Origin of the sequence: Cellulomonas sp. NPDC058312, assembly GCF_042880135.1 — a bacterium.
GTDB lineage: Bacteria > Actinomycetota > Actinomycetes > Actinomycetales > Cellulomonadaceae > Cellulomonas.
In genome coordinates this window covers 300,336-357,829 of the sequence record NZ_JBHVZE010000004.1, presented here as the reverse complement: position 1 = coordinate 357,829, position 57,494 = coordinate 300,336, and the positions used below count along the sequence as shown (strand labels likewise).

Below are 57,494 nucleotides of genomic sequence, written 5' to 3'. Positions count from 1 at the left end.
CTGGTGACCACCTGCGCGACGCCGTACGCGGACAGCACCGGCACGAGCGCCGTGGCCTGGTGCCGGCCGGTCTCGGTGAGCGGGCGGGTGCCCTCGCCCTGGTCCCAGGCGGCGCGGCGGCGCGCGCGGCCGTGCCGGACGACCAGCAGCGCGCGGGTGTCGAGCCGGCCCCTGCCGTGCGCCTCCACGAGCGCGGCCAGGGGCTCGCGGTCCTCGGCCCGGGTCAGCCGGCGGTGCGCCTCGTCGGCGTCCATCCAGCGCACCAGGTCGATCTCGTCCTTCGACGCGTGCTCGGCCGGCGGGCGCGCGTGCACGGCCGGGCGGTCGGGGCGGCCCGCGACCTGCGCCGCCCAGTAGTGCACCCGCTTCTGCCGGCCGTCCGCGAGGGTGTACTCCAGGCCGGGCAGGGGACGGCCGAGCACGATCTCCAGGCCGGCCTCCTCCTCGACCTCGCGCACCGCGGCGGTCACCGGGTGCTCGCCGGGCTCGAGCTTGCCCTTCGGCCACGACCAGTCCTTGTAGCGGGGCCGGTGCACGAGAACGACCTGGAGCCGGCCCTGGCGGACCCGCCAGACCAGCGCGCCCGCGGCCTCGACGACGACAGGTCCGGCCCTCACCGGCTCGCGCCCAGCCGCCGGCGCTGCCGGTAGATCAGCACGGACTGCAGGTCGCGCAGCGGGCCCTGGTCGCCCTGGGCGTGCCGCGTCCACGCGCCGTCGGGCCCGAGGTGCCAGGAGGACGTCTCGTCGGACATGGACTCGTCCAGCAGGTCGACCAGCTCGGCGACCTGGTCGGGGTCGGCCAGCCGCACCAGCGCCTCGACGCGGCGGTCGAGGTTGCGGTGCATCAGGTCGGCGGAGCCGATGTAGACCTCGGGGCCGGGCTGCCGGTCGGCCTCGTCGTCCCGGCCCACGTCGGCGACCTCGCGCGGCACCCCGGCGTCGGCCGCGAAGGCGTAGATCCGCGAGTGCTCCAGGAACCGGCCGAGGATCGACCGCACGCGGATCGTCTCGGACAGCCCGGGGACGCCGGGCCGCAGCGCGCAGATGCCCCGGACGCACAGGTCGACGTCGGCGCCCGCCTGCGACGCCCGGTACAGCGCGTCGATGATCGACTCGTCGACCATCGAGTTCACCTTGATCTTGACCCAGGCCGGACGGCCCTCGCGAGCGGCCTGCGCCTCGCGGTCGATCCGCTCGATCAGGCCCGCACGCACGGAGCGCGGCGCCACGAGCAGGCGGTGGAACCGGGACTTCGGGGCGTAGCCGGACAGCTGGTTGAACAGCCGGGTGAGGTCCTGGCCGACGTCCGGGTCCGCGGTCAGCAGCCCGAGGTCGGTGTAGATCCGCGCCGTCTTCGGGTTGTAGTTGCCGGTGCCGACGTGGCAGTACCGGCGCAGCCCGTCGGACTCCTGGCGCACGACCAGCGACAGCTTCGCGTGCGTCTTCAGGCCGACGATCCCGTAGACCACGTGCACGCCCGCCTGCTCGAGCTTGCGCGCCCACTCGATGTTGGCCTGCTCGTCGAACCGCGCCTTGATCTCCACCAGCGCGAGCACCTGCTTGCCCGCGTCGGCGGCCTCGATGAGGGCGTCGACGATCGGGGAGTCGCCCGACGTCCGGTAGAGCGTCTGCTTGATCGCCAGGACCTTCGGGTCGGCCGCGGCCTGCTCCAGGAACGTCTGCACCGACGTCGAGAACGAGTCGTACGGGTGGTGCAGCAGGATGTCGCGCCGGCGGATCGCCGCGAACACGTCCGTCGGCGTCGAGCTCTCCACCTCCGCGAGGAACCGGTGGGTCGTCGGCACGAACCGCGGGTACTGCAGGTCCGCGCGGTCCAGGTCGGCGATGACGTTCAGGCCCGTGTGGTCCAGGGGCGCGGGCAGCTCGTAGACCTCGTCCTCGACCACGTCGAGCTCGCGCACCAGCAGCTGGCGGATCCGCGGGGTGATCGAGTCGGCGATCTCCAGGCGCACCGGCGGGCCGAACCGGCGGCGCAGCAGCTCCTTCTCCATCGCCTGGAGCAGGTTCTCGGCGTCGTCCTCCTCGACCTCCACGTCCTCGTTGCGGGTCACCCGGAACGTGTGGTGCTCGCGCACCTCCATGCCGGGGAACAGCTGGTCGAGGTGCTGGGAGATGACGTCCTCGACGGGCACGAACGACATCGGCCCGCGGTCGGTCGGGGCCTGCGCGGTCGCGGCGCTCGGGCGGCCCCGCGCGTCGACGGCGATGTACCGGGGCAGCAGCGGCGGCACCTTCACGCGGGCGAAGTGCTCCTTGCCGGTCGCCGGGTTCACCACGACGACGGCGAGGTTGAGCGACAGGCCCGAGATGTACGGGAACGGGTGCGCCGGGTCGACGGCCAGCGGCGTCAGCACCGGGAAGATCTGCTTGCGGAAGTACTTGCGCAGCCGGTCCTGCTCGGCCTCGCCGAGCTCCTCCCAGCGCACGAGCGTGATGCCCTGGGTCGCGAGCTCGGGCTGCAGCGCCTCGGCGAACACCCGGGCGTGCCGGGCGGCGAGGTCGTGCGCGCGGGCGCTGATCGTCTCGAGCACCTGGCGCGGGCTCAGCCCGGACGCGGCGGTCACCGCCAGGCCCGTGGCGATGCGGCGCTTCAGGCCCGCGACCCGGACCATGAAGAACTCGTCGAGGTTGGACGCGAAGATCGCCAGGTAGCGCACCCGCTCCAGCAGCGGCTGCGTCGGGTCCTCGGCGAGCTGGAGCACGCGCTCGTTGAACGCCAGCCAGCTCACCTCGCGGTCGAGGAACCGGTCGGCGGGCAGCGGCTCGAGCTCGGTGACCGCGCCGTCGACCTCCGGGTCGCCGACCGGGGCCACCGGCGCGATGTGCTCGGCGATGTGCGCGGCCAGCTCGGGCGCGAGCGGCCGCGCGCGGGTGGACGTCGCGGACGTCGCGGGGGCGGCCTGGGTGGTGCGCCGGGCGGCGGTGCCCGTGGCGGTGCGGGAGGCGGCCGGCGCCGCGCCCGCGGCACGCCGGGTGCGGCCCGTGGCCGCGCCGTCGGAGGGAGTGGCGTCGCTCATCGGGACATGGTGTCACGCGCGGTTGAACGGCACGCGGCGGCTGAGAGTCCGTTTCGGCGGGCCAGGTGCGGGCCCTGCCAGGAGGTTCGCGGGCCGGACGGGTATCGCCGTCGTGGGCGCACGGTGCCCCGGGAACCGCCCGGGTCGCTGGGGTAACGTCCCCGTACCGACAACCGGCACCTCGGTGTCCGCCGTGAGGTGAGGGGCCGATGATCACTGTCCATGCGAAGAGGGTGCGCGAGGACGTGTCCGCCCGGAGGTGGGCCGGGCAGACGTTCGGCGAGCGGGGGACTGCCTGGGCGACGGTCGTCGAGGTCACGCTCTGCGACGTCGGAGGTCGGCGAGCTCGGCGGCGCGTCTCTGTTCCGACGAGGGTCGCGCTGTGGGCGAGGTCGCTGGTCGCCCCGACCCTCGACCTGACGGTGCTGCTGCTGGTCCGGTCCCCCGGCTTCGACGACATCCCGGTCCACTTCAGGTCGCCGACCCTGGGGGAGCGCAGTCTCGTCCAGGAGTCGTGGGATCTCCGCGCGGTCGCCTCGTGGGTCGCGCGCACGGTGGCCGCCGTCGGCCCGGCGTCGGGTGACGACCTGATCGCGGCCCTGCAGGGTGCCTTCTGGGTGGACGATCCTGATGACGACCAGTGGTCGGACGTGCCGATCGAGGACGGGCCGGACGACCGGTAGCCGCGTGCCGACCGTCGTGGACCGCGGGTGCGGCGAGGCGGGTCGCCGGGTGCTCGGGTCCGCCGGCGGTCAGGCGAGCCGGAACACCGCGTCGACCGCCGACCGCTCGAACCCCACCGCCCGGTAGACCCGGATCGCCGGGGCGTTGTCGCCCTCGGTGTAGAGCACGACCCTCGGCACCCCGCGGTCGGCGAGGTGCGCGAGCATCCGCGCGGTGAGGGCGGGGCCGAGCCGGCGGCCCTGCGCGTCGGGGTCGACGCCCAGGGCGTAGACCTCGCCCTCGGTGGCGTCCGGCACCTTGGTCCAGCCGAAGCCGAGCAGCCGGCCGTCCTCCTCGGCCAGCAGCAGCCCCGCGGGGTCGAACCACGGCTCGGCCTCCCGGTCGGCCAGGTCCGCGCGGGTCAGCCGGCCCTGCTCGGGGTGGGCGGCGAACGCGCGCGCGTTCACGGCGACCCACGCGTCCTCGTCGCGCCCGGGCTCGAACGCCCGGACGGTCACACCCGGGGGCAGGTCCGGGACGGGCGGGACGACCAGCGGGTCGAGGGCCATCTGCCAGAGCTCGCGGACCTGCGGGAGGCCGCGCGACGCCGCCAGTGCGCGGGCCGGTGGGAGCGCGCCGTGCGCCCAGACCGAGACGCCGTCGGCGCCGCGCGCGCGGGCTGCGTCGAGGGCCGCGTCGAGCAGCGCCGTGCCGGTGCCGCGGCGGCGGGCTCCGGGTGCGACGACGACCTCGGCGGTCGCCAGCGCCGGGTCGCGCAGGTCGACCTGGGCGTACCCGACCGGCGCCGTCGCCGGCCCGGCGAGCAGGTGCACGACGCCCTCGACGCCGGCCGCCAGCCACAGCAGGGGCTGCTCCGACAGCGGCGGCACCCCGTCCGCGCGGGCCGCGTCGGCGGCGAGGTCGCGCACCGCGGCGGCGACGTCGGGGGGCAGGGGGCCGGTGCGGACGTCGACGGCGGGCGGGGTCGGGCGGGGGTCGGTCACCGGTCCATCACACCACCGCGCACCGCCCCGCGCGGCGGGGAGCTCCACCGCCCCGCGCGGCGGGGAACGCGGGCAGGCCGGGCGGCGTTGGTCCTAGAGTGCTGGAGATGACCTCGACCCCCGCCCGCGCGGACGTCGTGGTCGTCGGAGCCGGGCAGGCGGGCCTCGCGGTCGCCGCCCACCTGGCACGGGCCGGGTTCGTGCCGGCCGACGCCCCCGGCTCCGGCGCACCCACCTACGTCGTGCTCGACGCCGCCCCCGGACCGGGCGGTGCCTGGCGCGAGCGCTGGCCCGGGCTCACGATGCGCACCGTGAACGGTGTGTACGAGCTGCCCGGGCGGCCGCTGCCGTCCTTCGACGCCGACGAGCCCGCCTCCCGCGCGCTGACCCGCTACTTCGGCGAGTACGAGCGCGACCTCGGGCTGCCGGTCCGGCGGTCGGTGCAGGTGCGGCGGGTCCGGGACCTCGGCGGCCCCGAGCACCTGCTCGCCGTGGACGCGGTCGAGGAGGCCGTCCTGCCGACGCTTCGACGGCCCCGCGACCCCGGGCTGGCCGCGGTGCCGCCCGCGACGCCCGACGACCGGCTCGGCGGCGGGGCCGGCGCGGACCGGCCCGCACCGGCGGCCGCGGCGGCCCGCGCCGAGCCCGCCCGCGCCGATCCCACCCGGGTGGCCCGCACCTGGCACGCCCGCGCGCTGGTCAACGCGACGGGCACGTGGACGAAGCCGTTCTGGCCGTCGTACCCGGGGGTCCGGGAGTTCGCCGGCCTCCAGCTGCACACCCACGACTACCGGGGGCCGGAGCAGCTCGCGGGCCGGCACGTGCTGGTCGTCGGCGGCGGCATCTCGGCGGTGCAGCACCTGCTCGCGATCCAGGACGCGGCGGCGTCGACCACCTGGGTGACCCGCCGCCCGCCGGACTGGCGTGACGCGACGTTCACGCCCGAGCTCGGCCGGGACGCCGTGGCGCGCGTCGACGAGCGGACCCGCGCGGGGCTGCCGCCGCAGAGCATCGTCGCGGCGACCGGGCTGCCGATGACGGAGGCGTACCGGGCGGGGATCGAGGCGGGCGTGCTGCTGGCGCGGCCGGCGTTCGAGCGGCTGGTCGCGGACGGCGCGCGGTGGTCGGCCGCGGCCGCCGGGGGTCCGCTCGCGGACGGCTGGGTCACCGGCCCGGAGCACGTCGCGGCGGACGCGGTGCTGTGGGCGACCGGGTTCCGTGCCGCGCTGGACCACCTGCGCCCGCTCGGGCTGCGGGACGCGGGCGGCGGGATCGTCATGGACGGCACCCGCGTGGTCGCCGACCCCCGCGTGCAGCTGGTCGGCTACGGCCCGAGCGCGAGCACCGTCGGCGCCAACCGCGCCGGCCGCGCCGCGGTCCGCCAGCTCCGCCGCCTCCTGGGCGTCTGACCGGCCGCGCACGCCCCGCGAGGTCGAGGGTTCGTGACGGAACCGGCCCGTGAAACCCTCGACCTCGCGTGAAACCCTCGACCTCGACCGGCGAGATCAGCGGGTGGGCGGGCAGCCGCAGCTGGCGCGGCGGACCACGCGGACGTCGAGGCGGTGGGACTCGGGGGGGCTGGCCGGGGCGCCGGCGTGGCGGACGAGGACCTGGACCGCGAGGCGGCCCATCGCGGCCATCGGCTGCCGGACGGTGGTGAGCGTCGGGGTCGCGAGGCGGCCGGCGAGGATGCCGTCGAACCCGGTGACCGCGACGCGCTCGGGCACGGGGACCCCGCGGGCGGTCAGCAGGTCGAGGACCGCGAGGGCGAGCTGGTCGCTGGCGCAGACGAGGGCGCGGGGGAGCCGGTCGGTGGCGACCAGGTCCGCGAGCACGGAGAACCGGCCCGGCTCGGCGAGGTCGGTCGGGTCGAGGGGGTCGGCGGGGACGGGCAGCCCCAGCGCGCCGAGGGCGTCCTGGAACCCGGCGAACCGCTCGGCGTAGTCGGGGGTGGTGAGCCGGCCGACGAACCCGAGGTCGCGGACGTCGTGGTCGCGCGCGAGGTGCTCGACGAGCTCGCGCATGCCGGCGCGGTTGTCGACGGTGACGTGGTGCAGCCCGTCGGCGACCGGCGGCATGCTGAACGCGACCACGGGGATGCGGCGGGCGACCTGCTCGAGGGTCTCGACGTGGGTGGGTCCGGGGAACAGCGCGAGGCCGTCGACCCGGCCGGCGACGTCGGTGACCGAGGCGCCGGAGCCGGTGCCGCTGCTGAGCAGCAGGGCCTGGCCGCGCTGCCAGCACTCGATCTCGAACCCGCGCTGCACCTCGTCCACGTAGAGCGGGAAGGCGCGGGGGTCGACGTCGTCGTCGGCCGGGTCCGCGGGGGCTGCCGGGTCGGCGGGGGCGGTCGCCGCGTCGGACCCGCGCTGGGGTGCGGCGAGCAGCAGGTCGAACGAGTAGAGGCCGAGCGCGCCGGTGCGCCCGTGGGCGAGCCCGCGGGCGCTGGCGCTGGGGACGTAGCCGAGGTCGCGGGCGGCGACGAGCACGGCGGCGCGGGTCGCCTCGCGCACCCGCTCGGGCTGGCGGAACGTGAACGACACCGTCGCGATGGACACGCCGGCGCGCTCGGCGACGTCGTAGACGGTGGGACGACGGGGCACTGCTCACCTCCGGTGCGGGCGCGTTCGATCGTAGGGGGTCGAGCGCGGCGGCGCGTCGTCGGCGCCAGCGGTTGCGCACCGGCGTCTATGCGCTTAACATCACACACGATCTAAGCGCATAGAATGACTGCGCGGCGCTCCGTGGCGCCGGTCAGCCGCCGCTGCTCGTCCGTTCGAGGAGGAACGAACCATGATCCGTCCCGCTGCGCGCGTCGCCCTGGTGACCGCGCTCGCCCTGACCGCACTCACCGCCTGCGGCCGCTCCGACGACACCGGCTCGTCGGGGAGCACCGACGCGTCCACCCTGTCCGCGGGGGAGGCCACCGGCGACCTGACCGTGTGGGCCATGGGTGCCGAGGGCGAGGCCCTGCCCGACTTCGTCGACGAGTTCGTCGCGGCCAACCCCGACGTGAACATCGACGTCGTCCCGATCCCCTGGGACGCGGCCCGCGACAAGTTCCAGACCGCCATCGCCGCCGGCACCACGCCGGACCTCGCGATGATGGGCTCCACCTGGATGGCCGAGTTCGGCGACGCGTTCGCGCCGGTGCCCGACGGCATCGACACCAGCGACTTCTTCGAGGGCCCGCTCGCGACCACCGAGCTCGACGGCACCGCGGTCGGCGTGCCCTGGTACGTGGACACCCGCGTGCTCTACTACCGCACCGACCTCGCCGAGCAGGCCGGCTGGACCGAGCCGCCGGCCACGCAGGCCGACCTCAAGCAGATGGCCGCCGACATCCAGGAGAAGGCGGGCACCGACTACGGCATCCGCCTGCAGTCCGCCGGCAACGACTCGTTCCAGGGCTCGCTGTGGGCCGCGTGGTCCAACGGCGCCAGCCTGACGAACGACGACGCCACCGAGTGGACGCTCGACACCCCCGAGATGGTCGAGTCCTACGAGTACTACACGTCGTTCTTCTCCGACGGGGTCGCGGACGCCCAGGCCGACCGGACGCCCGGTGCCCAGGAGGCCGAGTTCGTCGCCGGCACCACCCCCATGCTGATCGACGGCCCGTTCATGATGGGCGCGCTCGAGCAGCTCGGCGGCGAGGAGTTCGGCGACCTGTACGCCACCGCGCGGATCCCCGCCGGCGAGTCGTCGACGTCCTTCGCGGGCGGCTCGAACCTCGTCGTCTTCAAGGACTCGGACAACGCGGACGCCGCGTGGAAGCTGGTCGACTGGCTGACGCAGGCCGAGACCCAGGTCTCCTGGTACGACGCGACCGGCGACCTGCCGTCGCAGCAGGCCGCGTGGGACGACCCGACGCTGGCCGAGGACGCCAAGCTGACCGTCTTCGGCGAGCAGCTCGAGGACACCGTCGCCCCGCCGGTCACCACGACCTGGGTGCAGGTGAACGCGGCCGCGGACTCCGTGCTCGAGCGGATGACCGTCAGCGGCGAGGACCCCGCGAAGGCGCTCGCCGAGCTCCAGCAGCAGGCGACGTCGATCGGCATGGGCTGACCTCCATGTCGACCACAGCCACCCGTGCGGCCGGGGCCACCAGCCCCGGCCGCACGGCCCGGGCCTCGCGTGGCCCGGCCGCCGCCCGGCGCCGCCGCCAGGGGTACGTCGCCTGGCTGTTCGCCGCACCGTTCGTCCTGGTGTTCGGGTTCTTCATGCTGGTCCCGCTGGTGTCGTCGTTCGCGATGTCGTTCACCGACTTCACCTCGCGCGACGTGCGGACCCCGTTCGCCGTGAACTTCGTGGGCCTGCAGCAGTACCTCGACCTGTTCGGGGACGCGCGGTTCCTCAAGTCCCTCACCGTCACCGGCACGTTCGTGATCGTGGGCATCCCCGTCACGATGGCCATCGCCCTGGCGCTGGCCGTCGCGCTCAACTCGGGCGTCAGCCGGTTCCGGTCGGCGTTCCGCGTCGGGTTCTACGCCCCCGTGGTGACCAGCATCGTCGCCGTGTCCGTCGTGTGGCGGTACATCCTGCAGCCCGACGGCCTGCTCAACACCGCGCTCGGCTGGGTCGGCATCGACGGGCCCAACTGGCTGAACTCGACCACCTGGGCGCTGCCGTCGCTGATGATGATGGCCGTCTGGCGCAACGTCGGCACGCTCATGGTCATCTTCCTGGCCGGCCTGCAGGCCGTGCCCACCGAGGTGCAGGAGGCCGCCGTCATGGACGGCGCGAGCCCGTGGCGCCGGTTCGTCAGCGTCACGCTGCCGCTGCTGCGCCCGACCCTGCTGCTCGGCGCCGTGCTGATCTCGGTCGGCTACCTCCAGTTCTTCGAGGAGGCGTTCGTCATGACCCAGGGCGGGCCCCTCGACTCCACGCTGTCCACGGCCTTCTACACGTTCGAGCAGTTCGGCTTCGGCAAGTACGGCTTCGCCTCCGCGGCGTCCTACGTGCTGTTCCTGGCCATCGCGCTCCTGAGCCTGCTGCAGTTCCGGCTGCTGCGCTCGAAGGACTGAGGCACATGGCACTCGCCACCCCCGCGGCCCCGAACCCGGCCGTCGACCGGCTCGCGCAGCCGGCCCCGCAGCGCCGTCGCCGCCGGTTCACGACCGGCCGCGCGCTGACCTACACCGTGCTCACCGTCGGCGTCGCCGTCTGGCTGCTGCCGTTCGTCTGGATGGTGCTCGGCTCCGTCAAGACGCAGCGCGAGATCCTCATCAAGCCGCCGACGATCTGGCCCGAGAACCCGACGGGGGACAACTTCGCCCGCTGGTTCACGGACCTGAACTTCACGCAGTTCTTCACCAACTCGGTGGTCGTCGCCGTGGTGACGGTGCTCGGCAACCTGGTGTTCTGCTCGATGGTCGGCTACGCGCTGGCCAAGATGGAGTTCCCGGGCAAGAAGCTGCTGTTCACGCTCGTCATGGTGATGCTGATGGTCCCGGGCGTCGTGACGTTCGTGCCGCTGTTCGTGCAGGTCACGTCGCTGGGGCTGCTGAACACCTACCCGGCGCTGATCCTGCCGTTCCTCACCCAGCCCATCGGGGTGTTCCTGATGCGCCAGTTCATGCTGGGCATCCCGGAGCCGCTGATGGAGGCCGCGCGCATCGACGGCGCCGGCGAGCTGCGGGTGTTCGCCCGGATCGTCATGCCGCTGTGCGGGCCGCCGCTCGCGACGCTCGGCATCCTCACGTTCCTCGGCTCGTGGAACAACTTCCTGTGGCCGCTCGTCGCCGCGCAGAGCCAGGACATGTACACGCTGCCGGTCGCGCTGTCGCTGTACTCGACCGGCCAGCAGGCCACCGACTACGGGCTGCTGCTCGCCGGTGCGGTGCTCATCATCACGCCGATCCTGCTGCTGTTCGTCGCGCTGCAGCGGTACTTCATCCAGGGCGTCGCGACCGCCGGCCTGAAGTAGCCGGGCCCGCCGCTCCCGCCCTGCCCGCACCCCGCTCGCACCACCGAGGTGACTCCGCCATGCCCCGCACCACCACCCGCCCCCGCCGCCTGCCCGAGCGCGTCGCCGCGCTGCGCACCCCGACCGGCCTGGAGGTCGAGCTCACCCCCGCCGGGGACGTGCGCGCGATCCGGGCCGCGGGCGGCCTGCTGGTGAACCAGTACGTCCCCGGGCCGCACGACGCGGCCACGGGTGGGCTGCACCTGCGCCGCACCACCGCGGCCGGGACCACCACCGTGCCGCTGACCGGCGCGCGGTCGACCGCCGCGCACGCGATCGGCGCCGGCTGGGCCCGGTGGGACGGTGCGGGGCTGGGGGCGCGGTGGACCGTGCACCTGGTGCTCGACCCGGAGCAGAGCGCCTGGGTGTGGCGGGTCGACCTGCGGCCGGTCGACGTCCCGGCGGGGGCCGTCTACGACGTCGCGGTGCTGCAGGACCTGGCGCTGTCCCCGGAGGCCGCCGCGCAGTCGTCCGAGCCGTACGTCAGCCAGTACGTCGCGCACCGGCTGGAGACCGACCCCCGGTTCGGCCGGGTCGTGCTGTCCCGCCAGACGATGACGACGGCCCCCGCGCTGCCGCTGGTGGCGACGGCGCTGGCCGAGGGCGCGCGCTCGGCGGGCACGGACGCGTTCGACCTGCTCACCCCGCGGGTCCGGTCCGGCGGCGTCCCCGCGTTCGCGACCGGCGAGCCCTGGCCCGACCGGGTGCGCCAGCACGAGATGGCCACGGCCGGGCTGCTGTCCCGGCCGACCGACCTCGCCGAGCCGTGGACGCTGCACGCCCTCGCGCGGTTCTGGCCGGACCGCCGCGGGGAGATGACCGCGGCGCTGACCGACCTGCCGGCGCTCGCGGACCGCCTGGTCGCGCTGGCGGCGACCGCGGCCGGGGCGTCCGAGCCGGCGGCCCCGGGCCGGGACGAGCGCTCGCTGCTCGCGACCGCCCCGCTGGTCACCGGGGACCCGCTGCCCGAGGCCGACCTGGCGGCGCTGGCCGACGCGGTCCGGTTCCCCGAGCACGACGCCGGCGGCCGCCTGCTGTCGTTCTTCGGCACCGACGGTCGGCACGTGGTCCGCGGCGACAAGGACCAGCTGCTCGACCGCCCCCACGGGCACGTGCTGCTCAGCGGCGACGCGCTGTCGCCCGACCGGCCCACGCTGTCGACCACGGTGTTCGCGCACGGGGTGGTCGGCTCGCACACGGTGCTCGGCAACACCTCGTTCGACCGGTTCGCCGGCGTGCACCGCAACCACCTCAACCTGCTCCGCTCGAACGGGGTCCGGATGCTGGTCCGCCGCGACGGCGACGCCCGGTGGGGGCTGCTCGGGCAGCCGTCGGCGTTCGTGCTGGACGTCGGCGAGGCGCGCTGGCTGTACCGGCTCGGCGACCTGGAGGTGCAGGTCCGCACGACGGCCGCCGCCGACCGGGCGCTGCTGCTCACCGAGGTCACCGCGTCCCACGACGTCGACCTCCTGGTCACGACGGACGTCGACCTCGGCGCGGGCGCGTGGCACGTGCAGGACGTCGACGGCGGGCTCGCCTTCCGCGCGGACCCCGGCACCGACGTCGCCGCGCACCACGCCGCCCTCACCTACGTGCTCGCCGCGCAGGCGCGCGGTGCCGCCGGCCCCGCCGTGGTCGCGGGCGACGGCGCGCTGTTCGCGGACGACGAGGACCGCGGCACCACCGTGGTCACCGTCCGCGCGACCGGGCGCCACCTCGCGCTGGCCGTGACCGCCGACCTCGCCGACGGCGCCGAGGCCGCGCCGCTCGCCGCCGCCGGGCTGCGCGACGGGCTGGACGCCGCCGAGCACGCCGCGCAGCACCGCCGCACCCTCGACGCGCTGACCCGCGGCCTGCGCGTCGGTGCCGGGTCCCGGTTCGCCGAGCTCGAGACGCTGCTGCCCTGGTGGGCGCACGACGCCCGGGTGCACTTCCTGGTCCCGCACGGCCTCGAGCAGTACTCCGGTGCCGCGTGGGGGACGCGCGACGTCTGCCAGGGTCCGCTGGAGCTGCTGCTCGCCGCGGGGCGGCGCGACACCGTCCGCGACGTGCTGCTGCGGGTGCTCGCCGTGCAGGCCGTCGACGGCACGTTCCCGCAGTGGTTCATGTTCGACGACTACGCCGAGGTGCTCCAGGACCACGCCCACGGCGACGTCGTCGTGTGGCCGCTGTTCGCGCTCGGCCAGTACCTGCGGGCCTCCGGCGACGTCGGGGTGCTCGACGCGGTCGTGCCGTTCCGCGACGGCGCCCCGGCCACCGTCCGGGAGCACGTCGAGGCGGCGCTCGCCCACCTGCGCAGCCACCAGGTCCCCGGCACCGCGCTGCCCGCGTACGGCGAGGGCGACTGGGACGACACCCTCCAGCCCGCCCGGCCCGAGATGCGCGAGCGGATGACCTCCACGTGGACGTCCGCCCTGACGTTCCAGGCGCTGACGCTGCTCGGCGACGAGCTCGCGACCGCCGACGCCGACCTGTCCGCCCGCCTGGTCGCGATGGCCGACGCGCTGGTCGCGGACGTCCGCCGGCTGCTGATCCCCGACGGGGTCGCCGCCGGGTTCGCGACGGTCGACGACGGGGAGGTGCAGCCGCTGATCCACCCGCGCGACGGGTCCACCGGGCTCACCTACCGGCTGATCGCGATGACCCGGCCGATCATCGCCGGGCTGTTCGACGACGAGCAGGCCGCCCGCCACGAGCAGCTCGTCCGCCGGCACCTGCACTTCCCCGACGGCGTGCGCCTCGTCGACCGGCCCGCGCGGTTCGCCGACGGGGAGGTCGAGTCGTTCCTGCGCGCCGAGCAGGCCGCGTTCTTCGGGCGCGAGGTCGGCCTGATGTACGTGCACGCGCACGTGCGCTGGGTCGAGGCGCTCGCCGGGCTCGGCCGCGCCGCCGTCGGCGAGGAGCTGCTGCGCCTGTCCCCGATCGGGATGCGCGACCGGGTGCCCAGCGCCCTGCCCCGCCAGCGCACCTGCTACACGTCGTCGTCCGACGCGACGTTCCCCGACCGGTACACCGCCGCCGCCGGGTTCGAGGGCCTGCGCACCGGCCAGGTCCCGACCGCCGACGGCTGGCGCGTGTACTCGTCCGGCCCGGGCATCTTCATCCGGCAGGTGCTGCACGGGCTGCTCGGCCTCGAGGAGCGCGCGCACGTGCTGGTCGTCGACCCGGCGCTCGCGCCGTCCGACGACGGCCTGGAGGTCGACCTCGTCGTGGGCGGGCGGACCCGCCGCGTGCGGTACCGCGTCGACCCCGCCGCCACCGGCGTCCAGGTCCGTGCCGAAGGGGCGGCGGTGCCGTCGACCCCCGCACCACGCCGCTACCGGGCCGGGGGCGCCGTGCTGGCGCTCGCGGACCTCGGCGACGCGGACGTGCTCGACGTCGTCACGCCGCCCGGGTCCTGACCGGACCACCTCCCCGACCCCCGACCGAGAGGACCCCCGCATGACCACCCGACGCTTCCCCGAGGGCTTCCTCTGGGGTGCCGCGACCGCCGCCCACCAGATCGAGGGCAACAACGTGAACTCGGACTGGTGGGCGCGCGAGCACGCCCCCGGCACCGACCTGCGCGAGCCCAGCGGCGACGCCGCCGACAGCTACCACCGCTACCCCGAGGACATCGCGCTGCTCGCCGACCTCGGCATGAACACCTACCGGTTCAGCGTCGAGTGGGCCCGCATCGAGCCCGAGCGCGGCTTCGTGTCCCGCGCCGAGCTCGCGCACTACCGGCGGATGGTCGACACCTGCCACGAGCACGGCCTGACGCCGTCGGTGACGCTGCACCACTTCACGCACCCGCGCTGGTTCGCCCGGCTCGGCGGCTGGCGCCACCCCGAGGCCGCGGACCTGTTCGCCCGGTACACCGAGGCCGTGCTGCCCGTGCTCGGCGACGACGTCGAGTGGGTGTGCACCATCAACGAGCCCAACATGGTCGCGATGACCCGCGGCGAGGAGGGCACCGAGATGACCGCCTCCCGGCTGCCGGCCCCGGACCCGCAGATCACCGACGCGCTGATCGAGGGCCACCGCCGGTCCCGCGAGGTGTTGAGCCAGCTCGGCCAGGTGCGATCCGGCTGGTCCGTCGCCACGCAGGCCTACCACGCGATGCCCGGCGCCGAGGAGGCCACGAAGGCCTACGGGTACCCCCGCGAGGACATCTTCCTGGACGCCGCCGCGGGCGACGACTGGATCGGCGTGCAGGCGTACCTGCGGACGTTCATCGACACCGAGGGCAACCCGGTGCCGGTCGCGGACGACGTCGAGAAGACCCTGATCGGCTGGGAGTACTTCCCGGCGGCGCTCGGCATCGGCGTCCGCAACGCCTGGGAGCGCACCGGCGGGGTGCCGGTCGTCGTCACCGAGAACGGCATGGCCACCCAGGACGACGCGCGCCGCATCGACTACACCCACGACGCGCTGGTCGGGCTGCACGACGCGATGGCCGACGGCATCGACGTGCGCGGCTACCTGCACTGGTCCGCGCTCGACAACTACGAGTGGGGGTCGTACGAGCCCACGTTCGGCCTGATCGCGTGGGACAAGGAGACGTTCGCGCGCACCCCGAAGCCCAGCGCCCACTGGCTCGGCGAGGTCGCCCGCACGGGCACCCTCACCCACCCCACCCGCTGACCCACCCCACCCGCTGCCCCGCCCGCACCCGCGGGGTCGCGGGTGGAGGGGTCACGGGCTCGGGGTCGCCAGGCCCTTCTCGATGAGGTCCATCACCGAGGAGTCGGCCAGGGTCGTCGCGTCGCCGACCTGCCGGTGCTCGGCGACGTCCCGCAGCAGGCGGCGCATGATCTTCCCGGACCGGGTCTTGGGCAGCTCCGGGACCACCAGGATGGTGCGGGGCTTGGCGATCGGGCCGATCTGCCGGGCGACGTGCGCGCGCAGCTCGGTGGCGACCTCCTCGGCGGTGCCCGCCACCGCGTCCCCGCGCAGGATGACGAACGCGACGACCGCCTGACCGGTCGTGTCGTCGCGGGCGCCGACCACCGCGGCCTCCGCGACCGACGGGTGCGACACCAGGGCCGACTCGATCTCGGTCGTCGACAGCCGGTGCCCGGACACGTTCATCACGTCGTCGACCCGGCCGAGCAGCCAGATGTCGCCGTCGTCGTCCTTCTTGGCGCCGTCGCCCGCGAAGTAGATGTCCCGGAACCGCGACCAGTACGTGTCCCGGAACCGCTGCTCGTCGCCCCAGATGCCGCGCAGCATCGCCGGCCACGGCTCCGTGAGCACCAGGTACCCGCCGCCGCCGGGCGGGACGGGGTGCGCCTCGTCGTCGACCACCTCCGCGGCGATCCCCGGCAGCGGGGTCTGCGCCGAGCCCGGCTTCGCGACGGTGACGCCGGGGAGCGGGCTGATCATGATCGCGCCCGTCTCGGTCTGCCACCAGGTGTCGACCACCGGGGTCCGGTCGCCGCCGATGACCCGGCGGTACCAGGTCCACGCCTCGGGGTTGATGGGCTCGCCGACGGAGCCGAGCACCCGCAGGCTGCTCAGGTCGAACCCGGCGGGCACGTCCTCGCCCCACTTCATGCAGGTCCGGATCGCGGTCGGGGCGGTGTACAGGATCGAGACGCCGTACTTCTGCACGATCTCCCACCAGCGACCGCGGTGCGGGGTGTCGGGGGTGCCCTCGTAGATCACCTGGGTCGCGCCGTTCACCAGCGGCCCGTAGACGACGTACGTGTGCCCGGTGACCCAGCCGACGTCCGCGGTGCACCAGTAGACGTCGGTCTCCGGCTTGAGGTCGAAGACGTTGAGGTGCGTCCACGCGGCCTGGGTCAGGTACCCGCCCGTGGTGTGGAAGATGCCCTTCGGCTTCCCGGTCGTGCCGGAGGTGTAGAGGATGAACAGCGGGTGCTCCGCCTCGACGGCCACGGGCTCGTGCTGGTCGCTCGCGCCGTCGACGGCGTCGTGCCACCAGACGTCGCGGCCCTCGGTCCAGGCGACGTCCTGCCCGGTCCGGCGCACCACCAGGACGTGCCGGACGAGGTCGCCGGACCCCTTGGCCAGCGCCTCGTCGACGGTGGGCTTGAGCGCGCTGGCGGCACCGCGCCGGTAGCCGCCGTCCGCGGTGATGACGACCGCGGCCTCGGCGTCGAGGATCCGGGTGTGCAGCGCCTCGGCGGAGAACCCGCCGAACACCACGGAGTGCGGCGCGCCGATCCGGGCGCAGGCGAGCATCGCGACGACGGCCTCGGGGATCAGCGGCAGGTAGATCGCCACCCGGTCGCCGGTGCGGACGCCGAGCGCGGTCAGGGCGTTGGCCGCCCGGGAGACCTCGCGCTGCAGGTCGGCGTAGGTCAGCGTGCGGGTGTCGCCGGGCTCGCCCTCGAAGTGCAGGGCGACGCGGTCCCCGTGCCCGGCCTCGACGTGCCGGTCGACGGCGTTGTACGCGGCGTTCAGGCGGCCGTCGGCGAACCAGCGGGCGACCGGTGCGCCGGACCAGTCGAGGACCTCGTGGAACGGGTCCGACCAGTCCAGCAGCGACCGGGCCTGCTCGGCCCAGAACTCCAGCGGGGAGGCGTTGGCCCACGCGTACAGCTCGGCGTGCGCGTTCGCCTGGGCCGCGAAGGCCGGGTCGGGCGGGAACCGGCGGTCCTCGGTGAGGAGGTTCTCGAGCCCCGGCGTCGCGGACGACGGCGGGCCGTCCCCGGGCTCGGCGGGACGGGGGGTGGAGAGGTCGAGGCCCACGTGTCCTCCAGCGCAACGACGTCGGTGCGATCCGGCGCGGGAGGGGCCCGCGTCTGCCACCGCACTCTAGTAGGACTTTCGTCCCGTGCCCGGCGAACGCGGAGGTGGGGCGCGGTGCCCCGCGGTCAGACGCGGGGCAGCCACCGGCGGCGCGCCACCGCCAGCACCAGGCCCGCCACCAGCAGCAGCGCACCGACCACGAACACCGTGCCCGACGTCGCCGTCACGGTCGCGCGCACGACGGACCCCCGGGTGGCGTCGGTGGCGAACCAGCGGACGACGTCCACGTGCGTCGTGGCCGGGACGTACAGCAGCACCACGCCGACGACCGAGGCCACCAGCCCCGCGGTCAGGGGCACCGCCGGCGACCACAGCCCGAGCCCGAGCACGACGGCGAGCACCAGCACGCCCGCGGTCACCAGCAGCACGCCGACCACGTCGTAGGACGCGTCCCAGCCCGGCGCCTGCGCGGCCAGCACCCGGGACTGACCGAACACCACGGTCCAGACCCCGACCGCCCCGACCAGCAGCCCCGCCAGCACGCCGGCGAGGTGCCGGCCCACGCCGCCACCGGGTCGGCGCGCGGGCGTCTCGACGACGGCGTCCCGGCGGGACCGGGTCTCGGGGGCCTCGTGGCGTGCGGCGCCGGGCGGCACGGCGGCACCGGCCGGCACGGCGGGCAGCGGCTCGCGCGGCGTCGCCGGGGCCGACGGGTCGCCGTAGGGGACCGACGCGTCGGACGGGCCGGTGCCGGGCAGCGCGGCGGTGTCGAGCGTGTCGGTGCCGGGGGCCGGGGCGAGCGGGTCGTCGTCACCGTGCGGGGCGGCCGGGGTCCCGGTGACCAGCACGGCGGCGGCGCGGGCCTCGGCGCCGCGGAAGCTCGTGCGGCGCACCGCCTCCGCCGGCGGGACGGGTGCCGTCGGGGTCGCCGGGCTCGCGGTGGGCGCCGCCGGGGGCGTGCCGGTCGCGGCGGGCAGAGGGGCCGTCGGGGCGCCCGAGCCGTCCGACACGACGGCGGTCGTCGACGCGGTGGTGGCCGGCAGGACCGGGGGCGCGGGGTCCTCGGGTGCGGGAGGCACCGGCGCCGGGCGGGAGGCGCGGTGCGCGCTCGTGCCGCGGGACGGGGTCGCCGGGGTGGGGCGCGGGTCCGTGGTGACGGGGCCGTCTGCGGCATCGGGCGTGGCGACGGAGGACGGCGCGGCCGTGGCCCGCGGCGTGCCGGCCGCGTCCGCGGCGTCGGTCGAGGTCGGTGCGGGGCCCGGGCGGGTCGTCGCCTCGGACCCGGTGCCCGCCCCGGTGCCCGCGTCGGTGGCGCCCGTCGCCGGGGCGGCGTCGTCCTGGTGCTCGCGGTCCGGCGTGCTGCTCATGGCGTTCTCCCTCGTGCCGTCCGGCGCCCGCACGGCGGCAGCGCCGGCGTCGCCCGCGCCCGCCCCGCGAGGCGGGTCCGGTCTCTGCGACGTCACCGGTCAGGTCACGTCCGTGCTCGGTACGACCGTAGAGCGCGCGTGCCCGGTCCGCCGTGTGGCGCGCCCGGAATGCCCGATCCCGCGGGGTTCTCGCGCGGAGCCCACCACGCCGGGTCGGCGCAGGGAGAGCGGGTCAGCGCGGGGTGGGGACCGCGTCGGCGAGGGCGGAGGGAGCCGCGACGGCGGGCTCGGCCGGGGTGGGCTGCGGGTCGGTCGTCGCGCGCGCCGGTGCGGCGGCGACGGCGTTCGCCGCGCCGACGAGCAGGCCGCCGCCGACGAGGTTGCCCAGCCCGACGAACAGCACGTTCCGGGCGAACTCGACCACCGTCGCGTCCGGCATCCCGCTCATCAGGCCGAGCGAGAACGTCGTCATGTTCGCCACCACGTGGTCGAACCCGGAGGTGATGAAGACCATCACGCAGGCGAAGATGACGACGATCTTCGCGATCTCGGTCTGCAGCCGCCCGGCGCACCAGATGGCGAGGCACACCATGAGGTTGCACATCACGCCGCGGAAGAACAGCTCGGTGCCGGTCTCGGCGGCCTTGTGCTCGATCATCGAGGCGATCATCCGGCCGGCCGGGGTGTCGGGACCGAACGCCCCCGACAGCCGCAGGACCGCGGCCAGCAGGATCGCGCCGAGCAGGTTGCCCGCCAGGCACGCGAGGAGCGTCGCGCCGGCGCGGCCCCACGAGATCGCGCCGCGCATCGCGCCCTGGGTGAAGACCATCATCGCGGAGGTCGCGAGCTCGCCGCCGGCCACGACCACGATGGTCAGCGCGACGCCGAACACCAGGCCCTGGACCAGGGGGGTGAAGCCCGAGCCCGCGTCGGCGAGCGGTCCGCCGGCGGTCGCCATGATGACGACGCCGAGGCCGATGTACAGGCCGGCGAGCATGGTGTTCACCAGGTAGACGCCGGGTCGGCGGGCCAGGTCGGACTTGGTCCGCGCCGCGTGCGTCTGGTACTCGAGGGCCTCGCCGACGGTCAGCATGGGGTCCAGCCTGCCGTCGGCGTGCGCCCCGCACGTGGGACGAAAGACCGCGCCCCGGTCAGGCGCGGGTGAGGGCGACGACCGCCTCGTAGTGGCCCGTCTGCGGGAACATGTCGAGCACGCGCCCCTGGGTCGGGCGCAGCGACGGCATCGCCGCGAGGTCGCGCGCCAGGGACGCCGCGTTGCAGCTCGAGTAGACGACGTCGCGCACCCCCGACGCCTCGAGCCACCCGGCCAGCGCCGGACCGATGCCCCGGCGCGGCGGGTTCACGATCACCAGGTCCGGGGGGGCGGCCGCGGCCAGCGCGAACGCGGTCGCGTCGCCCGCCGCGAACCGCACCCCGGCCAGGCCGAGGTCGTCGCGGCTCTGCTCGGCGCTGGCGACCGCCTCGGTGCTGGTCTCGATCCCGACGACCTCCCGGCCCGGGCCCGCGACGTGCAGCGCGAACCCGCCCACGCCGCAGTACAGGTCCCACACCGTGCGGGGCGCGGAGGCGTCGACCAGCTCCCGGCCGATCCGGTAGAGCGCGGCGGCGACCGCGGTGTTCGTCTGGAAGAAGCTCTGCGGGCGCAGGTGCAGGTCGATGTCGTTGACCCGCATCCGCAGCGTCGCGCGCTCGGTGAGCACGACCTCCTGCTCGCCCTCCAGCACCGCCTTGTGCTCCGGGAGCAGGTTCGCCGACACGACCACCGCGCGCGGCAGCGCCCCCAGCAGCCACGGCAGGTGCTTGCGCAGCCGGGGCAGGGCCTCCGTGGACCGCAGCACGAACCGCACCATCAGCTCGCCGTCCGGCGACTCGGTGACCAGGACGTACTTCAGCTCGCCGCGGCGGGTCGGGACGTCGTAGGGGACCAGTCGGGCGAGCGACACGAACGCGGCGACGACCGGCAGCGCCGCCTGGAGCGTCGCCGGGTACAGGCCGCAGTCCCGCAGGTCGACGCCCGCGCCGCCGGGGTCGAGGATCCCGAGCGTCGGCGCGTCCACCGTGCCGCCGACGGCGAGCTTCGCCTTGTTGCGGAACCCGCTCTCGGCGCTCGCGACCGGTGCCCGCCAGTCCACCGGCCCCACGGGCGCGAGCAGCTCCGCGCACCGCTGCTGCTTGGCGGCGAGCTGGTCGGCGTACGGCTGCTCGATGAGGGTGCAGGACCCGCACCGGGCGGCGTCGAAGTGGTGGCACTGCACCGGTCGATCCTACGGCGCGGGCCGGTCGCGACCCCGGGGGCCGCCGGCGCGGGTGGTGCCGTCAGGTCCGCGGGGCGGGCACCAGCGCGACCGCGCCGGTCTCGGGGCGGACCTCGCCGCCGCTCGCCACGTGCGCGACGGCGGCGGCCACCGTCGAGGCGACGTCCGGGTGGAACACGCTGGGGATGATGTACGCCGGGTTCAGCTCGTCGTCGGTGACCACGGACGCCAGGGCGCGCGCCGCGGCGAGCAGCATGTCGTCGGTGATGACGTGCGACCGCGCGTCGAGCAGACCGCGGAACACGCCCGGGAACGCGAGCACGTTGTTGATCTGGTTCGCCACGTCGCTGCGGCCCGTGCCCACGACGGCCGCGTGCTGCGCCGCGACGACGGGGTCGACCTCCGGGCGCGGGTTCGCCAGGGCGAACACCACGGAGTCCGGGGCCATCGTCGCGAGGTCGTCGCCGGTGAGGATGTTCGGGGCGGACACCCCGATGAACACGTCGGCGCCGGCCAGGGCGCCGCGCAGCTCGCCGGTCACGCCGCGGGGGTTGGTCCGCTCGGCGATCCAGCGCAGCTCCGGGGAGGCCAGCGCCCGCCCCGGGTGCACGATCCCGTCGACGTCGGCGACCACCACGTCCCGCACCCCGGCCGAGAGCAGCAGCTTGAGCACCGCCGTCCCCGCCGCGCCCGCGCCGGACAGCACGACCCGCACGTCCTCGATCCGCTTGTGCACGACCTTCAGCGCGTTGGTCAGCGCGGCGGTGACGACGATCGCGGTCCCGTGCTGGTCGTCGTGGAACACGGGGATGTCGAGCCGCTCGCGCAGCCGGCGCTCGACCTCGAAGCACCGCGGCGCCGAGATGTCCTCGAGGTTGATCCCCGCGAACACCGGCGCGACCCGCACGACCGTCTCGACGATCTCGTCGACGTCCGTGGTGTCGAGCGCGAGCGGGAACGCGTCGATGCCCGCGAACCGCTTGAACAGCGCGGCCTTGCCCTCCATGACCGGCAGCGCGGCGAGCGGGCCGATGTTCCCCAGCCCGAGCACGGCGGTGCCGTCCGTGACCACGGCGATCGTGTTGCGCTTGATCGTCAGGCGGCGGGCGTCGTCGGGCCGCGCGGCGATCGCCTCGCAGACCCGCGCGACGCCCGGCGTGTAGGCCATCGACAGGTCGTCGCGGTTGCGCAGCGGCACCTTCGACTCGATCGACAGCTTGCCGCCGAGGTGCATGAGGAACGTCCGGTCGCTGACGCGCTCGACGTCCACCCCGGGCAGCTCACGCAGCGCGGCGGTGATCTGCGCGGCGTGCTCCTCGCCGCTGGTCGCGCACGTCACGTCGACCGTGAGGCGCTCGTGGCCCGACGCCGTGACGTCGAGCGCGGTGACGATGCCGCCGGTCTGCTCGATCGCCGAGGTCAGCTCCGACACGGCGGTCGGGCGGGCCTGGACGTGCAGGCGGGCGGTGATGGACGAGGACACGCTCGGCGTCGAGGGCATGGGGTCAGTGTGGCCCGGATCACGCTCCGACGCCCACGCCTGGTGGCTCCCGTCGGCTCGTCGCGAGGGCCGGGGCCGCCGCGGACACCTCGTAGGGTGGCGCGCGTGCTGCCCCTGCCCCCGCGACGCGCCCCCGCGGCGGACGACCCGCTCGCCCCGCTGCTCGACCTCCCCGGCGTGCGCGAGGCCGTCGACCGGGCGCGGACCGCGTGCGAGGAGCTGCGCTGGCACGAGGCGTTCCGCCGCCGGTGGCGGGAGGTGCGCGCGGAGGCCGACCTGCGGGCCGCCCGGGCCAGCGCCGCGGTCGACGGCGCCCGGGTCCCGCTGGACGCGCTGCGCGGGGTCGCGACGGGGGAGGCGCCCGGGACGGACGGTGCGGCGCGGGTGGCCGCGGGGTCGCTGCGGGCCACCGTGCTCGCGGCCGGCTGGCGTCCGGACCTCGGCGGCCGGGCGGAGCCGGTGGTGCCGCCGCTCGGCCAGGTGCTGGCGCGGCTGCACACCGCCGCCGGCGCGGGGTGGCTGCCCGACGCCGACCTGGGCCGGGTGCGCGGCGCGGGCGTCGACCCGCGGGACCTCGGTGGCCTCGGGTCGGCCCCGTCGGGCGCGGAGGTCGCGGACCGGCTGGCCCTGCTGACCCGCACCGTCGCGGCGACGCGGGTGCCGGCGCTGGTCGTCGCCGCGGTCGTGCACGGCGAGGTGCTGGCGCTGCGCCCGTTCGTCGCGGGGAACGGCCTCGTGGCGCGCGCGGTCGCCCGGATGCTGCTCAGCGGCCGCGGGCTCGACCCCACCGGGGCCGTGGTGCCCGAGGTCGCGTGGACGGCGACGCCGCACCCCTACGTCGCGGCTGCCGCGCGGTTCGCGACCGGGACGCCCGAGGGGGTCGCCGGCTGGGTGGCCGCGGCGTCCGGGGCGGTGGTCGCCGGGGCCGCCGAGGGGCGCGCCGTCGCGGACGCGGTCCTGGCCGGGCGGCTGGGCGGCGCCTGACCTCGGGTCCACCGGTCCGGGCACGACGACGGCGTCCTCGCGGACGCCGTGGCCGAACCGAACGGCACGAGGGGTATCAGGCGTGCAGGGTGTTCGTCGGGACGGGTCGAGCCCGTCCGACGCGTCCTATGCGTGGACGGATCGCGCGTGGGTTCCTTCGTGCCGTTCAGTTGTGCCGCCCATCACACCCCCGGTGCGGGCGCGCGCGGAAGAGCGCCGGGCGAACTCGCAGGTGGACGCCGCCCCCGTGACCGCGGTGCGAGACCGCTGTCCGACCCGTGGGACCGCCGTCGTGCGGCGACCGGCGGCGTCCGCGCGCCACGACGACCGCGCCGGCCGCCACGGCGACCGCCGCGAGCGCCACGACGGCGACCCGGCCCGCGGGCCGGGCGAGGACCCGGACCGCCAGGGGCCGGTGCAGCTCGACCGACGCCCAGCCCTCGCGCTCGGCCAGCCGGCGCAGCGCGCGGTCGGGGTGCACCACGACGCCGTAGCCGACGGCGGCGAGCATCGGCGCGTCCGTCGCGGAGTCCGTGTAGGCGGTCGACCGCGCCAGGTCGTAGCCCCGGCGCTCGGCGAGCGCGCGCATGGCCGCCGCCTTGGCCTCGCCGTAGGCGTAGAACGCGATCGCGCCGGTGTACCGGCCGTCCGCGACCTCCATGCGGCTGGCGATCACCTCGTCCGCACCCACCAGCGCGGCGATCGGCCGGACCAGCTCCTCGCTGGACGCCGACACCACCACGACGTCGTGCCCGGCCGCGTGGTGCTCCGCGACCAGCTCGAGCGCCCGGGGCGACAGCACGCCGTCGACCGCCTCGTGCAGGTGCGCGGCGACCACGGCGGACACCCGGGCGACCTCCCACCCCGCCACGGCCGCGGACAGCCGGGCACGGACCCGCTCCGTCCGGCCCTCGGTGGCGCTGCCCAGCACGAAGGCGACCTGCGACGCCGCCGACCGCAGGACCGCGCGCCGGGTCAGCAGGCCGCCGCGCAGGAACGGCCGGGCGAACGCCGTGGCCGCCGAGGTCGACAGCAGGGTCTTGTCCAGGTCGAAGAACGCGGCGGCGCGGCCGCGCCCGCCGCGTGCGTCGTGGGGCTCCGCCGTCGGGGCGCTGCTGCTGCTCATGGGCCCGATCCTCCTCGATCGACGATATCGAGCCCCGCCGAGCCCTCCACAGGCAGGGAGGCCGCGCGTGGTCCCCAGGACGGGCGCGGGTCGGTGGCGCCGGGGCGCGGAGGGCGGGAGCGTCGGGGCCCACGGGTGCGGCGACGAGGAGGACGGCGATGACGGAGCGGGGTCGCAGGGTGGGTGGCGCGGGGTCGGGCAGGACGAGGTCGGGCGGGGCGGGGTCGGGCGGGGCGGGGCTGGTCGGCGTCGTGGGGGCGCGCGGCGGGGCGGGGGCGACGGTCGTGGCGGCACTGCTCGCCGCGCGGCTGGCCCGCCGCGGTCCCACCGTGCTGGTCGACACCGGGCCGGGGCCGTCGCTGGACACGGCGCTCGGTATCGAGGACCAGCCCGGGCTGCGCTGGCCCGACCTCACCGGGGCGATCGGCGCGGTCGACCCCGACCAGCTCGCCGGCACGCTGCTGCGCTGGGACCGGTGCGCCGTGCTGCCGACCGACGACGCCCGCCCCGGCCCGCCGCCCGCCGCCGTGCTCCCGGACGTGCTCGACGCGCTCGCGGACGCGCACCGGTCCGTCGTGCTCGACCTCGACCGCTCCGCGGTGCTGGCGGCGCGGGCCGGACCTCCGGGCGTCGAGGACGCGCTGCACCGTGCGTGCGACTCGGTGCTGGTGGTCACGCCGCGGGACGTCCCCGGGACGGCGGGCGCGCGGCTGCTGCGCGATGTGCTCGTCGACGACGGGCGCCGGGTCGCCCTGGTCGTGCGGGGTCCCGCGCCGGGCGGGCTCGGGGGCACCGAGATCGGTGAGTCCGTCGGCCTGCCGGTGCTCGCGACGCTGCCCCGCGCGAGGAGCGTCGCCGCCGCCGTGGACCGGGGCGCCGGGCCGGTGGCGCCCGCCGGGCTGCTGCGGGCGGTCGAGCGGCTCGCGGCTCGGCTGGTCGACCTGCCCCGGGAGCGCCGCGCATGACCGTCGGCAGCGGGCCGCCCGACGCGGACCTCGTCGCGGACGTCCGCCGGCGCCTCGCCGACGAGGGCGGACCCGTCACCGTGGAACGGGTCGCCGCCGCGCTGCGGGCCACCGGCCGTGTCCTCGGCCGGACCGCGCTCGCGGAGCTCGAGGCCTCCGTGCACGCCGAGATCCGGGGCGCCGGGCCGCTCCAGCCGCTGCTCGACGACCCCGACGTGACGGACGTGCTGGTGAACGGACCGCGCGACGTCTGGGTCGAGCACGCCGGTCGCCTCGTGCGCACCGACGTCGACCTCGGCGACGCCGGGCGCGTGCGCGACCTCGCGGTGCGGCTCGCGACCGCGGGCGGGCAGCGGCTCGACGACGCGCGCCCCGCCGTGGACGCCCGGCTGCCCGACGGCACGCGGCTGCACGCCGTCCTGCCGCCGGTCGCCGACGGCTGCACCCTGCTGTCGCTGCGCGTCGTGCGGCACCGGCCGTTCGCGCTCGCCGACCTCGTGCGGTCCGGGACGGTCGCCCCCGGCGTCGACGAGCTGCTGCGCGGTCTCGTCCGCGGTCGCGCGAACCTCCTCGTCTCCGGCGCGACCGGCACCGGCAAGACGACGCTGCTGTCGACCCTGCTCTCCCTGGCCGACCCGGGGGAGCGGATCGTCTGCGTCGAGGAGGCCGGGGAGCTCGCCCCGCAGCACCCCCACGTCGTGCGGCTGCTCGCCCGGCGTGCGAACGTCGAGGGCGCCGGTGCCGTCGAGCTGGCCGATCTGGTCCGCGAGGCCCTGCGGATGCGGCCCGACCGCGTCGTCCTCGGGGAGTGCCGCGGGGCCGAGGTCCGGGAGGTGCTGAGCGCCCTGAACACCGGGCACGACGGCGGGTGCACGACGGTGCACGCCAACGCGGTGGCCGACGTGCCGGCGCGGCTCACGGCCCTGGGGGCGCTCGCGGGCCTGTCGCGTGACGCCGTCGCCGCGCAGGCCGCCAGCGCGTTCCACGCGGTGCTGCACCTGCGGCGCGACGGCGGCCGTCGGCGGGTCGCCGAGGTCGGGGTGGTCGACCGGCTCGACGGCGCGGGCGGGCTGCACGTCCGGACCGGGCTCGTCGTCGCGGCGGACGGCCGGGTCGGTGCCGGACCGGGCTGGCCCGCGCTCGCCCGCCGCGCGGGACTCACCGGCGACCGCGCGCCCACGGGCCCCGGGTGATCCGCGCCGCCCCCGGTCTGGGTGGGTCCGTGCTGGTCGGGGTGCCCGTCGCCGCCGCGGTGCTCCTCGCCGGCGGGACCGGTGCCGCCCGCACCCGGGTGCGGGCGGGTCCGGTGCGGGGCCCGCGCGGCGCGGCACCCCGAGGCCGTCGCGTCCCGCGGCGCGACCCGGGCGCGGTGCTCGCCCCGGCGGTCGCGACGGCGGCGGCCGAGCTCCGGGCCGGGCGGTCGCCCGCCGGGGCCTGGCAGGTCGCGCTCGGGATCCCGGTGCCACCCGACGGGGTACCGCTGCTCGACGACGCGGTCGCCGCGCTGGTGGGCCCGCCCCGGGCCGGCGGCGCGAGGAGTGCCCGGTGGGCGGGGGTGCCCGACGGCGGCGCGGCCCTGGAGCGGCAGGTCGCCGGCGTGCTCGCCGCCACCCGGCTGGCGGTCGTGCTCGGCGCCCCGCTGGCCCAGGTCCTCGACGCGGCCGCCCGCACCCTCGCCCAGGACGCGGAGGTCGAGGCGGGGATCCGCGCGGCGCTCGCGGGCCCCCGGCAGACGACGCGCCTGCTCACCGGTCTGCCGCTCGTCGGGGTCGCTCTCGGGTCGGTGCTCGGGGCCGACGTCCTGGGCGTGCTGCTCGACGGAGGTGCGGGCACGGCCGCCGGCCTGCTCGGGCTCGTGCTCGTCGTCGCGGGGCGGAGGTGGGTGGCGGTGATGACCGCTGCTGCCCGGCGTGCAGGGGACGCGGCGCGGGCCGGGCACGCGCAGCGCGGGAGCGGGTGACGTGCGCGCTGTGCTGCTCGTCCTGGCCGTGCTCGTTGCGTCCGTCCACCTGCACCCCCGGGCGCGGCGGCTCCCGGGCCCGGGGGCGCTCTCCGGGCGGGGCAGGGCCTCGGGCGGGGATGCGGTGCGCGGCGGGGACCGGGGGACCGGTCGGGGCGCCCGGCCGGGTGCCCGACGCGGGCCCGTGGCCGGTCCGGCGGACCCGCGTCGACGCCCCGGACCCGCCCCGGACTCCGTGACGATCCTCGACCTGCTCGTGGTCGCGGTGGAGGCGGGCGCGTCGGTGCCCGACGCCGTGGGCGCGGTCGGCGACGTCCTCGTCGACCCCGTCGGCGCGGACCTGCGCGCGGCGGCCGGTGCCCTGCGCCTCGGCGCCCCGTGGGCCGCCGCGTGGGCCCGGGCACCCGGGATCGGCGAGGCGCTGGCACCGCTGGAGTCCGCGTGGAGCACCGGCGCGGGTGCGGCCCCGGCTCTCCGCGCCGCCGCTGCCGGTCTGCGTCGTGAGCGTGAGCGCGCCGCGCGCGAGGCGGCGGCCCGGCTCGGGGTGCGGATCGTGCTGCCCCTCGGGCTGTGCTTCCTGCCGGCCTTCGTGCTGATCGGTCTGGTCCCGGTCCTGGTGTCGCTCGCCGGGACGCTGCTGCGGTGAGCAGCAGATCCGTGCGGCTCGTCGCGGCCCGTGGGACAGGCGGCGTGCGGGCGCCGAACCCTCCACAGGCCGGTCGCCCGCGCGTCGTCCCCAGGATCGCGCGTTCGGGACCAGGAGCGCCGAGCCGACGGCAGCACAGTCGGAGTGCGGGCGGCGACGGGCTGCCCGGCGGACTCGAGGAGGACACGATGGCTGACGGCACGGGTGACCGGGTGGACGGACGGGGAGCGCGAACGGCGCGCGCGGTTCGGGTCGTGCGTCGGCGCCGTCGGGGAGCGACGGACCGGGGACGAGCTCCCGGTCGGTCGTCGGGGGTGGTCCGGTTCGCGAGGCACGTCCGGCGCGGACGCCTCGGACGCGCGGTCGCGGCCCGGGCGCGCGCGGTCCGCCGGGGGGTGCCGGGCGTGCCGGCCGACGCGGGGATGGCCACCGCCGAGTACGCGATCGTGATGATCGCGGCGGTGGGGTTCGCCGGCCTGCTCGTCGTCATCCTCACGAGCCCGGAGATCCGCGAGGCCCTCACGTCGCTGGTGCGCGGTGCGCTGTCGGTGTGAGGCGGGCGAGCCACGTGCCCCCGGGCCGTCCCGGGTGCGCCGCCGTCCCGACGGTGACGAGGGCTCGGTGACCGCGGAGATGGCGGTCGTCCTGCCGGTCGTCGCGCTGCTGGTCGGTGTGGTCGTCGCCCTCGCGTCGATCGCCGCGACCCAGCTGCGGTGCGCTGACGCCGCCCGGTCGGGTGCGCGGGCCGCGGCGCTCGGTGAGGACGACGCTGCCGTGGCCCGGGTCGCACGACGCATCGCCGGCGACGGCGCGCAGGCCGCGGTCGGACGCGGCGACGGGTGGGTCGTCGTGACCGTGGAGGTGGCGGTCGGGCCGACGGTGCCGCTGCTCGGCGGCGTCGTGGTGCACGGGACCGCGACCGCACGGGAGGAGCCGTGACGGCTGGCGGGCGGGCCGACCGGGCGACCCCCCGTACCGACCGTGGGAGCCCGCTCGACCGGGCGACTCGTTCCGACCGGGCGACCAGCCCCGACCGCCGCGACCGTGGCTCGGCGTCGGTGCTCGTGCTCGGGCTCCTGGCGGTCGTGGCCGTGCTCGCCGGGGCGCTGGGGGCGCTCGCGGGCGCGCAGGCCGCCCGGTGGCGGGCCCAGACGGCGGCGGACCTCGGTGCGATCGCGGGCGCACAGGCGGCGCGGCGGGCCGTCGAGGACGCGTGCGCCGTCGCCGGACTCGTCGTCGGGCGGAACGGTGCCGACCTCGCCACCTGCGGCGTCCGGGCGGGCGGGGTGGTCGAGGTGCGGGCGACGGTGCCGTTCGGCCCGGGGGAGGCCTCGGCCACCGCGCGGGCGGGCCCGCAGGCGGCCCGGGTGAGGACGGCGGCGGACCCGTGAGGTCCTGCGGCTGGACCCTGCCACCGTGTCAGGGTGTGGGGTCATGGACATGACCCGTTCCGAGGCGAGGCTGTTCACGATCGGGGAGTTCTCCCGGCTGACGCGGATCAGCGTGCGGATGCTCCGGCACTACGACGACCACGGGCTGCTGCCCCCGGCCGCCGTCGACCCGTTCACCGGGTACCGCTCGTACTCCCCGGAGCAGCTGCGGACCGCGGCGCGCGTCTGCGCGTTGCGGGACGCGGGCTTCGCGGTCGCGCAGATCGCGCGGCTGCTGCCGGAGGACCGCGCCGCGGTCGTGCGGCAGGCGCTCGACGACCAGCGCGCCCGCCTGGAGGCGGACGCGGACGACGTCCGTCGGCGCATCGAGCGGGTCGACCACCTCATCACCGCGCTGGAGGAGTCCGTCATGTCCGTCGACGTCCGTCGCACCACCCTGCCCGGCATCCCCGTCGCCGCCCTGCGCGGCACGATCCCCACCTACGCCGACGAGGGGCTGCTCTGGCAGCGGCTCGGCGCGGCGCTCGGGGCGGCGCGAGCCGTCCCCGTCCCCGGAGGCTGCGCGGGGGCGACCTTCCACGACGACGGCTTCCGGGAGCGCGACGTCGACGTCGAGGTGTGGCTGGAGGTCGCCGGCCCGTTCGGCGGCGCGGACGACCTGCGGTTCGTCGAGCTGCCCGACCGGGACGTCGTCACGGCGACGTTCACCGGCCCGTACGACCAGGTCGGTGCGGTGACCGTCGCCCTCGGCGACTGGATCGCGGCGCACGACCTGGAGATGGACGGGCCGATGTTCGACGTCTACCGGGTCGGCCCGGCGCAGGAGCAGGACCCGTCCCGCTGGGTGACCGACGTGTGCCAGCCGGTGCGCGACCGCTGACCGGTCCGGTGCCGGGGCCGGGTCAGTCCGCGGGGGCGTGCGACAGGACGACGTCGAGCAGGCGCACGGCGGCGGCCTTCTCCAGCGGGTTGTTGCCGTTCCCGCACTTGGGGGACTGCACGCACGCCGGGCACCCGGTCCGGCACGGGCAGGTCGCGATGGCCTCGCGGGTCGCCCGCAGCCAGGTCGCGCCGAGGGCGTAGCCGCGCTCCGCGAAGCCCGCGCCGCCGGGGTACGCGTCGTGCACGAAGACCGTCGCCTGCTCGGTGTCGACGTGGAGCGCGGTCGACACCCCGCCGAGGTCCCAGCGGTCGCACGTCGCGAGCAGCGGCAGCAGTCCGATGGACGCGTGCTCGGCGGCGTGCAGGGCGCCGGGCGTGGTCTCCAGGGTCACGCCGGCGCGCTCGAGCACGTCGGCCGGGGCGGTCCACCAGACCGCGGTGGTCGGCAGGGTCCGGGCGGGCAGGTCCAGCAGCTCCGAGCCGAGCACCTCCATGTCGGGGATGCGCTTGCGCTGGTAGCTCAGCACCTGCGTGGTGACGTCGACCGCCCCGAACCCCCAGGTCACCGGGCCCCACCGCCGCTCGTGGGTGGTCGAGCGGATCTCGGTGGACGTCACCCACCGGGCCCAGGTCCCGTAGTCGACGTCGCGGCGGTCCACCAGTGCGACGCCGTCGGCCAGGTGCAGCTCGGACACCACGTACGTCGCGCCCTGGTGGACGTAGACCGCGCCGGCGTGGACGGTCGAGTCGGCCGCGGCGGAGTCCACGGTCCCGAGGAGCCGGCCCGTGGACGCCTCGACGACGCGCACGGGGTCACCACCGGTCCCGCGGAGGTCGGTGAGCCGCGCGGCCTGCTCCGCGTGCGTCCAGTACCAGCCGGACGGGCGCCGGCGCAGCGCCCCCCGGGCCACGAGGACGTCCAGCAGCTCACGCGTCCCCGGGCCGAACAGGTCGAGCTCCTCGGTGCGGATCGGGGTCTCCGCGGCGGCGGCGCACAGGTGCGGCGCGAGCACGTACGGGTTGGCGGGGTCGAACACGGTCGCCTCCACCGGGGCGTCGAGCGCCGCCTCGGGGTGGTGCACGAGGAACGTGTCGAGCGGGTCCTCGCGGGCCACCAGGACGACGAGCCCGTCGGCGCCCGCGCGGCCCGCACGCCCGGCCTGCTGCCACAGGGAGACGCGGGTCCCGGGCCAGCCGGCGATGACCACGGCGTCCAGCCCGGAGATGTCGACGCCGAGCTCGAGCGCGTTCGTCGTGGCCAGGGCCCGCAACCGCCCGGTGCGGATCGCCTGCTCCAGGGCGCGGCGCTCCTCCGGGAGGTAGCCGCCGCGGTAGGCGGCGACGGCGGCGGCCAGCTCGGGGTCGACCTCGCGCAGGTGCTCCCGGGTGACGGTCGCGACCGACTCGGCGGCCCGCCGCGACCGGGTGAACGCGAGCGTCCGGGCGCCCGCGGCGGTGAGGTCCGCCAGCAGGTCCGCGACCTCGGCGGTGGCGGATCGGCGGGGCCGGTCGGGGTCGTCGGCGACCAGGTCCTCGCCGGTGCCGAGCGGTCCCGACCCCTCGCGGGCGGGCCCGACCGACCCGGCGTCGGGGCCGGGGGCCGGTGCCGCGGTCGCCGCGTCCGGCCCACCGGGCGCGACCGGGTCCGACGCCCCGCCCGCCCGGTCGACGTCCACCGGCGGCTCGTCGAGCGGCAGCGCCCACGGATCGTCCTCGGGGAGCAGCCCGCTCCACGGGCCCTCGGCGGCCGGGACCTCCGGCGGCTGCCAGAGCGCGATCGTCTTGCGGCCGGCGGGGGAGGCGTCGTCGGCGACGGAGACGACGTCCTGCGGCAGCACGCCGATGAGCCGCGCGGCGCTCGCGGCGGGCTCGGCGGTGGTCGCGGACGCCAGCAGGAACACCGGGTCGGCGCCGTAGATCCCCGCGACGCGGCGCAGCCGGCGCAGCACCGCGGCGACGTGGGCGCCGAACACCCCGCGGAACGCGTGGCACTCGTCGAGCACCACGTACCGCAGGGAACCGAGCAGCCGGGCGTACCGGCGGTGTTGGGGCAGCAGGGCGAAGTGCAGGAAGTCCGGGTTGGTCAGCACCACGTCGGCGTGCTCCTGCACCCACCGGCGCTCCTCCTGCGCGGTGTCGCCGTCGCAGGTCGACACGCGCACGTCCCGCACCCGGGCGGCCCGCAGGACGCCGTCGAGGGCGTGCAGCTGGTCGGCGGCGAGCGCCTTGGTCGGGCAGAGGTACAGCACGGAGCCGCGGCGGGCGACGGTCTCGATCCGGCCCGGGTCGAGGGTGCGGGCGGCGGCCTGCGCGCGGACGGCCGACAGCGAGGGCAGCCAGAACGCCAGCGACTTGCCTGACCCCGTGGAGGTCGACAGCACGGTGTGCCGGCCGGACCAGGCTGCCTCGGCCGCCTCGGCCTGGTGGCGCCACGGCCGGTCGACGCCCAGCGACCGGTACCCGGCGACCAGGTCCGCGTCCGCCCACGTGGGCCAGTCCACGGCGGTCCCGGCGCGGGCGGGCAGGTGCCGGACGTGCGTGAGCCGGTCCGCGCGCCGCCCGCCGGCGAGCAGCACGTCGAGCAGCTCACCGGTCGCGACCACGGCACCATCCTCGCCCCTGCCGACGCGGTCCGCGGACGACGCCGAGCGGGGGACCGTGGACGGCGCCGCGGGGCAGGATGGGGCCGTGGCTGCGCACACCGACCTGAACTGCGACCTCGGCGAGGGCTACGGCCCCTGGACGCTCGGCGAGCCCGGCACGGACGACGCGCTGCTCGACGTGGTGACCAGCGCGAACGTCGCGTGCGGGTTCCACGCGGGCGACCCGGCGATCATGGCGGCGCGCTGCGCGACCGCCGTCGCGCGTGGCGTCGCGGTCGGTGCGCACGTCGGGTACCGGGACCTGGTCGGGTTCGGGCGGCGCGCGCTGGACGTGCCCGCCGACGTGCTGACGGCGGAGGTCGCGTACCAGGTGGGGGCGCTGCAGGCGGTGGCGCGGGGCGTCGGCGCCCGGGTCGGGTACGTCAAGCCGCACGGGGCGCTCTACCACCGGGTGGTCGGCGACGACGAGCAGGCGCGCGCGGTGGTGGCCGGGATCGTCGGGACCGACCCGGGTCTGGCCGTCGTGGGGATGCCGGGGTCCGCGGTGCTGCGGCACGCGTCGGCCGCGGGCCTGCGGACGGTGCCCGAGGCGTTCGTGGACCGGGGGTACCGGGCGGACGGGACGCTCGCGCCGCGGGGCACCGCCGGGGCGCTGGTCACGGACCCCGAGGAGGCCGCGGCCCGAGCCGTCCGGCTGGTGCTCGAGGGCGTCGTGCGTTCGGTCGACGGGACGGAGGTGCCGGTCGCGGCGGACTCGCTGTGCGTGCACTCCGACACACCCGGGGCGGTGCCGGTGGCCCGGGCGGTGCGCGCGGCCCTGGAGCGGGCGGGCGTGGTGCTGCGGCCCGCGGCGCCGTGACCCACCGCGCCGTGCCCGACCGCGCCGTGCCCGTCCGCGCGGTGCCGTACGGCCCGGACGGGGTGCTCGTCGACCTGCCGGACCTGGACGCGGTGCGTGCGCTCGACGAGGTGCTCCGGGCCGACCCGCCGCCGGGTGCCGTCGACGTCGTGCCCGCCGCGCGCACGCTCCTGGTCCGGTTCGCGGACCGGTCGTGGGTGGCGCGCGGGCTGGTCGCGCTGACGGCGACCGCCGGTGCGCTCGCGGCGACCGGTGCGCTCGCGGCGACCGGCGGGCGACCGGCGCACCCCGCGCCCGCGGCCCCGCCCGTCGAGCTCCCCGTCCGCTACGACGGCCCGGACCTCGCCGAGGTCGCCGCGCTGACCGGCCTCACGGAGGCGGAGGTCGTCCGGCGGCACGCGGCGGCGACGTACACGGTGGCGTTCGGCGGGTTCGTGCCCGGGTTCGCCTACCTCAGCGGGCTCGACCCCGCGCTGCACGTCCCCCGCAGGTCCTCGCCGCGCGAGCGCGTCCCGGCGGGGTCGGTGGCGGTCGCGGGGGAGCTCGCGGCGGTCTACCCGTCGGCGACGCCGGGCGGGTGGCGGCTGCTCGGCACCTGCGACGTGCCGCTGTTCGACGTCGACCGCGACCCGCCGGCGCTGCTCACGCCCGGCACGCGGGTGCGGTTCGTCCCCGCGGGGTCGCCGACGGCACCCGTCGCCGCGCGAGCCCTCGTTCGCACGCCGACGCCGCCGACCGGTGCCGTCGTCGAGGTCCGCGACCCCGGCGTGCTCGCCCTCGTCCAGGACCGGGGCCGCCCGGGCCTGGCCGCGGTCGGCGTGGGGCGGTCCGGCGCCGCGGACGCCCGTGCGGCGCGTCAGGCGAACCGGCTCGTCGGGAACTCCGGGGACGCGGCCGTCCTCGAGGTGCTGCTCGGGGGCGTCGAGCTGGTGTTCCCGGCGGGTGGGGTGCTGGCGCTGACCGGGGCCGAGGTCCCGGCCCGGCTCGACGGGCGCCCGGTCGCCCCGCGGACCGCGACCCGCGTCCCGCCCGGGGCGGTGCTGCGGACCGGGCACGCGGTGCACGGGCTGCGCGTGTACGTCGCGGTGCGCGGTGGCCTGGAGGTGCCGGCGGTGCTGGGGTCGCGGTCGTCGGACCAGCTGTCCGGGATCGGCCCGCCGCCGGTGCGCGCCGGCGACGTGCTCCCGCTCGGCGCGCGGGTGGAGGCGGCCGCGCAGCCGTGGCCCGACCCGCCGTCGCCCCGGTCGGACCCGGCGGAGCTGGCGGTGCTCCCGGGCCCGCGGCCGGACTGGTTCGCGCCGGGCGGGCTCGCCGCCCTGGGCCGGCGGGTGTACACCGTCACCCCCGCGAGCAACCGGGTGGCCCTGCGGCTCGACGGCCCGCCGGTCGAACGGGTGAATCGTGGCGAGCTGCCGTCGGAGCCCCTGGTGCCCGGCGCGGTGCAGGTGCCGCCCGACGGCCGACCGGTCGTGTTCGGCGCGGACCACCCGGTGACCGGCGGTTACCCGGTGCTGGCGGTGCTGACCGACGCGGCCCGGGACGTCGCCGGTCAGCTGCGTCCGGGCGACGCGGTGCGGCTGGTCCCCCGGGGATGACCGCGGTCCCGGGGCCCGGTCGGACACGCGCCCGGAGCAGAACGCCGTCGCACGCCCCACGGTCTGTTTGAATGCTCCCAGCGGGAGGGGAGCCCAGGTGGACGTGAGCGTGGCCAGCAGGACCGTGGACGGTCGGACCGTCGTCGACGTGTCGGGCGAGATCGACGTGTACACCGCGCCTGCCCTGCGCGAGAAGCTCACGTCGCTGGTCGACCAGGGTCACGTGGACCTGGTCGTGAACCTGACGGACGTGCGGTTCATGGACTCCACCGGCCTCGGTCTGCTGGTCGGCGTGCTCAAGCGCGTCCGCGGCGCCGACGGCCGGCTGCAGCTGGTGATCGACTCCGAGCGGCTGCTCAAGGTCTTCCGGATCACGGCGCTGACCCAGGTGTTCACCATCCGCGAGACCGTCGACGAGGCGCTCGCGGACCAGCCCGCCGACTGATCCGCGACCGCCGGGGGTCAGGGGACCAGGCTCGTCAGCGAGCCGTCGGCGCCCACGGCGACGAGCGTGCCGTCGACCTCGTGCACCTGGACCGTCGGGTCGAGCGCGAGCTCCCAGGCGACGGATCCGGTGCGGAGGTCGACCGCCCGGAGGCCCGCGAGGTCGTCGACGACCAGGCGCTCGCCGTCCACCCCGACGATGTTCCCGGCCGGCGTGCGCCAGAGCTCCGTGCCGGTCGGGGCGTCGACGGCGACGAGCTCCTCCTGGCCCACGAGCACCACGGTGCGGCCCGCCACGGCCTGCACGGCGGTGGTGCCCGGCACGGACCAGACGACCTCGCCCGACGCGGGGTCGACCGCGCGCACGCGCCGATCGGCGGAGTCGGCCGGATCCGGCCACACGAGCAGGGGCACGTCGAGGTCGGGCGCGGGCGCCCACACCCGGGGCGTGGCCGCGTACCCGGCGGGGAGCGTCAGGTCCCGCCCGTCGGGGCCCACGGCGTGCAGGTTGCCGTCGGCCGCGTACCCGGTCACCCAGCCGTCGGGGCGCACCCCACCCGGTCGGTTCAGCGACCCGCCGACCTGGCGCCCGCTCCTCGCGTCGACGACGAACGAGTACTGCGGCGCCTCGACGAGCACATACGCACCCGCGCGTCGCCACTGGACCACCCCGTCGCCGGCGGCACCCGGCAGCGTGAACCCGCCCCGCACGGCGCCCGTGACGAGGTCGCGCACCTCGACGAGCACGTCGGTGCCGGTGACGGCGTGCACGACGACGGCGTCGGCGGCGAGGGCGATGCCCGACCCGCCCGGTCCGGCCTCCCGGACCACGTCCCCGGTCCCCGGGTCGCGCAGCTGGACCACGCGGGCACCGTCGCCGCCCCCCTGGCAGACGAGGAGCCCGTCGTGGACGCCGGCGCACGCGTCGACCGCGTCGCCGGGCGGTCCGTCCAGGGTCCAGCGGACGGTCCCGTCGTCCGCGCCGAGGCCGACGAGGTCCTCGTCCTCCGGGATGCCCGCGGCGACCAGCCACGTCCCGCCTGCGGCGAGGGCGCGGAACGCCGGGTAGGAGTGCGGGGAGGCCGTCACGTCCCCGAGGAGGGGCAGCGCGCCCGGGTACCCCGACGCGGCGGGCCAGATGCTGCTCGGCGGCACGGTCCAGGCGGCGCGGGGGGCGGACGGGTAGGACCGCAGGACGCCGGTGGTCCCGGTGACGTCCGGCGCCGTCGGGGGCGCGCTCGTCACCGGGCTGCTCGGCGTGGGATCGGGCGTGGGGTCCGGAGCGGGGGTGGGGGTGGGGGTCGACCGCGTGGGCGACGTGGTCGGGGTGCCCGCCGGTCGGGGCTCGGGCCGGTCGGCCAGCGCGGACCCGGTGAGGACCAGGCTGGTCACCGCCGCGATGCCCGCGACGGTGGTCAGGGCCCCGCGCCGTCGGCGTGCGCGGCTCGACTGCCGCGTGATCGACGACACGGACAGCCCGTCGCCGCGGCGCTGCCGGTCGATCTGCTCGTCGGCGGCGCTCCGGGCGAGGTCGCCGAAGCTGGTGTGCAGGTCGCGCTCGTTCATCGCCGGTCCTCCGTCGTCGCTCGCACCTCGACCATCTCGTGGGCGGCGGACGCGTCGCCCATCAACGCCCCGAGGCGTCTCGTCCCGTCCGACAGGTACCGCTTGACCGCGCCCTCGGAGAGCTGCAGCCGCGCCGCGATGCCCGCGACCGTGAGGTCCTCGTAGAACCGCAGCACCACGCACGCCCGCTCCCGGGGGCTCAGGTGCCGCAGCGCCGACGCCAGGTCGGCGGCCACGTCGGTGGCGGCCTCGCGCGCCGGCTCGGACTCGGGGGTCGCGAGCAGGTGCACGCGCCGCTGCCACAGCCGTCGTCGCCGGTACTGGTCCAGGTACGTGGACAGCACGGCCCGGCGCACGTACGCCTCGAGCGACTCGATGTCCGCACCTGCCCGCCACCGGGACCAGGCCTTCGCCAGCGCGTCCTGGACCAGGTCCTGGGCGCTGTCGTGGTCACCCGTCAGCAGCCGGGCGTACCCGACGAGGGCCGGCCCCCGTTCGGCGACGAACGTCGCCACCTGCTCCTGCCACGCCACGTGGTCCCCCTCGTCGTCCGCCCGCGTCCGCGGGTGGTCCCGGTGATCCTGTCGTGAGGTGGGACGAGCACCTCGGGCGGAACGTTGGGGGCCGGCGGCGGTTCACCCGGTCGGCGCACCCGGGCCCGACCGTGCCGGCGGGCCCGGGTGCCCGGTCACCCGACGACGAGCGTGGCGCGGCCGGCGGGCACGGACGCCCACAGCACGTCCTGGGGTCCCGCCACCGGCATGACCTCGACGGCGATGACGACCTCGTAGGTGCCGGCGCCCAGCGGGACGTCCGAGGTGTACACGGGCTCACCCGGGACGCAGGCGACCGGCTCGTACACGGGCTGCGTGACGTCCAGCGGGAGGCCGCCGGCGAGCTCGTAGAGCGCCCCGCCCTCGTAGTACAGGGGGGTGTTGCCGACGATCCGGCCCTCGCTCAGGGCCAGGAGGTGCACGGCGCCGGTCATGAGCGTCATCCGCCCTCCGCCCTCGTAGGTGAGGCTCGCCGTGACCGAGGCGAGGTCGGCCGGGGTCAGCGTCGCCCCCACGAGGTCGGAGGACAGGTGCACCGGGTTCGCGGGGTCAGCCACCGGAGCGAGGTCGCCGCAGGTCAGCGGCGGTGACGCGACCGGTGCGCGCGGGGGCTCGCCGGCGAAGGGCAGGGGTGCCATCGCGTCCGCGGTCCCGGTGACCGTGATCGTCGTCGGCGTGCCGACGGCGGTCGCCGGGGTGCCCAGCTCGGCGACCAGGTCCTCGGCGTCGCGCCGGACGCCGTCGGGGCCGGTCAGCGCCTCCCAGGACGACCCCAGGGCGACCACGTCGGACCACGGCAGGATCTCGTAGTCCCCGGCCGGCAGCGGGGCGCCCGCGCTCACGCCCGGCTGGGTCTCGGGGCCGCACACGGCCAGGGGGAGCCAGTCGACGCCGATCGGGACGTCCGACCCACCGTCCTCGTCGACGACCCAGGTGTCGCGCCCGACCGACGTGCTGCCGACGACCACGCCGTCCCGCAGCACGGAGACGCGCGCCCCGCCGGGGTGGACGGCGCCGTACCTGCCGTACGCGCCGACGCCGACCTCCGAGGTCACGGCGACCGCGCCGCCCGCGACGGCGGAGGTCACGTACGGGACGGCGGTGGCGGAGAACGCCGGGTCGACGGGGGCCGCCGGTGCGGAGGTGGCGAGGGACCCGCACGCGCCGAACGGCAGCGTCGGGTCGCCGGTGGGGAGGACGACGGCGGGCGTCTCCGGCGTGGCACTCGGTGTGGGGCTCGGTGTGGGCGTCGGCGTCGGCGCCGGGGTGGTCGAGGGCACCGGGGTCGGCGCCGCGGGCTGCGGGGGGGCCTCCTGCGCGAGCGCGAGACCCCCGAGCACGACGCCGGTGAGGACGACCATGCCGCCCACGGTCCCGGCGGCGGCCCGGACGGCGCGGCGGCGTCGGACGCGACGGACGGTCGGGGGCAGCAGCGTGCCGGCGCCCGCGGTGGCACGGGCGCGGTGCGCGCCGGCCGCGTCGGCGGCGAGGTCGCGCAGGGCGGTCTCCAGGTCCTGGTTCATCGTGCGCCGCCCTTCGCGGTCGGGAGGTCCTCGGCGGTGAGCCCGGGCTGCTCGCCGAGCAGCGGGGCCAGGGTGCGGTTCGCGTCGTGGAGGTAGCGGCCGACGGCGCCGTCGGAGAGCTCCAGCCGGACGGCGATGTCGTGCACGGGCAGGTCCTCGTAGAACCGCAGGACCACGCACGCGCGCTGCCGCGGGCTGAGGTGGGTGAGTGCCCGGAGCACCGCGTCGCGGTCGTCCGCACCGCGGTCCGCGTCGCCGGAGAGCTCGGGCGCGGCGACCAGGTGCGCGACGTCGTGCCACCGCCGCGACCGGCGTCGGCCGTCGACGAACGCGTGCAGCATGCAGCGGCGCACGTACGCCTCGAGCCACGCGACGTCGGCACCGGCGCGTCGGCGCGTCCAGGTGCGGACGAGCCCCTCCTGCACGAGGTCCTCGGCGGCAGCGAGGTCGCCGGTCAGGAGGTAGGCGTACCCCACGAGCGCGTCACCCCGCTCCCGCACGAAGTCCTCGAGCTGTCGTTCCCAGGCCACGGCCGTCCCCCCTGTCGTCCTCTGCACCACCTTGTCGCCCGCTCAGACGTCCCGCGGCACCGGAACCTTGGGGGTGTCACCCGAACGGCGCAACGAGGACCGAGGACGTTCTTCGCTTTCCCGGACAACCCGGACGCGTCTGGCTACAGTGGCCCCCTCACGCGGCAACGGAGCGGCGTGTACCCACCGGCCGCGGCCTGTGCAGGGCCCGCGGCTGCGTCCGAGGAGGATGCATGGTCGAGCTCGGGTCCGGCAGTCTCGTGGTCGTCGCCGTCATCGCCGCCCTGGCGGTCGCAGCCCTGGTCGTCGCGGTGGTGCTCCGCCGTCAGGTGCTCGCGGCCGACGAGGGGTCGGCTTCGATGCAGGCGATCGCCGCCGCCATCCAGGAGGGCGCGTCGGCGTACCTCGCCCGTCAGCTGCGGACGCTGGTGCTGTTCGCGGTCGTCGTGTTCGCGCTGCTGTTCCTGCTGCCCGGTGACGCGGGGGTCAAGATCGGCAGGTCGGTGTTCTTCCTGATCGGGGCGGGCTTCTCGGCGTCGATCGGCTACCTCGGGATGTGGTTGGCGACGCGCGCGAACGTGCGGGTCGCGGCGGCGGCGTCGCTGCCGGGCGGTCGGGCCGAGGGGGCGCGGATCGCCCTGCGGACCGGGGGCGTCGTCGGGATGTCCGTCGTCGGGCTGGGGCTCCTGGGCGCGGCGGTCGTCGTGCTGCTGTACCGGGGCGAGGCGCCGGCGGTGCTGGAGGGCTTCGGGTTCGGCGCGGCGCTGCTGGCGATGTTCATGCGGGTCGGTGGCGGCATCTTCACCAAGGCGGCCGACGTCGGCGCCGACCTGGTGGGCAAGGTCGAGCAGGGCATCCCCGAGGACGACCCGCGCAACGCCGCGACGATCGCGGACAACGTGGGGGACAACGTCGGCGACTGCGCGGGCATGGCCGCGGACCTGTTCGAGTCGTACGCGGTGACCCTGGTGGCGGCGCTGATCCTCGGGCGGGCGGCGTTCGGCGAGCAGGGGCTGGTGTTCCCGCTGGTCGTCACGGCGATCGGGGCGCTCGTCGCGGGGCTCGGGGTGCTGGTGACCCGGGTGCGCGGCGACGAGAGCGGGCTGACCGCGATCAACCGCGGGTTCGCGATCGCGGCGGTCGCGGGCGCGGTGCTGGCGGCGGTGGCGGCGTTCGCGTACCTGCCGTCGTCGTTCACCGAGCTGGCGGGCACCGCCGGGCTGGGCGCCGACGACGGCGACCCGCGGGTGGTCGCCGCGGGCGCGGTGGCGATCGGTGTCGTGCTGGCCGGCCTGATCCTGTGGGTCACCGGGTACTTCACCGGGACGACGTCCAAGCCGACGATCCACGTCGCGCGGACCTCCCAGACCGGCGCGGCGACGGTCGTGCTGTCCGGCATCGGCGTCGGGTTCGAGTCGGCCGTCTACACCGCGGGCATCATCGCGGCGGCGATCTGCGGGGTGTTCCTGCTGTCCGGCGGGTCGATCGCGCTGTCGCTGTTCGGGGTGGCGCTCGCGGGCTGCGGGCTGCTGACGACGGTCGGGGTGATCGTCGCGATGGACACGTTCGGACCGGTGAGCGACAACGCGCAGGGCATCGCCGAGATGTCCGGCGACGTCACCGAGGAGGGCGCGCAGATCCTCACCGACCTGGACGCCGTCGGGAACACGACGAAGGCCGTCACCAAGGGCATCGCGATCGCCACCGCGGTGCTCGCGGCCACGGCGCTGTTCGGCTCCTACGCGGACGCCGTCGCGGGGGCGGTGTCCCGGCTGTCGCTGACCGAGGTGCCCGGCGACATCGTCCTGGCGATGACGGACTACCAGGTGATCAGCCCGGTGACGCTCGTCGGGGTGATCCTCGGCGGGGCGACCGTGTTCCTGTTCTCCGGCCTGGCGATCGACGCGGTGACCCGCGCGGCGGGGGCGATCGTGTTCGAGGTGCGCCGCCAGTTCCGCGAGCACCCCGGGATCATGACCGGCGCGGAGCGGCCCGAGTACGGCAAGGTCGTCGACATCTGCACCCGGGACTCGCTGCGCGAGCTCGCGACGCCCGGGCTGCTCGCGGCGTCGGCGCCGGTGGCGGTCGGGTTCGGGCTCGGCATCGGGCCGCTCGCGGGGTTCCTGGCCGGGGCGATCGGGTCGGGCGTGCTGATGGCGGTGTTCCTCGCGAACTCCGGCGGCGCGTGGGACAACGCGAAGAAGCTCGTCGAGGACGGCCGCTACGGGGGCAAGGGCTCGCCCGCGCACGCCGCGGTGGTCATCGGCGACACGGTCGGCGACCCGTTCAAGGACACCGCGGGTCCGGCGATCAACCCGCTGATCAAGGTGATGAACCTGGTCGCGCTGCTGATCGCCCCGGCCGTGGTCACGGTGAGCATCGGCGACGACGCGAACCAGGTGCTCCGGCTGACCATCGCGGTGCTGGCGGCGCTGATCGCGTTCGGCGCGGTCGTGATGTCCCGGCTGCGGGCGGCGCGCGTCGACGAGGAGGCCCGGCTGGAGCGGGAGGTCAGCCTGCCGGCGTGACGTCTGGTCGACGTCCGGGCGTGCGTCCGGCAGGGTGGGTGGCATGAGCCGACCGCGCCGCTCCACCCCGCCCGTCGCCCGCCGCGCCCTCGTCGGGGTCGCGCTCGTCGGGCTGCTCGTCCCGCTGGCCGCCTGCTCCGGCGGGGGCGACGCCCAGGCGTTCTGCGAGGGCGGCGAGGACGCCATCACCCAGATCGACGCCGCGGGGTCCCTCGGCAACGACCCCGAGGCGTTCGCGGCGGCGATCGGCGAGGCGCGGGACAAGTTCGAGGCCGTCGAGGCGCCTGACGAGATCGCCGACGACTGGCAGGTGTTCACGGACATGTTCGGGCAGCTCGACGACGCCCTGTCCGACATCGACGTCACCGACCAGGAGGCCTTCACCGCGGCGATCGCGGAGTTCTCCCAGAGCGCCGACTCCGAGGACCTCACGACCGCCGGGGACGACCTCAGCACCTACATCACCGAGAACTGCGACGCCTGATCCCGTGCGCCTGCACCTCGTCCGGCACGGTCAGACCGGCTCGAACCTCGTCTCGGCGCTCGACACCGCCGCGCCGGGCGCGCCGCTGACCGCCGAGGGCGAGCGCCAGGCGCGGGCGGTCGGCGACGCGTTCGCGTCCGAGCCGCTGGAGGCGGTCTACGCCTCGCACCTCGACCGCGCCCGGGCCACGGCCGCCGCGGTCGCCCACCCGCACGGCCTCGAGGTGCAGGTCCGGGAGGGTCTGCGGGAGGTCGCCGCCGGCGACCTGGAGATGCGGACCGACCCCGCCTCGGTGGAGCAGTACCTGCGGACGATGCTCGCCTGGGCGGGCGGCGACCTGTCCGCACGGATGCCCGGCGGCGAGACCGGCCGGGCGACGCTCGACCGGTTCGAGGCGGTCGTCGAGGAGATCCGCGCCGGCGGGGCGTCGACCGTCGCGGCGGTCAGCCACGGTGCGGTGATCCGGCTCTGGGCGATCACCCGGGCGGCGAACCTCGACACCGGGGTGGCGGCGGTGCGGGTGCTGGACAACACCGGCGTCGTGACGCTCGAGTCCGGCGGCCCGACCGGCTGGTACGCGACGCGCTGGCAGGACGAGCTGGTGCCGCACACCCCGCACGCCGACGGCGACGGCCCCGGCGGCGAGCCCCTCGCCCGACCCGCTGTGCCGACCCCGCCCACCCCGCCCGTTGCGCCGAGATAGGGCGCTCGCGCCGAGGCAGGGCGTCCGGGAGCCCTGACTCGGCGCGGCGGTCCTGTCTCGGCGCCCACGGGGCTCGGCCGCGGGGTGGCCGCGGCCCCTGCGCGGGGGAGGATGGGCCGGTGGACACGCCGACCCCCTCGACCGCCGAGCCCCTGACGACCGACCCCGCCCTCCTGGCCGCCCTGCGCGCCGACCTCGGGGCCGCGGGGTTCACCGTCCCGGGCGTCGAGGACCTGCTCGGCCCGGTCGCGGCCGCCGCCCTGCACCGCGAGGAGCCCGTGCCCGCGCTGCGCGCCACCGCCGACGCCGCCGACCCCCGGGCGGTGCTCGTGCGGGCGTTCGTGCTCGGCGTGCCCGTGCCCGGGCCCGCGCTCGCCGCGGCGCTCCCGACGCTCGGCGTTCCCGGGGCCGTCCGTCTCGGGCTGGTGGCGACCGCCGGGTCGGGCGCCGACGACGAGGTCCGTGCCCGCGTGGACCTGCGCCCCTACGAGGCCGAGGACGGCGCCGGGACCGTCGACTGGTGGATCGCCTCGGACCTCGGGGAGCTCGCCACCGGCGGCTCGCTGCGCACCGACCACGTGCTCGGCGTCGGCGGCGCCTCGACCACCCTCGCCCAGGTGACCGTGCGCGACCCGCGCGGTCGGACGCTCGACCTCGGCACCGGCTGCGGGATCCAGGCGCTGCACGCGTCGCGGCACTCGGGCGCGGTCGTCGCGACGGACATCTCGGCGCGGGCGCTCGGGTTCGCACGGTTCAACGCCGGGCTCGCGGGGCTGGACCGGCTGGACCTGCGGCTCGGCTCGATGCTGGAGCCGGTCGCGGGGGAGCGGTTCGACCTGGTGGTGAGCAACCCGCCGTTCGTCATCACCCCACGCACCTCGGGGGACGTCCCGACGTACGAGTACCGCGACGGCGGCCGCACCGGCGACGCCATCGTGTCCGACCTGGTCACGTCCGTCGGCGCGGTGCTCGCGCCCGGGGGCGTCGCGCAGCTGCTCGGCAACTGGGAGGTGCGGCGCGGCGAGTCCTGGGAGGAGCGCGTCGGGGCGTGGCTGGACGCGTCCGGGCTGGACGGCTGGGTGGTGCAGCGCGAGCTCCAGGACCCTGCCCAGTACGCCGAGACCTGGATCCGTGACGGCGGCACCACCCCGGACCGCGACCCCGCCGCGTGGCGCGCCCGGTATGCGGCCTGGCTGGACGACTTCGGGTCCCGCGACGTCGAGGCGATCGGGTTCGGGGTCGTCACGCTGCGCCGGCCCGAGCAGGACGCGGGTCCCCGGCTGCGCCGGCTCGAGGAGGTCACCGGCACGGTCCGCCAGCCGCTGGGCCCGACCCTCGGGGCGAGCCTCGCCGCCCACGACTGGCTCCGGGCCCGCGACGACGACGCCCTCGCCGCCGAGCACCTGCGGGTCGCCGAGGACGTCACCGAGGAGCGCTACCTGCGCCCCGGCGACGCGGACCCGCAGATCGTCCTGCTCCGGCAGGGCGGGGGCCTCGGCCGGACGGTCCAGGTCGGCACGGCGCTCGCGGGCCTCGTGGGCGCGTGCGACGGCGAGCTGACCGTCGGCCAGATCGTCGGCGCGCTGGGTGCCCTCCTGGACGTCGACGCGAGCGCGGTCGCCGCCGACGTCCTCCCGGACGTCCGCGGCCTGCTCCGCGACGGTCTCCTCCTGCCCGCCTGACGCCGGTCCGCCGCGACGCCACCGGGTGGATCCACCTCGCTGCCGGTCCGCCGGGTGGATCCACCCCGCTGCGGCGTGGACGATTCCCGTTCGCCACGCCCGGCGAGTCGCTCCGGGTGGATCCACCCCGGGGAGAGGGCCTGCGCCCCGGGGAGAGGGCCGGCGCCCCGGCGACCCCCACAGGTGGGGCACAGGGGGGTGCTACGGGGGAGTCAGGTGGGGTTCCTAGCGTCGGCGGGGCGCGGCCAGTGGTCGTGCGACCGGCGTCGTGAGGGAGAACATGCTGTCGTTCTGGAGGCGGATCCGCCCGTGGGGGCGGGTCGTGGCCGTGGTGCTGCTGGTCGGGGTCGCGGGGGCGGGGGTGTACTGGTTCGTCCTGCGGGAGGAGCCGGCGCAGGCCGCGGACCCCGGCACGTCGACGACGGCGGTGGCCGCGAGCCTGACGACCGTCGAGCAGACCGTGACGGCGACCGGCACGCTGACGCCGACGGTCCAGCAGGACGTCGCGTTCGCGGTGAGCGGCACGGTGACCTCGGTGGACGTCGCCGCGGGCGACACCGTGGCCGCGGGCCAGCAGCTGGCGACGGTCGACACCCTGCAGCTGAACGCCGCGCTGCTCCAGGCGCGGTCCGAGCTCGCGGGCGCGCAGGCGTCGCTGTCCGACGCGCAGGACGAGGCCGACGGCAGCAGCGCGTCCGACGCCCGGGTCGCCGCGCTCGCGGCGCAGGTGGACGTCGCGCAGGCCGCGGTCGACGACGCCGAGGCGGACATGGCGGGCGCGACGCTGACGGCCCCGGTCGAGGGGCTGCTGACCTCGGTCGGCCTCGAGGTCGGCGACGTGGTCACCGGATCGGGCACGTCCGGGTCCGGCACGTCGGGGTCGGGCACCGGCGCGCCGACGTCCGGCGGCACCTCGAGCGCGGGCACGGGCACGACCAGCGCCGGCACGGCCGCGTTCACCATCGTCGGCACGGACGCGTGGCAGGTGGACGTGACCGTCGGCGAGACCGATGTCGCCCTGATCGCCGTCGGCAACCAGGTGGAGATCACCCCCGACGGGGCGACCGAGCCGGTGTACGGCACCGTCGCCGAGATCGGGCTGCTGTCCACCAGCACCGGCGGCGTCGCCGCGTACCCGGTCGTCGTGGATGTCACCGGCAGCCCCGAGGGCCTGCACGACGAGGTCTCCGCCGACGTCTCGATCATCTACGAGCGCCGCACGGACGTGCTGACCGTGCCGAGCGGCGCGGTGACCACCGTCGACGGCCAGGCCGTCGTGACGCAGGAGGGCGCGGACGGCGCGACGGTGACCACGCCGGTCGCCGTCGGCGTGACCTCGGGGAACGTCGTCGAGATCACCGACGGCCTCGCGGAGGGCGACGAGGTGCTGGTCACCACGTTCAGCCCGCGGGCCACCGGGACGACGCAGGACGGGCAGGACGCGCAGCTCCCCGGCGGGGGGCAGCTGCCGGACTTCGGCAGCGGCGAGGTGCCCGACTTCTCGCAGCTCCCGGGTGGGGTGCAGGGCGGGGCGCAGGGCGGCCAGGCACCCGGTGGCACGAATGGCTGAGCTGCTGCTGGACCGCGCGCCCACCGGGCCCGACGCGACGGCCCCCGTCATCCAGCTGACCGGTGCCCGCAAGACCTACCGCACCGGCTCGATCGAGTTCGAGGCGCTGCGCGGCATCGACCTGGCGATCGGGACCGGCGAGTACGTCGCGATCATGGGCCCCTCGGGCTCGGGCAAGTCGACGCTCATGAACGTCGTCGGCTGCCTGGACGTGCTCACCGAGGGCACCTACCGGCTGGCGGGCGAGGACGTCGGCGAGCTCGACGAGGAGGAGCTCGCCGACGTCCGGAACCGGCGGCTGGGCTTCGTGTTCCAGCAGTTCCACCTGCTGCCGTCGCTGCCCGCGTGGCGCAACGTCGAGCTGCCCCTGGTCTACGGCCGGGTCCCGGCGCACGAGCGCAGGCGGCGCGCGGTCGCCGCCCTGGAGCGCGTCGGCCTGGGGTCCAGGCTCGAGAACCGGCCGGGCGAGCTGTCCGGTGGTCAGCAGCAGCGGGTCGCCGTGGCGCGCGCCCTGGTCGGCGAGCCGGCCCTGATCCTGGCCGACGAGCCCACCGGCAACCTCGACTCCCGGTCCACCGAGGACGTCCTGACGCTGCTCGACGAGCTGCACGCCCAGGGCCGGACCATCGTGCTCATCACCCACGAGGCCGAGGTCGCCGAGCACGCCCGGCGGATCGTCACCGTGCGCGACGGGCTCGTGCTGTCCGACGAGGTGAGCGCCCGATGACCTGGTCCGAGACGCTGCGCACCGGCTGGGCCGCCGTGCGCGGGCACGCGCTGCGCTCGATGCTGACGGTGCTCGGCATCCTCATCGGCATCGCCGCGGTCATCCTCACGGTCGGCCTCGGCCTGGGGACCCAGAAGGACGTCAGCCAGCAGATCAGCGCACTGGGCTCGAACCTGCTCATCGTCACCCCGGGGTCGGCCACCGACTCCGACGGGGTTCGCGGCGGGTTCGGCTCGGCCGCGACCCTGACCCGGTCCGACGCCGCGGCGCTGGGGTCGTCCGTGAACGCCCCCGACATCGCGGCGGTCGCGCCCGAGAAGGAGTCGGCGCTGTCGGTGGAGGCCAACGACACCAACTGGACCACGACGGTGCTCGGCAGCACCGTGGACTGGCCGGACGTGCGGTCCCGCACCGTGGCGTCCGGCGAGTTCTTCACCGCCGACGACGACGCCGCGGGCGCCACCGTCGCGGTGGTCGGTGCGACCACCGCGACCGAGCTGTTCGGCACGACGCGGGTCGTCGGGCAGCAGCTCACGATCGCCGGCACGGCGTTCACGATCGTCGGCGTGCTGTCCGAGGCGGGCTCCAGCGCCGACAGCGACCTCGACGACCTCGTGGTGATCCCGCTGACCACGGCGGCGGACGCCGTCTCCGGCGGCCTGGACCGCAACGCCGTCAGCACCATCTACCTGCAGGCGGCGTCCGCGGACCAGCTGTCGGCGGCGCACCAGGAGGCGCAGGCGCTGCTGCTCAACCTGCACGACATCACCGACGCCGACGCGGCCGACTTCAGCATCGACAGCCAGGACTCCCTGGTGTCGACCGCGACCTCGGTCTACCGCACGCTGACGGTGCTGCTCACGGGGATCGCGGGGCTGTCGCTGCTGGTCGGGGGCATCGGGGTCATGAACATCATGCTCGTGTCCGTCACCGAGCGGACCCGCGAGATCGGGCTGCGCAAGGCGCTCGGCGCCCCGCCGTGGGCGATCCGCCGGCAGTTCCTGGTCGAGGCCGCGGTGCTGGGCCTCGCCGGCGGCGTGCTCGGCGCGGCGCTCGGGATCGTGGGCGCGCTGACCCTGCCCCGGCTGCTCGACACCTCGGTGGTCGTCTCCGGTGCCGCGGTCGGCGGCTCGGTCGCGGTCGCCCTCGCGATCGGCCTCGTGTTCGGGGTCTACCCCGCGACGCGGGCCGCGCGGCTCGCCCCCATCGACGCGCTGCGCTCCGAGTGAGCGCCGCGCCGCCCCCTGCCGCCGCACCCCCTGCCGCCGCACCCCCTGCCGCAGCACCCCTGAGGAGGACCATGTCCCGCACCCGATCCGCCACGGCCCCCGCCGTCCTGCTGTCCGTGGGCGTGCTCGCCCTGGTCACCGCCTGCTCCGGCGCCACGGCGGCCACCGACGCGACGACCGACGACGCCGCCCGGACGCAGGCCCCCGCCGGCGCGACCGAGGAGCGACGCCCCGGCGGCGGCACCACCGGCGAGATCGCCTCCGTCGGCGACGCGCTGCTCCAGGTCCAGGGCGACGACGGCCAGACGGCCGTCAGCTGGGACGACGGCACGACCATCACCCAGACCGTCGCCGCCGCGCTGGCCGACGTGTCGACGGGGACGTGCGTCGTCGCCCTGACGTCCGGGGACGACGACGCCGCGGCCGCCACGTCCGTGACCCTCACGGCGGCGACGGACGGCGGGTGCACGACCGGGTTCGGCGGCGGGATGCCGTCCGGGGCCGCACCCGAGGGGATGCCGACCGGCGCCCCGGCGGACGGCGACCTGCCGGAGCTGCCGGAGGGCGGCCCGACCGGTGCGCCGGGCGCCGGCGAGCGCCCCGAGGGCGGCGGGTTCGGCGGTGTCACGGCCGGTCTGGTCACCGCCGTCGACGGCAGCACGATCACCGTCGACTCCGACGGCACCTCCGCGACGATCACCGTCGACGACGCCACCACCTACACGACGACGGTCGCCGCGGACTCCGGTGCGCTGACCGTCGGCCGCTGCGTGACCGCGCAGGGCGAGGCCGACAGCTCCGGCCAGGTCGCCGCGACGGTCCTGCTGGTGTCCGACGCGGGCGAGGACGGCTGCACCACCGGGTTCGGCGGCCGGGGCCCGGATGGCGCAGGTGGCCCGGCCGGCTCCGGCGCCGCTGCGGACGAGTCCGAGGGCGAGGCCGCCGGTGCGTGACGCCCTGCGCCGCGGTCGCCGGTCACCTGCCGCCACCGCGGGGAAGGCGCCCGCCCGCCGCCGGGTCCGGCGCCGTCGCCTCGTGGTCGGCGGCGTCGCCACGGCCCTCGTGCTCGTCCTGGTCGGCGGCGGGGTCGCCCTCGCCGTCGGTGGCTCGACCGACGCCGGCTACCGGACCGCCACCGCCGCACCCGGCACCGTCGCGCAGACGATCGACGCCACCGGCACGGTCGCCTCCGCGAGCCGGTCCGACCGGGCGTTCTCCGTGGCGGGGACCGTCGCCGCGGTCGACGTGGCCGTCGGGGACACCGTCACGGCCGGGCAGGTCCTCGCGACCCTCGACACCACGGCACTGGCCGAGGCGGTCGACGAGGCCGAGCAGGCCGTCGCCGACGCGCAGCAGCAGCTCGAGGACGACATCGACTCGCAGACCGCCACGAGCACGTCGAGCAGCGCGTCGGCCGGGACGTCCACCGGCACCGCGACCCCCTCGGGCGCGTCCGCCGGGACGGGGTCGACGACGGCCTCCGGCACCGCCGTGCCGGGCGGCTCCAGCACGCCAGACCCGACGGCCGACCCCGCGGTGGACGAGGCGGTCGCCGCGGTCACGAGCGCTCAGCAGGCGCTCCTCACCCAGTACGCGGCGGCGCAGGAGGCGCTCGCCACGGGCTCCGCCGCGAGCAGCGCCGCGACCGCGGCCTGCCAGGCACTCCTCGACCTGACCGCCGACGGCACGAGCACGGAGACCACCACGGAACCCACCGACCCGGCCACCGACCCGACCGCCGACCCGACCGACGGCGCGACCGACGGCGCGGGGAGCACGACGGCGGCCGACCTGGTCGCGTGCCAGGACGCGATCGCCGCGGTGCAGACGGCGCAGGCCGCGGTCGACGCCGCGCAGGCGTCGCTGATGACCCTGGTCACCGAGCTGGACAGCGCGGTGACCGCCGCCCGGCAGGCGCTGACCGGTGCGTCGTCCCCGGCCGCCACCACCCCGACGACCCCGAGCACCACGACCCCGAGCACCACGACCCCCACCACGACCACCCCCGCCACGACCGCCCCCACCACGTCGACCGGGACGGCCTCGGCACCCGCCGCGTCGACGACGTCCGCCACCGGCGTCGCGGGTGCCGGGACCACCGTCGCCTCCGCGGCCGACCTGCTCGCCGACCAGGCGGCGATCGACCAGGCGCAGGCGCAGCTCGCGGTCGCGCAGAGCAGGCTGGGCCTCGTGGACCTGACGAGCCCGATCGCCGGCACGGTCGCGGCGGTCTCGATCGCGGCCGGCGACGACGTCGAGGCGCAGTCCACGTCGGCCGTCATCACGGTCATCGGCGCGGACGGCTACACCGTGTCCACCACCGTGCCGCTCGCTCAGGTGGACCTGGTCGAGGTCGGCCAGGAGGTCGCCGTCCAGGTGGGCAGCAGCGACGAGGACCTGACCGGCACCGTGACCGGCATCGGCGTGCTGAACGCGTCCACCACCTCGGCGGACCCCTCGTACACGGTCGACATCGCGCTCGACCCGGCGGCCGTCTCCCTGTTCGACGGCTCGTCGGCGCAGGTCTCCATCGCGGTCGCGGCCGCCGACGAGACCCTGACCGTCCCGTCGTCCGCCGTGCACCTCGACGGCACGACGGCCACGGTGCAGGTGCTGCGCGACGGCGCGGTCACGGACGTCGAGGTGCAGCGGGGCGCGGTCGGCTCGGAGCGCACGGAGATCGTGTCCGGCCTGGACGAGGGCGACGAGGTCGTGCTCGCGGACCTGAGCGTGGCGATGGTCGCCGAGGACGACGGGTCGAGCGCCGGTCTGACGGGCCTCGGCGGGTCGGCGGACGACACGGCCGACCGGGTCGGCGGGGGCATGGTCCCGCCCGGCGGCGCGGGCGGCTTCGGCGGGCAGGTGCCCGGCGCTCCGCCGGGGAGCTGACCGGTCCACCCACGACGGCGCCGGGCCGCTCCGCACTCCCGCGCGGCCCGGCCCGGCGTCCGAGCGACGCCTGGCGGGAGACTAGGGACGACGCCGGTTGATGGCGTCGACCCGGCTCGTCGAGTCGATCCACCAGCCCAGTCGAGTCTCGACGAGCTCGGCGAGCTCCAGGATGCGCGTGTACTCGGTGGCGATGTCGAGAGCGATGAGAGGCTCGTGGTGACCGATGCGGTTCCGGAGGTCCGCGACGCGGCCGAGCCGGGAATGGAGGTCGGCACGGGTTGCCGTCGGGAACGCGCCCTTGAGCGCGGGCGCCCACAGCGTGAGGTTGTACCCCGCCGAGAACAGGTAGGGCCAGAAGCCGAAGGTGATCTCCGCGATGACGTGGCCGTGCGTGGGAGTCCGTCCGTCGCGGCCCGCGTGCGAGCGCGCCAGGGCGATGCGGCTCCGGGTGCCCGCCGTGAGCGGCACCGAGGGCGGCGCGTCCAACCAGTCGTTCCCCGCACCGGCGAGCGTGCTCAGGGCGCCGTCGATCCGGTTGCGCGTCGCGACCTCGAGGTAGTGGATCGACTCGAACAGCGCCATCGAGACGTCCAGGTTCCACCGGTACAGGTCGACTGCGGCCTCGACGTCGCCGCCGCACGCCTGCTGATAGGTCGACATGCGGGGTGTGGACAGCAGGCCGATCATCGTGCGCCGCACCGGCGGGTAGATCGACACGGCGTCTCCGTCTTGGTCGTCGGACATGGCGCGGCTAGGATGGTCGGCAACAGAGAGCCCCGGGGTCCCATGGCGAGTCGTCTCGGCGACGGACCACCCGGGGCCTTGTCGTTCCTGCTGCCACGGCGACCCTAGGCGGGGCCGTCCGCGCCGCCCACCCCCACTTCCGCCGCCCTGGTTGCTCCACGTCCGTCGTACCGGACCCGGGCGAGCAGCGTGCCCGTGCCGCTGCGTCGGGACCGTGCCCCGCCCCGCCCGGCTACGCTCGCGAGGCAGGGGACGTCCTCCGCCCCGGCCCCGCGACCCCCAGGAGCACGCATGACCTCGACGGCACGACCCCACACCGCGGTCCTGGGCGGGGGTGTCATGGGCGAGGCGCTCGTGACCGCGCTGCTGGCGGCCGGGTGGACGGCGGACGACGTCGACGTCACCGAGCGGAGCGCGGCGCGCGCCACGGAGCTGTCGGGGCGGTACGGCGTGCGCGCGGCGGACCCGAACAAGAAGGCCGCGAGCCGCGCGGGCCTGGTGCTCGTGGCGGTGAAGCCGCAGGTGGTGCCGGAGGTGCTCGCGGAGATCGCGCCGGCGCTGAAGCCCGGGACGCTCGTCGTCTCGGTGGCCGCGGGCGTGCCGGTCGCCGTGTACGAGGCGGCGTTGCCCGAGGGCACGCCGGTCGTGCGGGTCATGCCGAACACCCCGGCCCTGGTGGGCAAGGGCGCGAGCGCGATCGCGCCGGGCACGCACGCGACCGACGAGCACCTGGACCTCGTGGAGCAGGCGCTCGCGGCGACCGGCCTGGTGGTGCGGGTCGCGGAGAAGGACCTGGACGCGGTGACCGCGATCTCGGGCTCCGGGCCGGCGTACGCGTTCTACCTGATCGACGCGATGGCGGAGGCGGGGGTGCTGCTGGGTCTGACCCGCGACCTCGCGACCCGGCTCGCGGTGGCGACCGTCGAGGGCTCGGCGGCGCTGGCGAGCAGCACGGGCGACCACCCGGTGGTGCTGCGGGAGCGGGTGTCGTCGCCCGGGGGCACGACGGTCGCCGGGGTCGCGCAGCTCGACGCCCACGGGGTGCGGGCGGGCGTGGTCGCGGCGGCGCGCGCGGCGTACGAGCGGTCGCGGGAGCTGGGCCGGGCCGCGCTGCCGGCCGAGCCGACCCAGGACCGGTAGGCCCCGGTGTCCGGCAGCCCGGTGCGACCTCCGGCGATGAGCGACGTCGCCGCGCTCGCGGGCGTCTCGCACCAGACGGTGTCGCGGGTGCTCAACGACCACCCGAGCGTCCGGCCCGAGACCCGGGAGCGCGTGCTGTCCGCGATCGCCGAGCTGGGCTACCGGCGCAACAGCGCCGCGCGGGCGCTGGTGACGCGCCGGTCGGGGGCGCTGGGCGTGCTGACGACGGCGTCGGCGGACCACGGGCCCACCAGCACGCTGCTGGGGCTGGAGAGCGCGGCCCGGGAGGTCGGCTACTACGTGAGCGTCGCGGCGATCGACCGGTTCGACGCGGGCACGATGCGCGCGGCGCTGGACCACTTCCTCGACCAGGCGGTGGAGGGCATCGCGATCATCGCCCCGCAGGTCGACGTCGCGGAGGCGGTGACGGCGTTCGCCGCGCCGGTGCCGGTGGTGACGGTGACGTCCGGCGCGCACGTGGCGGGCCCGGGCCGGGTCGTCGCGGTGGGCGTGGACCAGCGGGAGGGCGCCCGCGCGGCGACCCGGCACCTGGTCGACCTCGGGCACCGGGAGGTCGTGCACCTCGCGGGGCCGCAGGACTGGTTCGACGCGCAGGAGCGGCTGGCGGGCTGGCGGGAGGCGTGCGCGGCGGCGGGCGTCGCGGCGCCGGACCCGGTGGAGGTCGACTGGTCGGCGGAGTCCGGCTACCGCGAGGGGCTGCGTCTGGTGGACGCGGGGCTGCCGACGGCGGTGCTGGCGGCGAACGACCAGCTCGCGCTCGGGCTGCTGCGCGCGTTCTGGGAGCGGGGGGTGCGGGTCCCGCAGGACGTGTCGGTGGTGGGGTTCGACGACGAGGCCGGTGCCGCGTACTTCGTGCCGCCGCTGACGACGGTCCGGCAGGACTTCCCGGCGCTGGGCCGCTCCGCGATCGACGCGCTGGTCCGTGCGCTCGCGGGCGAGGACGTCCCGCGCACCCTCCTCCCGGCCACCCTCGTCCCCCGGGCGAGCACCGCCGCGCCCCGCCCGAGCGCGACCTCCCGGCCCGCGCGCGCACGAGAGGTCACGACACGCGGACCGGAGGAGCCCGAGGTCAGCGAGTCGTGACCTCTCGCCCGTCCGGCGCGACTTCCGCGCGAGGGATGTGAGCGCTAACATCGAGAGCAGGGCGCCGCGCCGGACGGGTGGCGGCACGGGTTGGACGGCCAGGGCAGCGACGCCCGGCCGCAGAGGACGGAGCGACGCGATGACGCAGCAGCAGCAGGACGACCTGCGGGCGGCCCTCGCCGAGGGGCGCACGTCCCTCGGCATCGAGCTCGGGTCGACCCGGATCAAGGCCTGCCTGGTCGGACCGGACCACGCGCCGGTCGCGAGCGGCAGCCACGAGTGGGAGAACCAGCTCGTCGACGGGGTGTGGACGTACTCGCTCGACGCCGTGTGGGCGGGCCTGCAGGAGGCCGTCGCCACGCTGCTGGCCGACGTCGAGCAGCGGTACGGCGTGCGCCCGACGACGTTCGGCGGCCTCGGCGTCTCCGCGATGATGCACGGCTACCTGGCGTTCGACGCCGACGGTGAGCTGCTGGTGCCGTTCCGCACCTGGCGGAACACCTCGACCGGGCGCGCGGCGGGCGAGCTCACCGACCTGCTGGGGTTCAACATCCCGCTGCGGTGGTCGATCGCGCACTACTACCAGGCGGTCCTCGACCACGAGGCCCACGTGCCGCAGGTCGACTTCGTGACGACGCTGGCCGGCTACGTGCACTGGCGCCTGACGGGCCGCAGGGTCCTCGGCGTGGGCGACGCGTCCGGCATGTTCCCCATCGACCCGGCGACCCGCGACTACGACCGCGGCATGGTCGCCCAGTTCGACGAGCACGTCGCGTCCCGCCGGCCCGGCCTGCGGCTGACCGACCTGCTGCCCGAGGTGCTCGTCGCCGGGGCGGACGCCGGCACCCTGACCGCCGAGGGCGCCGCGCTGCTCGACCCGACCGGCACCCTGCCGGCCGGCATCCCGCTATGCCCGCCCGAGGGCGACGCCGGCACCGGCATGGTCGCGACCCACTCGGTCGCGCCGCGCACCGGCAACGTCAGCGCCGGGACGTCGATCTTCGCGATGGTCGTCCTGGAGAAGCCGCTCGCGCGGGTGCACCACGAGCTCGACGTCGTCACGACGCCCGCCGGCGACCTGGTCGCGATGGTGCACTGCAACAACGGCGCGAGCGAGCTCAACGCGTGGGCGGGCCTGTTCGGCCAGTTCGCGACCGGGCTCGGGGCGACGGCGTCCGCGGACGACGTGTTCGGCACCCTGTTCCGGGCCGCGCTCGAGGGCGACGCCGACGGCGGCGGGCTGCTGGCCTACAACTACCTGTCCGGCGAGCCGATCACCGGTCTGGACGAGGGCCGGCCGCTGGTCGTGCGCACCCCGGACAGCCGCCTGACGCTGGCCAACTTCATGCGGACGCAGATCTACTCCGCGTTCGGCACGCTGAGCCTCGGCATGCAGGTGCTGGCGGGCGAGGGCGTCGCGATCGACACGATGTTCGCGCACGGCGGCATGTTCCGGACGGCGGGCGTCGCGCAGCGGCTGCTGGCCGCCGCGATCGACGCGCCGGTCGCCGTCGGCGAGACCGCGGCCGAGGGCGGCGCGTGGGGCATCGCCGTGCTGGCCGCCTACCGCGCGGCCGGCGACGGGCTGTCCCTCGACGAGTACCTGGGCACCCGGGTGTTCGGCGCGGCGGAGCTCGACGTCGCCGAGCCCGACGCCGCCGACGTGGCGGGCTACGCCACGTTCCTGGACCGCTACCGCGCGGGCCTCGCCGTCGAGCGCGCCGCCACCGCGGCGCTCTGACCCGACCACCGGAAGGACACCCCTGAGATGACCCGGACCCTCGCCGACTACCCGGCCGAGGTGCAGGACGCGGTCGCGCGCACCCGCGAGGTGGTCGCGACGCTGCACGCCGAGCTGCCCCGCTGGGAGCTGATCGTCTGGACGGCGGGCAACGTGTCGCAGCGCGTCGTCGTGTCCCCGGACGGCGTGCCGTCGGCCGACGACCTGCTCGTGATCAAGCCGTCGGGCGTCACCTACGACGAGCTGACCCCGGAGTCGATGGTCGTCTGCGACCTCGACGGCGCCCTGGTCGACGGCACCCGCAGCCCGTCCTCGGACACCGCCGCGCACGCGTACGTCTACACGCACATGCCCGAGATCGGCGGCGTCGTGCACACGCACTCGACCTACGCGACGGCCTGGGCCGCCCGTGCCGAGCCGGTGCCGTGCGTGCTGACGATGATGGCCGACGAGTTCGGCGGCGACATCCCCGTCGGCCCGTTCGCGCTGATCGGCGACGACTCGATCGGCCGCGGCATCGTCGAGACGCTGCGGGACTCGCGCAGCCCCGCGGTGCTGATGCGCAACCACGGCCCGTTCACGATCGGCAAGGACGCCAAGGCGGCGGTCAAGGCCGCCGTGATGGTCGAGGAGGTCGCCCGCACGGTGCACATCTCCCGCCAGCTCGGCGAGCCGACCCGCATCCCGCAGGCCGACGTCGACTCCCTGTACGCCCGTTACCAGAACGTCTACGGCCAGGGCAGTGCTGCCCCCGCCACCACCACGAAGGAGCAGGACGCATGACCAAGCCCTACGCCGACCGCG

General features: G+C 76.4%; 49 protein-coding genes (2 of these 49 cut by a window edge). 33 read left to right on the top strand and 16 right to left on the bottom strand.

Translation table 11 applies throughout. The features are described 5' to 3' along the window. Together ACFVXN_RS14190 and ACFVXN_RS14185 are read right to left on the bottom strand one after the other, a co-directional pair. A protein-coding gene (locus tag ACFVXN_RS14190; RefSeq protein WP_389233552.1) for an NUDIX domain-containing protein crosses the window boundary here: on the bottom strand, positions 1-617 show its 5' portion. Its footprint begins 352 nt before the window's first position; only the first 617 of its 969 coding nucleotides appear in the window; its start codon is at positions 615-617; its stop codon lies beyond the left edge, outside the window. Continuing rightward, positions 614-3,040, bottom strand: a complete 2,427-nt coding sequence (locus tag ACFVXN_RS14185; RefSeq protein WP_389233549.1) for an RNA degradosome polyphosphate kinase — start codon at positions 3,038-3,040, stop codon at positions 614-616. Before ACFVXN_RS14185 ends, ACFVXN_RS14190 begins: the two co-directional genes overlap by 4 nt. A 209-nt stretch (positions 3,041-3,249) precedes the next feature. On the opposite strand from ACFVXN_RS14185, the gene ACFVXN_RS14180 reads away from it, so the two are divergent. Continuing rightward, positions 3,250-3,723, top strand: coding sequence for a hypothetical protein (locus ACFVXN_RS14180; protein WP_389233546.1), 474 nt, complete (start codon positions 3,250-3,252; stop codon positions 3,721-3,723). A 69-nt stretch (positions 3,724-3,792) separates the two neighbouring features. Here the strand turns inward: ACFVXN_RS14180 and mshD are convergent, their stop codons facing one another. Then, positions 3,793-4,707, bottom strand: a complete 915-nt coding sequence (gene mshD / locus ACFVXN_RS14175; RefSeq protein WP_389233543.1) for a mycothiol synthase — start codon at positions 4,705-4,707, stop codon at positions 3,793-3,795. A gap of 107 nt (positions 4,708-4,814) precedes the next feature. Here mshD and ACFVXN_RS14170 point away from each other — a divergent pair, with 107 nt between their 5' ends. Then, positions 4,815-6,116 carry an NAD(P)-binding domain-containing protein gene (locus tag ACFVXN_RS14170; RefSeq protein WP_389233540.1) on the top strand — a complete coding sequence of 434 codons (1,302 nt, stop codon included), beginning with the start codon at positions 4,815-4,817 and terminating at the stop codon, positions 6,114-6,116. A gap of 96 nt (positions 6,117-6,212) precedes the next feature. Here ACFVXN_RS14170 and ACFVXN_RS14165 read toward each other — a convergent pair whose 3' ends face one another. Beyond that, positions 6,213-7,310, bottom strand: a complete 1,098-nt coding sequence (locus tag ACFVXN_RS14165) for a LacI family DNA-binding transcriptional regulator (protein ID WP_389233537.1) — start codon at positions 7,308-7,310, stop codon at positions 6,213-6,215. A 190-nt stretch (positions 7,311-7,500) separates the two neighbouring features. Here ACFVXN_RS14165 and ACFVXN_RS14160 point away from each other — a divergent pair, with 190 nt between their 5' ends. From ACFVXN_RS14160 to ACFVXN_RS14140, 5 genes are read left to right on the top strand one after another with little or no spacing between them, the layout of a single operon-like run. Beyond that, positions 7,501-8,775, top strand: a complete 1,275-nt coding sequence (locus tag ACFVXN_RS14160; protein WP_389233534.1) for an extracellular solute-binding protein — start codon at positions 7,501-7,503, stop codon at positions 8,773-8,775. Positions 8,776-8,780: 5 nt separating this feature from the next. Then, a complete protein-coding gene (locus tag ACFVXN_RS14155; protein WP_389233531.1) occupies positions 8,781-9,734 on the top strand; it encodes a carbohydrate ABC transporter permease in 954 nt (317 codons plus the stop codon). Between the two features lie 5 nt (positions 9,735-9,739). Further along, positions 9,740-10,636 (top strand): carbohydrate ABC transporter permease, encoded by an 897-nt coding sequence (locus ACFVXN_RS14150; protein ID WP_389233528.1) that lies wholly within the window; start codon positions 9,740-9,742, stop codon positions 10,634-10,636. Between the two features lie 59 nt (positions 10,637-10,695). Then, complete coding sequence (locus tag ACFVXN_RS14145; protein WP_389233525.1) at positions 10,696-14,076, top strand: GH36-type glycosyl hydrolase domain-containing protein; 3,381 nt, start codon at positions 10,696-10,698, stop codon at positions 14,074-14,076. Between the two features lie 40 nt (positions 14,077-14,116). Next, positions 14,117-15,301: a glycoside hydrolase family 1 protein gene (locus ACFVXN_RS14140; RefSeq protein WP_389233522.1), complete on the top strand. Its 1,185-nt coding sequence runs from the start codon at positions 14,117-14,119 to the stop codon at positions 15,299-15,301. A 51-nt stretch (positions 15,302-15,352) separates the two neighbouring features. On the opposite strand, the gene acs is transcribed toward ACFVXN_RS14140, so the two are convergent. The 5 genes from acs to ACFVXN_RS14115 form a co-directional block, all read right to left on the bottom strand. Continuing rightward, positions 15,353-17,374 (bottom strand): acetate--CoA ligase, encoded by a 2,022-nt coding sequence (gene acs, locus ACFVXN_RS14135; protein ID WP_389233519.1) that lies wholly within the window; start codon positions 17,372-17,374, stop codon positions 15,353-15,355. Between the two features lie 125 nt (positions 17,375-17,499). Then, positions 17,500-18,741, bottom strand: coding sequence for a hypothetical protein (locus ACFVXN_RS14130; protein ID WP_389233516.1), 1,242 nt, complete (start codon positions 18,739-18,741; stop codon positions 17,500-17,502). Between the two features lie 232 nt (positions 18,742-18,973). Further along, positions 18,974-19,834 (bottom strand): formate/nitrite transporter family protein, encoded by an 861-nt coding sequence (locus ACFVXN_RS14125; protein WP_389233513.1) that lies wholly within the window; start codon positions 19,832-19,834, stop codon positions 18,974-18,976. A 58-nt stretch (positions 19,835-19,892) separates the two neighbouring features. After that, entirely contained in the window at positions 19,893-21,017 is a 1,125-nt protein-coding gene (gene rlmC, locus ACFVXN_RS14120) for a 23S rRNA (uracil(747)-C(5))-methyltransferase RlmC (protein WP_389233510.1), read from the bottom strand. Positions 21,018-21,078: 61 nt separating this feature from the next. Beyond that, positions 21,079-22,518: an NAD-dependent malic enzyme gene (locus ACFVXN_RS14115; RefSeq protein ID WP_389233507.1), complete on the bottom strand. Its 1,440-nt coding sequence runs from the start codon at positions 22,516-22,518 to the stop codon at positions 21,079-21,081. Positions 22,519-22,623: 105 nt separating this feature from the next. Between ACFVXN_RS14115 and ACFVXN_RS14110 the strand changes: the two genes are divergently transcribed. Continuing rightward, the gene (locus ACFVXN_RS14110) at positions 22,624-23,502 is read left to right on the top strand and encodes a Fic family protein (RefSeq protein WP_389233504.1); all 879 of its coding nucleotides are present in this window, start codon (positions 22,624-22,626) and stop codon (positions 23,500-23,502) included. Positions 23,503-23,668: 166 nt separating this feature from the next. Here ACFVXN_RS14110 and ACFVXN_RS14105 read toward each other — a convergent pair whose 3' ends face one another. Next, positions 23,669-24,628 (bottom strand): HAD family hydrolase, encoded by a 960-nt coding sequence (locus tag ACFVXN_RS14105; RefSeq protein WP_389233501.1) that lies wholly within the window; start codon positions 24,626-24,628, stop codon positions 23,669-23,671. 284 nt (positions 24,629-24,912) lie between these two features. Here ACFVXN_RS14105 and ACFVXN_RS14100 point away from each other — a divergent pair, with 284 nt between their 5' ends. The 8 genes from ACFVXN_RS14100 to ACFVXN_RS14065 all read left to right on the top strand — a co-directional run bounded on the left by ACFVXN_RS14100 (position 24,913) and on the right by ACFVXN_RS14065 (position 30,470). Then, positions 24,913-25,593 (top strand): pilus assembly protein FlpE, encoded by a 681-nt coding sequence (locus ACFVXN_RS14100; RefSeq protein ID WP_389233498.1) that lies wholly within the window; start codon positions 24,913-24,915, stop codon positions 25,591-25,593. Next, positions 25,590-26,786, top strand: coding sequence for a TadA family conjugal transfer-associated ATPase (locus ACFVXN_RS14095; RefSeq protein WP_389233496.1), 1,197 nt, complete (start codon positions 25,590-25,592; stop codon positions 26,784-26,786). Before ACFVXN_RS14100 ends, ACFVXN_RS14095 begins: the two co-directional genes overlap by 4 nt. Next, positions 26,783-27,553 carry a type II secretion system F family protein gene (locus ACFVXN_RS14090; RefSeq protein ID WP_389233494.1) on the top strand — a complete coding sequence of 257 codons (771 nt, stop codon included), beginning with the start codon at positions 26,783-26,785 and terminating at the stop codon, positions 27,551-27,553. The genes ACFVXN_RS14095 and ACFVXN_RS14090 overlap by 4 nt, the downstream gene beginning before the upstream one ends. A gap of 184 nt (positions 27,554-27,737) precedes the next feature. Continuing rightward, positions 27,738-28,199, top strand: a complete 462-nt coding sequence (locus ACFVXN_RS14085; protein ID WP_389233492.1) for a type II secretion system F family protein — start codon at positions 27,738-27,740, stop codon at positions 28,197-28,199. A 404-nt stretch (positions 28,200-28,603) separates the two neighbouring features. After that, positions 28,604-28,753 carry a DUF4244 domain-containing protein gene (locus tag ACFVXN_RS14080; RefSeq protein ID WP_389233490.1) on the top strand — a complete coding sequence of 50 codons (150 nt, stop codon included), beginning with the start codon at positions 28,604-28,606 and terminating at the stop codon, positions 28,751-28,753. A gap of 67 nt (positions 28,754-28,820) precedes the next feature. Further along, complete coding sequence (locus ACFVXN_RS14075) at positions 28,821-29,138, top strand: TadE family type IV pilus minor pilin (RefSeq protein ID WP_389233487.1); 318 nt, start codon at positions 28,821-28,823, stop codon at positions 29,136-29,138. Continuing rightward, complete coding sequence (locus ACFVXN_RS14070) at positions 29,039-29,590, top strand: Rv3654c family TadE-like protein (protein ID WP_389233484.1); 552 nt, start codon at positions 29,039-29,041, stop codon at positions 29,588-29,590. The genes ACFVXN_RS14075 and ACFVXN_RS14070 overlap by 100 nt, the downstream gene beginning before the upstream one ends. 43 nt (positions 29,591-29,633) lie before the next feature. Beyond that, positions 29,634-30,470, top strand: a complete 837-nt coding sequence (locus tag ACFVXN_RS14065; RefSeq protein WP_389233481.1) for a MerR family transcriptional regulator — start codon at positions 29,634-29,636, stop codon at positions 30,468-30,470. A gap of 22 nt (positions 30,471-30,492) precedes the next feature. On the opposite strand, the gene ACFVXN_RS14060 is transcribed toward ACFVXN_RS14065, so the two are convergent. Then, complete coding sequence (locus ACFVXN_RS14060) at positions 30,493-33,075, bottom strand: DEAD/DEAH box helicase (protein WP_389233478.1); 2,583 nt, start codon at positions 33,073-33,075, stop codon at positions 30,493-30,495. 85 nt (positions 33,076-33,160) lie between these two features. On the opposite strand from ACFVXN_RS14060, the gene ACFVXN_RS14055 reads away from it, so the two are divergent. The 3 genes from ACFVXN_RS14055 (at position 33,161) to ACFVXN_RS14045 (ending at position 35,974) form a co-directional block, all read left to right on the top strand. Beyond that, positions 33,161-33,934: a LamB/YcsF family protein gene (locus ACFVXN_RS14055; RefSeq protein ID WP_389233475.1), complete on the top strand. Its 774-nt coding sequence runs from the start codon at positions 33,161-33,163 to the stop codon at positions 33,932-33,934. A gap of 11 nt (positions 33,935-33,945) precedes the next feature. Beyond that, positions 33,946-35,529 (top strand): 5-oxoprolinase/urea amidolyase family protein, encoded by a 1,584-nt coding sequence (locus ACFVXN_RS14050; RefSeq protein ID WP_389233472.1) that lies wholly within the window; start codon positions 33,946-33,948, stop codon positions 35,527-35,529. A gap of 97 nt (positions 35,530-35,626) precedes the next feature. Further along, complete coding sequence (locus ACFVXN_RS14045; RefSeq protein WP_389233469.1) at positions 35,627-35,974, top strand: anti-sigma factor antagonist; 348 nt, start codon at positions 35,627-35,629, stop codon at positions 35,972-35,974. Between the two features lie 17 nt (positions 35,975-35,991). Here the strand turns inward: ACFVXN_RS14045 and ACFVXN_RS14040 are convergent, their stop codons facing one another. The 4 genes from ACFVXN_RS14040 to ACFVXN_RS14025 all read right to left on the bottom strand — a co-directional run bounded on the left by ACFVXN_RS14040 (position 35,992) and on the right by ACFVXN_RS14025 (position 40,146). Beyond that, positions 35,992-37,539 (bottom strand): PQQ-binding-like beta-propeller repeat protein, encoded by a 1,548-nt coding sequence (locus ACFVXN_RS14040; protein ID WP_389233466.1) that lies wholly within the window; start codon positions 37,537-37,539, stop codon positions 35,992-35,994. Beyond that, on the bottom strand, positions 37,536-38,072 hold the full coding sequence (locus ACFVXN_RS14035) for a sigma-70 family RNA polymerase sigma factor (RefSeq protein WP_389233463.1): 537 nt from the start codon (positions 38,070-38,072) through the stop codon (positions 37,536-37,538). The genes ACFVXN_RS14040 and ACFVXN_RS14035 overlap by 4 nt, the downstream gene beginning before the upstream one ends. Before the next feature lie 155 nt (positions 38,073-38,227). Continuing rightward, positions 38,228-39,616: a hypothetical protein gene (locus tag ACFVXN_RS14030; protein WP_389233459.1), complete on the bottom strand. Its 1,389-nt coding sequence runs from the start codon at positions 39,614-39,616 to the stop codon at positions 38,228-38,230. Continuing rightward, the gene (locus ACFVXN_RS14025; RefSeq protein ID WP_389233455.1) at positions 39,613-40,146 is read right to left on the bottom strand and encodes a sigma-70 family RNA polymerase sigma factor; all 534 of its coding nucleotides are present in this window, start codon (positions 40,144-40,146) and stop codon (positions 39,613-39,615) included. The genes ACFVXN_RS14030 and ACFVXN_RS14025 overlap by 4 nt, the downstream gene beginning before the upstream one ends. Before the next feature lie 233 nt (positions 40,147-40,379). On the opposite strand from ACFVXN_RS14025, the gene ACFVXN_RS14020 reads away from it, so the two are divergent. The 9 genes from ACFVXN_RS14020 to ACFVXN_RS13980 all read left to right on the top strand — a co-directional run bounded on the left by ACFVXN_RS14020 (position 40,380) and on the right by ACFVXN_RS13980 (position 51,958). Further along, positions 40,380-42,674, top strand: coding sequence for a sodium-translocating pyrophosphatase (locus ACFVXN_RS14020; protein ID WP_389233452.1), 2,295 nt, complete (start codon positions 40,380-40,382; stop codon positions 42,672-42,674). 43 nt (positions 42,675-42,717) lie between these two features. Then, entirely contained in the window at positions 42,718-43,158 is a 441-nt protein-coding gene (locus ACFVXN_RS14015; protein ID WP_389233449.1) for a hypothetical protein, read from the top strand. Positions 43,159-43,162: 4 nt separating this feature from the next. Next, positions 43,163-43,861 (top strand): histidine phosphatase family protein, encoded by a 699-nt coding sequence (locus ACFVXN_RS14010; protein ID WP_389233446.1) that lies wholly within the window; start codon positions 43,163-43,165, stop codon positions 43,859-43,861. Positions 43,862-43,980: 119 nt separating this feature from the next. Then, positions 43,981-45,543, top strand: a complete 1,563-nt coding sequence (locus ACFVXN_RS14005) for a methyltransferase (protein ID WP_389233443.1) — start codon at positions 43,981-43,983, stop codon at positions 45,541-45,543. A 268-nt stretch (positions 45,544-45,811) separates the two neighbouring features. Further along, positions 45,812-47,113, top strand: coding sequence for an efflux RND transporter periplasmic adaptor subunit (locus tag ACFVXN_RS14000; protein WP_389233440.1), 1,302 nt, complete (start codon positions 45,812-45,814; stop codon positions 47,111-47,113). Continuing rightward, a complete protein-coding gene (locus ACFVXN_RS13995) occupies positions 47,106-47,840 on the top strand; it encodes an ABC transporter ATP-binding protein (protein ID WP_389233437.1) in 735 nt (244 codons plus the stop codon). The genes ACFVXN_RS14000 and ACFVXN_RS13995 overlap by 8 nt, the downstream gene beginning before the upstream one ends. Continuing rightward, positions 47,837-49,069 carry an ABC transporter permease gene (locus ACFVXN_RS13990; RefSeq protein ID WP_389233434.1) on the top strand — a complete coding sequence of 411 codons (1,233 nt, stop codon included), beginning with the start codon at positions 47,837-47,839 and terminating at the stop codon, positions 49,067-49,069. The genes ACFVXN_RS13995 and ACFVXN_RS13990 overlap by 4 nt, the downstream gene beginning before the upstream one ends. Positions 49,070-49,140: 71 nt before the next feature. Continuing rightward, the gene (locus ACFVXN_RS13985) at positions 49,141-50,022 is read left to right on the top strand and encodes a hypothetical protein (RefSeq protein ID WP_389233431.1); all 882 of its coding nucleotides are present in this window, start codon (positions 49,141-49,143) and stop codon (positions 50,020-50,022) included. After that, positions 50,015-51,958: a biotin/lipoyl-binding protein gene (locus tag ACFVXN_RS13980; protein ID WP_389233428.1), complete on the top strand. Its 1,944-nt coding sequence runs from the start codon at positions 50,015-50,017 to the stop codon at positions 51,956-51,958. The genes ACFVXN_RS13985 and ACFVXN_RS13980 overlap by 8 nt, the downstream gene beginning before the upstream one ends. An 81-nt stretch (positions 51,959-52,039) precedes the next feature. Here ACFVXN_RS13980 and ACFVXN_RS13975 read toward each other — a convergent pair whose 3' ends face one another. Beyond that, entirely contained in the window at positions 52,040-52,705 is a 666-nt protein-coding gene (locus ACFVXN_RS13975; RefSeq protein ID WP_389233425.1) for a hypothetical protein, read from the bottom strand. Between the two features lie 291 nt (positions 52,706-52,996). On the opposite strand from ACFVXN_RS13975, the gene proC reads away from it, so the two are divergent. The 5 genes from proC to araA all read left to right on the top strand — a co-directional run. Next, positions 52,997-53,845: a pyrroline-5-carboxylate reductase gene (gene proC, locus ACFVXN_RS13970; protein WP_389233423.1), complete on the top strand. Its 849-nt coding sequence runs from the start codon at positions 52,997-52,999 to the stop codon at positions 53,843-53,845. Between the two features lie 36 nt (positions 53,846-53,881). Further along, a complete protein-coding gene (locus ACFVXN_RS13965; RefSeq protein ID WP_389233420.1) occupies positions 53,882-54,949 on the top strand; it encodes a LacI family DNA-binding transcriptional regulator in 1,068 nt (355 codons plus the stop codon). A gap of 139 nt (positions 54,950-55,088) precedes the next feature. Further along, positions 55,089-56,690 carry a xylulokinase gene (locus tag ACFVXN_RS13960; protein WP_389233417.1) on the top strand — a complete coding sequence of 534 codons (1,602 nt, stop codon included), beginning with the start codon at positions 55,089-55,091 and terminating at the stop codon, positions 56,688-56,690. 27 nt (positions 56,691-56,717) lie between these two features. Beyond that, complete coding sequence (locus tag ACFVXN_RS13955) at positions 56,718-57,473, top strand: L-ribulose-5-phosphate 4-epimerase (protein ID WP_389233414.1); 756 nt, start codon at positions 56,718-56,720, stop codon at positions 57,471-57,473. Further along, positions 57,470-57,494, top strand: the 5' portion of a protein-coding gene (gene araA, locus ACFVXN_RS13950; protein ID WP_389233411.1) for an L-arabinose isomerase. Its footprint extends 1,484 nt past the window's final position; only the first 25 of its 1,509 coding nucleotides appear in the window; the start codon lies at positions 57,470-57,472; its stop codon lies beyond the right edge, outside the window. Before ACFVXN_RS13955 ends, araA begins: the two co-directional genes overlap by 4 nt.

What these genes read in the sequence shown, in the direction of transcription:
- ACFVXN_RS14140 (WP_389233522.1), top strand. Translation starts at nt 14,117, where the DNA reads ATGACCACCCGACGCTTCCCCGAGGGCTTCCTCTGGGGTGCCGCGACC.
- ACFVXN_RS14185 (WP_389233549.1), bottom strand. Translation starts at nt 3,040, where the DNA reads ATGAGCGACGCCACTCCCTCCGACGGCGCGGCCACGGGCCGCACCCGG.
- ACFVXN_RS14150 (WP_389233528.1), top strand. Translation starts at nt 9,740, where the DNA reads ATGGCACTCGCCACCCCCGCGGCCCCGAACCCGGCCGTCGACCGGCTC.
- ACFVXN_RS13955 (WP_389233414.1), top strand. Translation starts at nt 56,718, where the DNA reads ATGACCCGGACCCTCGCCGACTACCCGGCCGAGGTGCAGGACGCGGTC.
- ACFVXN_RS13990 (WP_389233434.1), top strand. Translation starts at nt 47,837, where the DNA reads ATGACCTGGTCCGAGACGCTGCGCACCGGCTGGGCCGCCGTGCGCGGG.
- ACFVXN_RS14105 (WP_389233501.1), bottom strand. Translation starts at nt 24,628, where the DNA reads ATGAGCAGCAGCAGCGCCCCGACGGCGGAGCCCCACGACGCACGCGGC.
- ACFVXN_RS14170 (WP_389233540.1), top strand. Translation starts at nt 4,815, where the DNA reads ATGACCTCGACCCCCGCCCGCGCGGACGTCGTGGTCGTCGGAGCCGGG.
- ACFVXN_RS14040 (WP_389233466.1), bottom strand. Translation starts at nt 37,539, where the DNA reads ATGAACGAGCGCGACCTGCACACCAGCTTCGGCGACCTCGCCCGGAGC.
- ACFVXN_RS14020 (WP_389233452.1), top strand. Translation starts at nt 40,380, where the DNA reads ATGGTCGAGCTCGGGTCCGGCAGTCTCGTGGTCGTCGCCGTCATCGCC.
- ACFVXN_RS13985 (WP_389233431.1), top strand. Translation starts at nt 49,141, where the DNA reads ATGTCCCGCACCCGATCCGCCACGGCCCCCGCCGTCCTGCTGTCCGTG.
- ACFVXN_RS14125 (WP_389233513.1), bottom strand. Translation starts at nt 19,834, where the DNA reads ATGCTGACCGTCGGCGAGGCCCTCGAGTACCAGACGCACGCGGCGCGG.
- ACFVXN_RS14180 (WP_389233546.1), top strand. Translation starts at nt 3,250, where the DNA reads ATGATCACTGTCCATGCGAAGAGGGTGCGCGAGGACGTGTCCGCCCGG.
- ACFVXN_RS14130 (WP_389233516.1), bottom strand. Translation starts at nt 18,741, where the DNA reads ATGAGCAGCACGCCGGACCGCGAGCACCAGGACGACGCCGCCCCGGCG.
- ACFVXN_RS14065 (WP_389233481.1), top strand. Translation starts at nt 29,634, where the DNA reads ATGGACATGACCCGTTCCGAGGCGAGGCTGTTCACGATCGGGGAGTTC.
- ACFVXN_RS14115 (WP_389233507.1), bottom strand. Translation starts at nt 22,518, where the DNA reads ATGCCCTCGACGCCGAGCGTGTCCTCGTCCATCACCGCCCGCCTGCAC.
- ACFVXN_RS14015 (WP_389233449.1), top strand. Translation starts at nt 42,718, where the DNA reads ATGAGCCGACCGCGCCGCTCCACCCCGCCCGTCGCCCGCCGCGCCCTC.
- ACFVXN_RS13975 (WP_389233425.1), bottom strand. Translation starts at nt 52,705, where the DNA reads ATGTCCGACGACCAAGACGGAGACGCCGTGTCGATCTACCCGCCGGTG.
- proC (WP_389233423.1), top strand. Translation starts at nt 52,997, where the DNA reads ATGACCTCGACGGCACGACCCCACACCGCGGTCCTGGGCGGGGGTGTC.
- ACFVXN_RS13995 (WP_389233437.1), top strand. Translation starts at nt 47,106, where the DNA reads ATGGCTGAGCTGCTGCTGGACCGCGCGCCCACCGGGCCCGACGCGACG.
- ACFVXN_RS14030 (WP_389233459.1), bottom strand. Translation starts at nt 39,616, where the DNA reads ATGAACCAGGACCTGGAGACCGCCCTGCGCGACCTCGCCGCCGACGCG.
- ACFVXN_RS13965 (WP_389233420.1), top strand. Translation starts at nt 53,882, where the DNA reads ATGAGCGACGTCGCCGCGCTCGCGGGCGTCTCGCACCAGACGGTGTCG.
- ACFVXN_RS14155 (WP_389233531.1), top strand. Translation starts at nt 8,781, where the DNA reads ATGTCGACCACAGCCACCCGTGCGGCCGGGGCCACCAGCCCCGGCCGC.
- ACFVXN_RS13960 (WP_389233417.1), top strand. Translation starts at nt 55,089, where the DNA reads ATGACGCAGCAGCAGCAGGACGACCTGCGGGCGGCCCTCGCCGAGGGG.
- ACFVXN_RS14095 (WP_389233496.1), top strand. Translation starts at nt 25,590, where the DNA reads ATGACCGTCGGCAGCGGGCCGCCCGACGCGGACCTCGTCGCGGACGTC.
- ACFVXN_RS14145 (WP_389233525.1), top strand. Translation starts at nt 10,696, where the DNA reads ATGCCCCGCACCACCACCCGCCCCCGCCGCCTGCCCGAGCGCGTCGCC.
- ACFVXN_RS14160 (WP_389233534.1), top strand. Translation starts at nt 7,501, where the DNA reads ATGATCCGTCCCGCTGCGCGCGTCGCCCTGGTGACCGCGCTCGCCCTG.